Annotated in this window: 35 protein-coding genes; 27 read left to right on the top strand and 8 right to left on the bottom strand. The window is 40.3% G+C overall.

Translation table 11 applies throughout. The features are described 5' to 3' along the window. The coding region (locus J7E32_RS06145) for a magnesium chelatase subunit ChlI family protein (RefSeq protein WP_214905144.1) at nucleotides 1–496 on the top strand (496 nt) is incomplete at its 5' end. 10 nt (nucleotides 497–506) lie between these two features. After that, nucleotides 507–1,292, top strand: coding sequence for an REP-associated tyrosine transposase (locus J7E32_RS06140; protein WP_214905142.1), 786 nt, complete (start codon nucleotides 507–509; stop codon nucleotides 1,290–1,292). Nucleotides 1,293–1,324: 32 nt separating this feature from the next. Here J7E32_RS06140 and J7E32_RS06135 read toward each other — a convergent pair whose 3' ends face one another. Together J7E32_RS06135 and J7E32_RS06130 are read right to left on the bottom strand one after the other, a co-directional pair. After that, nucleotides 1,325–1,591 carry a hypothetical protein gene (locus J7E32_RS06135; protein WP_214905139.1) on the bottom strand — a complete coding sequence of 89 codons (267 nt, stop codon included), beginning with the start codon at nucleotides 1,589–1,591 and terminating at the stop codon, nucleotides 1,325–1,327. A gap of 165 nt (nucleotides 1,592–1,756) precedes the next feature. Beyond that, nucleotides 1,757–3,487: an S-4TM family putative pore-forming effector gene (locus tag J7E32_RS06130; protein ID WP_214905136.1), complete on the bottom strand. Its 1,731-nt coding sequence runs from the start codon at nucleotides 3,485–3,487 to the stop codon at nucleotides 1,757–1,759. Between the two features lie 308 nt (nucleotides 3,488–3,795). On the opposite strand from J7E32_RS06130, the gene J7E32_RS06125 reads away from it, so the two are divergent. Continuing rightward, the gene (locus J7E32_RS06125; protein ID WP_353654020.1) at nucleotides 3,796–4,905 is read left to right on the top strand and encodes a M20 family metallopeptidase; all 1,110 of its coding nucleotides are present in this window, start codon (nucleotides 3,796–3,798) and stop codon (nucleotides 4,903–4,905) included. A 126-nt stretch (nucleotides 4,906–5,031) separates the two neighbouring features. Here J7E32_RS06125 and J7E32_RS06120 read toward each other — a convergent pair whose 3' ends face one another. The 3 genes from J7E32_RS06120 to J7E32_RS06110 form a co-directional block, all read right to left on the bottom strand. Further along, nucleotides 5,032–5,196, bottom strand: a complete 165-nt coding sequence (locus tag J7E32_RS06120; protein ID WP_214905130.1) for an AAA family ATPase — start codon at nucleotides 5,194–5,196, stop codon at nucleotides 5,032–5,034. Nucleotides 5,197–5,802: 606 nt separating this feature from the next. Then, a complete protein-coding gene (locus tag J7E32_RS06115; RefSeq protein ID WP_214905127.1) occupies nucleotides 5,803–6,309 on the bottom strand; it encodes a hypothetical protein in 507 nt (168 codons plus the stop codon). Nucleotides 6,310–6,382: 73 nt separating this feature from the next. Further along, nucleotides 6,383–7,036 (bottom strand): hypothetical protein, encoded by a 654-nt coding sequence (locus tag J7E32_RS06110; protein WP_214905124.1) that lies wholly within the window; start codon nucleotides 7,034–7,036, stop codon nucleotides 6,383–6,385. A gap of 694 nt (nucleotides 7,037–7,730) precedes the next feature. Between J7E32_RS06110 and J7E32_RS06105 the strand changes: the two genes are divergently transcribed. The 23 genes from J7E32_RS06105 (at nucleotide 7,731) to J7E32_RS05990 (ending at nucleotide 37,791) form a co-directional block, all read left to right on the top strand. Continuing rightward, nucleotides 7,731–8,231: a zinc ribbon domain-containing protein gene (locus J7E32_RS06105; RefSeq protein WP_214905122.1), complete on the top strand. Its 501-nt coding sequence runs from the start codon at nucleotides 7,731–7,733 to the stop codon at nucleotides 8,229–8,231. A gap of 1 nt (nucleotide 8,232) precedes the next feature. Continuing rightward, the gene (locus J7E32_RS06100; protein ID WP_214905119.1) at nucleotides 8,233–9,849 is read left to right on the top strand and encodes a zinc ribbon domain-containing protein; all 1,617 of its coding nucleotides are present in this window, start codon (nucleotides 8,233–8,235) and stop codon (nucleotides 9,847–9,849) included. Nucleotides 9,850–9,864: 15 nt separating this feature from the next. Next, nucleotides 9,865–11,289, top strand: a complete 1,425-nt coding sequence (locus J7E32_RS06095) for a zinc ribbon domain-containing protein (RefSeq protein ID WP_214905117.1) — start codon at nucleotides 9,865–9,867, stop codon at nucleotides 11,287–11,289. Between the two features lie 62 nt (nucleotides 11,290–11,351). Next, a complete protein-coding gene (locus J7E32_RS06090) occupies nucleotides 11,352–12,812 on the top strand; it encodes a TcaA 3rd/4th domain-containing protein (RefSeq protein WP_214905114.1) in 1,461 nt (486 codons plus the stop codon). Nucleotides 12,813–13,170: 358 nt separating this feature from the next. Continuing rightward, nucleotides 13,171–13,836 (top strand): transaldolase family protein, encoded by a 666-nt coding sequence (locus J7E32_RS06085; RefSeq protein WP_214905111.1) that lies wholly within the window; start codon nucleotides 13,171–13,173, stop codon nucleotides 13,834–13,836. A 78-nt stretch (nucleotides 13,837–13,914) separates the two neighbouring features. After that, nucleotides 13,915–14,586, top strand: coding sequence for a DUF4867 family protein (locus J7E32_RS06080; RefSeq protein ID WP_214905108.1), 672 nt, complete (start codon nucleotides 13,915–13,917; stop codon nucleotides 14,584–14,586). 31 nt (nucleotides 14,587–14,617) lie between these two features. After that, nucleotides 14,618–16,663 (top strand): alpha-glucosidase, encoded by a 2,046-nt coding sequence (locus tag J7E32_RS06075; RefSeq protein ID WP_214905106.1) that lies wholly within the window; start codon nucleotides 14,618–14,620, stop codon nucleotides 16,661–16,663. A 19-nt stretch (nucleotides 16,664–16,682) separates the two neighbouring features. Then, complete coding sequence (gene sftI / locus J7E32_RS06070; RefSeq protein WP_214905103.1) at nucleotides 16,683–18,026, top strand: sulfoquinovose isomerase; 1,344 nt, start codon at nucleotides 16,683–16,685, stop codon at nucleotides 18,024–18,026. Between the two features lie 20 nt (nucleotides 18,027–18,046). After that, nucleotides 18,047–18,784, top strand: coding sequence for a GntR family transcriptional regulator (locus tag J7E32_RS06065; RefSeq protein ID WP_286182782.1), 738 nt, complete (start codon nucleotides 18,047–18,049; stop codon nucleotides 18,782–18,784). A gap of 16 nt (nucleotides 18,785–18,800) precedes the next feature. Continuing rightward, nucleotides 18,801–20,225, top strand: coding sequence for an aldehyde dehydrogenase family protein (locus tag J7E32_RS06060; protein WP_214905101.1), 1,425 nt, complete (start codon nucleotides 18,801–18,803; stop codon nucleotides 20,223–20,225). 70 nt (nucleotides 20,226–20,295) lie between these two features. Continuing rightward, nucleotides 20,296–21,198, top strand: coding sequence for an AEC family transporter (locus J7E32_RS06055; RefSeq protein WP_214905097.1), 903 nt, complete (start codon nucleotides 20,296–20,298; stop codon nucleotides 21,196–21,198). Nucleotides 21,199–21,376: 178 nt separating this feature from the next. Continuing rightward, the gene (locus tag J7E32_RS06050) at nucleotides 21,377–22,627 is read left to right on the top strand and encodes an ABC transporter substrate-binding protein (RefSeq protein WP_214905094.1); all 1,251 of its coding nucleotides are present in this window, start codon (nucleotides 21,377–21,379) and stop codon (nucleotides 22,625–22,627) included. 140 nt (nucleotides 22,628–22,767) lie between these two features. Continuing rightward, entirely contained in the window at nucleotides 22,768–23,649 is an 882-nt protein-coding gene (locus J7E32_RS06045) for a carbohydrate ABC transporter permease (RefSeq protein WP_214905091.1), read from the top strand. Nucleotides 23,650–23,703: 54 nt separating this feature from the next. Further along, nucleotides 23,704–24,513: a carbohydrate ABC transporter permease gene (locus J7E32_RS06040; RefSeq protein ID WP_214905088.1), complete on the top strand. Its 810-nt coding sequence runs from the start codon at nucleotides 23,704–23,706 to the stop codon at nucleotides 24,511–24,513. Between the two features lie 463 nt (nucleotides 24,514–24,976). Beyond that, complete coding sequence (lacZ, locus tag J7E32_RS06035) at nucleotides 24,977–28,009, top strand: beta-galactosidase, LacZ type (RefSeq protein WP_214905085.1); 3,033 nt, start codon at nucleotides 24,977–24,979, stop codon at nucleotides 28,007–28,009. A gap of 372 nt (nucleotides 28,010–28,381) precedes the next feature. Then, nucleotides 28,382–28,645 (top strand): hypothetical protein, encoded by a 264-nt coding sequence (locus J7E32_RS06030; protein WP_214905082.1) that lies wholly within the window; start codon nucleotides 28,382–28,384, stop codon nucleotides 28,643–28,645. 122 nt (nucleotides 28,646–28,767) lie between these two features. Continuing rightward, a complete protein-coding gene (locus J7E32_RS06025) occupies nucleotides 28,768–29,577 on the top strand; it encodes a phosphoribosyltransferase (RefSeq protein ID WP_214905080.1) in 810 nt (269 codons plus the stop codon). A 16-nt stretch (nucleotides 29,578–29,593) separates the two neighbouring features. Beyond that, on the top strand, nucleotides 29,594–30,619 hold the full coding sequence (locus tag J7E32_RS06020) for a hypothetical protein (RefSeq protein WP_214905079.1): 1,026 nt from the start codon (nucleotides 29,594–29,596) through the stop codon (nucleotides 30,617–30,619). A 358-nt stretch (nucleotides 30,620–30,977) separates the two neighbouring features. Continuing rightward, nucleotides 30,978–31,337, top strand: coding sequence for a hypothetical protein (locus J7E32_RS06015; protein ID WP_214905076.1), 360 nt, complete (start codon nucleotides 30,978–30,980; stop codon nucleotides 31,335–31,337). A gap of 133 nt (nucleotides 31,338–31,470) precedes the next feature. Next, nucleotides 31,471–31,818, top strand: a complete 348-nt coding sequence (locus J7E32_RS06010) for a cell wall-binding repeat-containing protein (RefSeq protein WP_214905074.1) — start codon at nucleotides 31,471–31,473, stop codon at nucleotides 31,816–31,818. A 21-nt stretch (nucleotides 31,819–31,839) separates the two neighbouring features. Beyond that, nucleotides 31,840–33,876, top strand: a complete 2,037-nt coding sequence (locus tag J7E32_RS06005; protein ID WP_353654021.1) for a cell wall-binding repeat-containing protein — start codon at nucleotides 31,840–31,842, stop codon at nucleotides 33,874–33,876. A 145-nt stretch (nucleotides 33,877–34,021) separates the two neighbouring features. Continuing rightward, on the top strand, nucleotides 34,022–35,620 hold the full coding sequence (locus J7E32_RS22790; protein WP_286182780.1) for a C39 family peptidase: 1,599 nt from the start codon (nucleotides 34,022–34,024) through the stop codon (nucleotides 35,618–35,620). A gap of 92 nt (nucleotides 35,621–35,712) precedes the next feature. Continuing rightward, the gene (locus J7E32_RS05990) at nucleotides 35,713–37,791 is read left to right on the top strand and encodes a cell wall-binding repeat-containing protein (protein ID WP_214905070.1); all 2,079 of its coding nucleotides are present in this window, start codon (nucleotides 35,713–35,715) and stop codon (nucleotides 37,789–37,791) included. A gap of 335 nt (nucleotides 37,792–38,126) precedes the next feature. Here the strand turns inward: J7E32_RS05990 and J7E32_RS05985 are convergent, their stop codons facing one another. Beyond that, nucleotides 38,127–42,026, bottom strand: coding sequence for an Ig-like domain-containing protein (locus tag J7E32_RS05985; RefSeq protein WP_214905068.1), 3,900 nt, complete (start codon nucleotides 42,024–42,026; stop codon nucleotides 38,127–38,129). A gap of 484 nt (nucleotides 42,027–42,510) precedes the next feature. After that, nucleotides 42,511–43,446, bottom strand: a complete 936-nt coding sequence (gene tagU / locus J7E32_RS05980) for a polyisoprenyl-teichoic acid--peptidoglycan teichoic acid transferase TagU (RefSeq protein WP_214905066.1) — start codon at nucleotides 43,444–43,446, stop codon at nucleotides 42,511–42,513. 243 nt (nucleotides 43,447–43,689) lie between these two features. On the opposite strand from tagU, the gene J7E32_RS05975 reads away from it, so the two are divergent. Continuing rightward, nucleotides 43,690–48,012: a bifunctional 2',3'-cyclic-nucleotide 2'-phosphodiesterase/3'-nucleotidase gene (locus tag J7E32_RS05975; protein ID WP_214905064.1), complete on the top strand. Its 4,323-nt coding sequence runs from the start codon at nucleotides 43,690–43,692 to the stop codon at nucleotides 48,010–48,012. A gap of 50 nt (nucleotides 48,013–48,062) precedes the next feature. Here the strand turns inward: J7E32_RS05975 and J7E32_RS05970 are convergent, their stop codons facing one another. Beyond that, nucleotides 48,063–50,258, bottom strand: coding sequence for a cell wall-binding repeat-containing protein (locus J7E32_RS05970; RefSeq protein WP_214905062.1), 2,196 nt, complete (start codon nucleotides 50,256–50,258; stop codon nucleotides 48,063–48,065). Nucleotides 50,259–50,344 lie beyond the last annotated feature (86 nt).

The raw sequence follows: 50,344 nt of genomic DNA, 5'->3' as shown, positions 1-50,344 counted from the left end.
ACTTTTACGCAACGCTAGTGTTGCCGCCATGAACCCATGTCCCTGTGGATACCTGGGTTCTGACACCCACTATTGCACTTGTTCGGAAAAACAGATAAAGGCTTATAAGAACAGGGTGTCAGGCCCTGTTTTAGACAGGATTGATATCCTTCTTTCCTTAAAACCTGTCAATCTTAAGGGTTATGATTTTATCAAAAATGAGTCCTCCGAAGTTTTCAGAAGAAGAGTTACAGAAGCCAGGGAAAGACAATACGACCGTTACGGGATGGAGATCTGCAATAGCAGTGTCCCGTTTGAGCAGCTTATAGGAAATCGGCCGCTGACGGAGTGCCAGCAAAGCCAGCTGCAGGACTTATCCATGAAGCATGGTCTCAGCAACAGGGTCCAAATCAAGCTCATTCGCCTGGCCCGGACGATTTCCGACATGAGAGGCGACCAATTTATTTCTGATGTTGCGATTGAAGAAGCATTGAAATTGCGCAGGATTGGAAAGTGAGGTGGCAGGGATGCCTCGGGAAGCGCGAAGGAAAAGTGAAAGCGGCGTTTACCATGTGATGCTGCGGGGAGCGAACCGGCAGGAAATTTTCCATGATGACGAAGACCGGATGAAGTTCCTTGATATCTTGAAAAAGTACAAAAGGATAGCTGAGTTCACTATGTATGCCTGGTGCCTGATGGGCAACCATGTGCATTTGCTTTTAAGGGAAGGGCAAGAGGAACTGGCCATAACAATGAAGCGAATTGGGGTGAGTTACGCAACTTTTTACAATTGGAAATACGCCACGACAGGGCATCTATTCCAGGACCGGTTCAAAAGTGAAAACGTCGAAACGGAGGAATACTTTCTCACTGTTGTTCGGTATATCCACCAGAATCCCGTCAAGGCAGGTATCTGTTCACGGGTGGAAGACTGGGAATGGAGCAGCTGTGCCGGATATTATGGCGAAAAGTATTTTCCAGGAGGGTTGTTGGATCGGCATGCGGTTCTGAATATGTTTGGAGAAGATCGTCCAATGGCAGTAGAGCGATTCAAAGAATTCAATGAGCGGTCCAATCAAGATAAGTGCCTTGAAGACATTTATTTTAGACGAAAATTGACAGATGAACAGGCGCGGGAAGAAATCAAACAACTGCTCGGCGTGATGGGCATTGCCCAGGTAAAAAGCCTGCCCGGATGTCAGAGAGATCACTATCTCATGCAAGTCAAAACGATTGAAGGCATCACCCTCCGACAGGCAGCAAGGATCTTGGGCGTATCCAAGGATCTAGTGCATAGGGCAGGTGGAGTATAGGGATGGTTCTCGTTTTAACTGTAAAGTAAAAACTACCTTAATATTTGGACGACGAGAACCAATTCCTTCATAGCTCCTAATACATACCTTTTATCAGTGGTGGATAAATCAGTCTGTCTAACCTTTCCTTTTTTTGACAGGAATTCATATGCCTGGTTAAAATCTTCTTTTCTTATTTTTGCAATTCTTGTCTGCTCTTGATGTTGAAACTCTAAGTATATGGTTTCTCCCTTAATTTTATGTAGAGTCGCTTTAGCCCTGCCTCTTGTTGTTGATACGGTCTTATTTTTATGAATCATTTCAACTATATCATTCCAAACCTTTTCTTTTGTTTACGCAACCTGGCTCATTCTTTCAACCCCTTTTCTTTGATGGGATTATACCCCATAGAACCCCTGACCCTTATATAGAAAACTTTAATGAACACGAAGGGATTTCTTGGATTTTTGGAACATCGCCGCTCGCTAAAGGTTTACCGCCTTTAAATGCTGTAGAACGGTCATGTAAGTTTTGTTTGGAATCATATAATTGTTTCCGTAACAACTTTTTAACACGTGGTCAGGATCACTTGGGGCTGGCAGCATGATTGTTTCAAACGGCAACTTTATGATTCGGCTGAATGTTTTATCCAATTCATAATAAGGTCCTGGTTTTAATGGCTTATAAAGATAACTAGGAGAATATGAAATTAGCTGCTTGTTCTTAGGAAGCTTGCTATAAAAAGTTTCTAAGAGAAGGTAGAATTTTTTTAAAGCCATTAACTTTAGCTTGCCTTTAAACGTAACATCCATTCTGGTAAGGATCTTGTATACGGGCAGCATCACTGCGAGCCGGAAAAGTTTATCTACGGCTGTATATTTAAGGCTATAGTCTAATGTATACACATCAATGAAAATTCCTTTTTTCTTGAAATTAGTACTGGCGTTATAGAGTTTCTCGAGTACTTCTGTGCCTTCCATGCGAATTCGGAACTTCGGCATTACGGGGGAGTAATAAGGGTCATCGATAAAGCTTTGAATAGAATAATTTGGCGACAGGTTTTCTTTCATCACAGAATAAAAGTCGTTTAAATCTTCATATTTTATAGCAATATCAATGTCATCATCCCACGGTATAAATCCTTTGTGTCTGACAGCACCTAACAATGATCCGCCATCAAGGACATACTTCATTCCGTGTTTATTGCAAATAGTATCAACATCTTTCATCATATGCAGAAGCTTTGTCTGAAGATCTCCAATTTTATAATCTCTTTGCTGATCAATTGCATAGAGTGGAATCTCATTTGCATGTATCGGCGATTTTATATCTTCCCCAAAAATGTCATCCTTGAACTTGTAAAGAAAAGATTTATATTCATTGTTTTCACCAAGTAATTTATCCCTGATAAACCTGGGAGTAATAATATCATTTGAACGAATAGAAAAAATCTTATCTTGAAGCATCCTTAAGTAGATTAGATCGAAGTCTTCTTTGTTCACATCCTCTCGCAGCTGTCCAAGGATTTTCAAATAATCCTTTTGAATCACGGAAGATTTGTAGGTTACTTTAAAAATTAAGGTGAAAATAGTAAATGAAGGAATGATGACATCAAAGAAAATTTGTTCTATATTTACCATAAAAATAAATAAAGCGAAAAGAACCATTAACAAGGCCGAACTAATGCCGATCAGCAAATTATTTAATTTTCTATAAAGAAAAGCGGCATAGGAAATATTATCTGCCTGACAAACGAGAACATTCCGGTTATGGTTGCTGGAAAATCTCTCCCCGTACCAAACCTGGTACAACTCCGACTCCCTCCAATTTCTCGCGTGGTGAGCAATTTCTTGCTCCTGCCGTTCATAGGCAATGTAATTATTAAAAGGAAGAGAAAAGACACGGCAATCATACATTTCCCTGAAATCATTCGAGATTAATTTATACAATCGTACCTTTTCTGATAAAAAGAGAGTAGTTGAATAAACAAGTCCTGAGAGAATCGTGCCCATAATCCTCTCGTTAAGAAAATCATCCAAATGCAAGTATGTTGTAAGTCTGAAGCCCGTTATATTTGATATGATCGAATAAAAAATAGGAATAATAGCCAGCATTATAACCAGCCACGTCAGTTTTCTGGCCTGGTGGTAACTACGATCTCTTGCCTTAAGAAGAGTTATATTTTTGAAATCACGAGTCTTTTTTAGAATTTCCATAAGTATGCTCCTGTTTTCTTCCTTGGATTGATAGCCCAATTTTACCATCCGATTTAAATGTTGTCATGGGAGGGTGGATTATGCCATATCAATTATAAAAGAGAAACTCAAATACATTGATTTTGGGTGCCATTGGTGCGATTATGTTTGGAATCGTTATAATCACAGGTTAAAACTAATAATGTCAATGATATAATAATCCAATAGTTATATTCTAGGGCTGCATAAATATTATGCAGCCCTTATCAAATAAATAAGAAAGCAGCGTGATAGTAATGGATTCCATAAGGCAGTTTATGGAGGGCCATTTGCAAGAGATTTTAGATGATATCAAATTTCTGGTCGAATGTGATTCTCCATCATTGAATAAAAAACTCGTCGATCAGTGTGGAGGGAGGGTCCAGGAGCTTTTATATCGCTACTTTGGTAAACGGGCAGAAGTGATGGAAGAAGAGAACTACGGAAATCATCTGAAATTTGAATACGGGGCAGGAGACGAAACAATTTTAATCCTTTCCCATTTTGATACAGTATGGGAGCCTGGAGATTTAGAGTTTAAAATCGAAGGCGATCGTGCATACGGGCCTGGCATCCTGGATATGAAGGGCGGTCTTGTACAGGCGATTTGGGCAATAAAAGGTATTAAGGATTTGAAGATTCCGTTGTCTAAGAAAATTGTGTTCCTTTTTACCAGTGATGAAGAGGTTAGCAGTCCGACATCACGCTATGTCATTGAAGAGTTAGCGAAGGATTGTGATTATGCATTAGTTACGGAACCACCCGTTGTACGGACCGGAGCATTAAAAACGGCAAGAAAAGGGTCGGCGCGTTATTATATTGATATTACAGGCAAGGCGGCCCACGCTGGCAACAACCATCATGAAGGAGCTAGTGCCATTCAAGAGGCTGCCAAGGTCATCGACTTTTTAGAATCTTTAACAGATTATGAGGTTGGAACCACCGTCAATGTTGGATTTGTTAAAGGTGGAGGCAAGCTCAATGTCGTGGCTGACCATGCAGAGATTGGCATAGATGTCCGCGCGATAACCAGTGAGGAACAAGAAAACATTGATGAAGTAATTTGTGGGCTGACACCTTTCACAGATGGAACAAGTATCGACGTTAGAGGGGGCATCTCCCGTCCGCCGATGGAACGAAATCAAGATACAAAAGAACTATTCCAGACCGCCAAAGAAGCAGCAAAAGAAGAAGGCTTCAAGTTAAAAGAAGCTTCAGTTGGTGGAGGAAGTGATGGAAACCTCACAGCTAATATGGGAATCCCAACCTTGGATGGCCTCGGTACCATTGGAGACGGAATCCATGCAAGGAACGAACACATCATCATCAGCTCAATCCCAGAACGAGCGGCATTTTTTACTAATCTGCTTATTAGTATTGGTGTAAAAGAGGGGGAGTAGGAATGTCGGCGGTGATTTTTTAAATAAAGAAACATAGGGTGCCTATGCCTTCATTTCTTCTATTCAATCCTTTAATAATTGTGATAGGGGCTTCGTATTCAATACTGTCTTTCACTTGAAGCAAAGTCAGGAAATAGCCAAATAGTCGCGAAGTTCCTTCAAGCCCCCTTCGCCAATACCGGCAAATGCTTCTTCAACTTCATCAATCGATAAAACACATGGGCTGACTGCCTCGGATATCTTTAGAGCTCGTCGCATATTGGCTTCACTCTTACCGATATATTTCCCCAACAGTTTACCTCATCTAGCCAAAGGAGCTGAACTTCAAATAATCTCGGGGTTGCTTTAGCTGTTAGGCTCTACCGCAGCCTGGGATGCCGACAATTAAAGTGTCCTTAGGTATATCAACCTCGAACTTAATTGCTTTATCAATCTTTTTGTAAATAAGAGCTTTTTGTTCCAGCCATTCCTTTTTTTAAAAATCGCTATCCTTCAATCTTTTGAATAAATTCACAGGTTTTACAAGCACGTCCAATGGTCTTTTTGGTAATTGGATGCATGTAATAAGTTTCGTTATGATTACAGGAAAGGCATTCTATCTCGTCTATTATCTCTCTATCACCTAACAATAAATCCAATAAACTCTCAAACCTCATGGAATTGGCTCCTCTATCTAGTTTTATATTCGTTATAACATATAAAAAATAAATATCTTGGCGAATGGTAGTATTCTAATTAGAGAAAATTCCTCATGGTTTTTGAATCAGTCGAAACGTTCCGAATTCCAACGAATTAGCAATATAATAGGTTTAAATTTTTCTTTCAAGAATGATTGGCAGGTAGCGAAGTATGCACGTAAGCGTAGTCAGATTCTGCTTAAGCTGAATATCTCTGCTTCTACTCGTTGCCATCATCAGTTTTATTAGATTCACCGCTTTGTTCTTTATTCTCCTGTTGTTCATCCATACTCTCTACATTAACAGGCTCCTCATGTGTATCTGGCAAGTCTATGTATTCATTCTCATCTATTGATTCTGATATTTCTTGGCTATCATCTTTTACAGAAGAATCAATACCTGCAACAGGTTTTTCTTCTATTATATTATTTTCAGTTTTCTCTAGTTCGAGGCGGGCTATTTTGTCATTAGCTTCAACTAGTTGTTTGGTCAAGTTGTCTAGTTCTTCATTTAAAATAGTTATTTCCAGGTTCTTTTGTATTAGCAGATCGTTCGCCATTTCTATCTTAGTAGCGGCTTCGTCATTCAATAAAATGGCTTTGAGTGTGACTGAGTCGATGTTCGATTTAATAGTATCTATGTATTGTCCGCCTGTGTACCCAACTGCAGTTGTGATAATAGAGGCAGATAACATAGAAGATAAGATTTTTCCTGAGATAGTGCCCATCTGGCTTGCCCCCCCATAATAGAAATAGAAAATAAAGGGGAGCAGGTTCTCCCCTTTATTCGGTATATGACAATCAGTCAGTTTTCTTTTTTGTGATGGTTACCATTCCATTTTCTGTTTCTAAATCATAAATAAAAGTATCGGCCCCGGATTTGTTAGAGACATAAATCACGTCTCCTGCTGGAACAGTAAAGCTTTCGCCGTTATGAGTACCTGTAATGGCGACTCCATTTTTATTAACAACTTTGTACTTTTTCACTGTAGTCTGACTGCTTACTAGAGAAATCACTAGTTCGTTTCCTTTCACAATCGAATCACCATCTGTAATTCCTCGAAGGTCAGGTAAAGAATTGACGGTTGCGACTGCATTTGCACTATACGTATTTAGAGCACCCATATCAGCATTTGCTTTTTCTAGTTCAGCGTCTTTTTTATTCAATTCAGTTTGTCCTTTTGCAACTTCTGCATTTGCTTTTTCGAACTCAGCGGCAAGGGTATCATATCCAGCTTCTAAACGATTGATTTCCTTATTCTTTTGATCAACAAACTCGTTGGCAATTTGTGCTTTCGTATATGCCTCATCGTGCATTAATGCTGCTTTTTCTTTCACCGCGTCAATATTTGCTTTAATACCGTCAAGATATTGACCCCCAGAATACGCCACACCTGACACTGTAATTGTTCCTGCTGCAACAACTGCTAATACTTTACCTGAAATAAAACCCATTTCATTTCCTCCTCAAATCAATTTTTTAAGAGTATGTAAATCTCTTACAATTTCGATTATATGTTCTTTAAAAAGAACAAACAAACAGCTAATTTGTTCGTTATTGTTCTTTTTTAATTGTTTTTCGCCAATATACTAGTTTATACTCGTTTATTCTCACTATTTCGTTCTTTATATAATATATTTTCGTTCTTTATTAAATATAAGTAATGTGCCTGCCTATGAACAAACGCAACACTCGTAATACTACGGCATAGGAACTGGCGGTATGATAATTCGAATTAACATAAAAATTATATGTTTTAGGAACAAAAGTACTATTTTAAGCCTGTTTAAAAAAAATATGGACTTTATTGATAGATGGTAGGCGGACGTTAGGGGAAAAAGAACTAAAATTATAGTATTTAATAATACTATAAAACTAGAAAAAAGCATTCTATGTAAAAGAAATTGCGGATGTCGTCGTTTTTTGTTAAAAAAATGGTCAGAATTTCACTTAAATTATGGTAATATAAATGAATTACTGGTTATCAATGGTTGAGTTGGATATCTTTTTCAGTGATTAGCAAGGCTTTTGAACTAATTATATTATCCTATTCATTCACTGTTTATATACAAATCTCTACCGATATATCCAGTTGTGAGGCTGATAGACAAATAGAAGGCCTTTGACAATAAAAAGGGGGACAAACAAATGAGTGAACTACAGACAAAGCTTGGTGGAGGATTGAATATGCTTCAAGGTTCTCTCCAACAAGGGAAACAGAAGCTTCAGGTTGCACAGGAAATCAGCCAGCAGAAGAAGCTGATCAACGAAAATGCAGAGAAAAAGGCTGAGTTGTTACTTAAAATGGGAGAGTTGGTTTACAAGAAAATTAGGACTGCAGAGCTTTCAGATCAACAGCTTGATGTACTGGCCAAAGAAATTATCCAGTTCGATCAGAGAATTTATCAATCACAGCAAACGCTTGTCCAATTGAACTTGAGTTCACAGCAAGGGAAAAATTGTAACGGCTGTGGCGGTCCAATTACAGCAGATGATAAATTCTGTGGTTCATGTGGCCAGAAGGTGGAGCAAGCTCAGGCGGTGGCAAGTGTGGAAACAGCAGCCTGCCCAGTTTGCGAAGCCGAAGTTCCAGCTCAAGCTGCCTTCTGCATATGCTGCGGAAACCAGAAGGTAGGAGGGGAGCTATAGAATGTACTGTAAAGCATGTGGAGAAAAAAGCATAGATGCAGCGAATTATTGTCCTAATGATGGTACATTGCTGCTCCCGCTAACAGCTGCAAAATTCAATGCTGCAGCAACAAAGCATTTTTGCCCTGATTGCGGAACACCGGGAAAAGGTGATCAAAACTACTGCCAGTCCTGCGGAAGCTCAATGACCCAGTTTTCAAAAGGGAGAAGCGGTGCACAAGTTAGCATTCCCCCAATCAATAAGGAAAGTCTTCAGGCAGACAAGCTGCTAAGTACTGTAAAGCTCCCAAGTATGGACAGTTTTAAGCAAGCCATTATGCCTGTTATTGTTTCTCTATTAGCACTTATTATTATATCTTTTAGCTTACTCACATTTTCTAAGGAAGCTTTCGACACTTTGATGGCTGATGTGGCAGATGAGGCCGATCTTTCCTACATGATAGAAGAAATTGCTGATCAGACAGGAGCAGATATACCAGCTTTAGATAAAATCTTTGGTCTAACCGATATTATCATGGTCTCACACTTTGTGAATCCAGAGTTATATGCCTCTTTCGATGGAGAAATGTATGGCGAGGAAGGGGAAGTAGAGACTTCCGTCGATATGTGGAGCGGTTTAATTATCTATCTTCTGGTTCCTTTCATTGCACTATTCATTGGAGGGGTGGTTGCTGGCTATCGTAACCGGAATACGGATAAAGGGTTATTGGAATCGAATCTGGCAATTTCTGTTCTCTATGGATTGACTTTATCTGTCATCTCGCTTTTTGCAGGCCTGTCCTTCAGCGAGAAGATTCGTGAAGATGCTCTGAATCTTGATATCAAACTGGGCATTGACTATTCCTTTTTTGGTTCTCTCTTCACTGGCTTTATTATGGCATTTGTGTTTGCCGGACTGGGAATGCTTTTTGCGCAGAACTTCCGTAAGTTCACTGGCAACCTATCGGAAATGATTCCATATGGTGAGGCTATACATCAGGCTTTCTCCACAATGGTAAGAGGTGTCATCCTGCTATTTGTCTTTTTCGTCATTTTCATTTCAAGCAAGTTGGATATGGCAAAAGACTGGGCTGCTTATGAACTGGGACTACAAGGTTTAGTCGATAAAATTTACTTATTTGTCGTCACTATAGCAGCCCAGCTAAGTTTGTACGTGTGGAACTTGATTCACTTTGGGAAATTCACTTTTAGTGGCAATGAAAATGGGGATGTTGGTTCCATCTCCTATTCCGTCTGGTCAGGTTTAAGTGCTAATGGTGAAGGGGAACAAGAGCTATTTTTCCTTGAAAAAGGTCTGGAAATGTTGGATATTCCCCTATACCTGAAGCTTGCGTTCATCATACCAATCCTCTTGTTTGTCTGGGCAGGATACAGGATAGCCAGCAAAGGGAACGGAATCGTCGAACTTGCTGTATTCAGTTTCGTTTATGCGATTCTTCTTGCCGGAATTGCGGCTATTACAGACATGGGCTTCACTGCAGAACTCTCTGGTTTTGATTCTGGAAAGATGGAAATGGAATGGGGATTCTCCGGTTTCGGGATGTTCATACGTAGTTTCCTGTTTGCTTTCTTGTTCTCTTATGCTGGATCATGGCTTACCAGACTTCGACAATCATAAAAGGAGCACAGGACAATGTTTTATTGTAATCATTGCGGCACTTCTGTTCCAAAAGGCAAGACCTTTTGTCCCAATTGCGGCGGTAAACTGACAAACACAGAACAGGCTAATCACGCTGTTACTCGTGAGATGAAATCATCAGGCATAAAGTTGTCAAAACCTACTATTCTCCTTTTTACAGGAGCCATTGCCGTTTTAGTCTTTCTAGTGGCTGCACATTTAGTGCTTTCTAATATCTATAAGCCTGAGAAGATTCTTTGGGAATTTGAAAAAGCGGTTGAAACAAAAGATTCGGCCACTATAGCAGAAATTCTTCGGGAAAGTGACACCGATGTAGATTTTGACACTAAAGATGTACAGGAATTCGCTTCCTATCTGACAGAGGAAAATGATTTCGATGGGATCATGAAAGAGCTTACGGACGATTTGAGGAAAGCGAAGAGCGGCCGGAAGACCGACCCTGTTCAAGATTCTAATGGTCACCGTATTTTGCAAGTTGTCGAAAACGGAAAGAAATTCTTATTCTATAAGCAGTATGGAATTCAGGCGGTGCCACTTAAAATCATGGCTGCCTCTAATTATGAAGGCGTATCAGTCCAGGTAGACGGAAATAAGGCAAAGAAGCTGGGAAAGGCAGAGGACTTCACCAAGGTGGGGTTGTTTTTACCAGGAGAATATGAAATTTCCGGAACATATAAAGGTGATTATGCTGAATTAGAATCATTACAATCTGTCTATCCTACTGAGGGTTCCGATAATATCATTGAGGCATATGTGGCCCTGGAGGGTATCCATCTTTCTTTGCGAACTAACCGCGAAGATGCGATTGTCTATATCAATGGCAAAAGCACGGGGAAAACAATCGAAGAAATGGATGGATTTGGTCCCGTAACGGCCGATGGGTCGATGAAGATTTATGCTGTTATTGATGGGTCCTCTGGTAAGGTTAAGAGCAATGTCGTCAGCGTCGAATATGATGAAGCGAAACTATGGTTCAAAGAAGATGAATACGAACCAGAAGAGGTTGTCTCGGACTCGGAGGATTATACAGAAAAAAGCTATTCTGAAGACGAACTATGGACGTTCATGAATGAGTATGTATCCTCTGGTATCGATGCAATCAATGCGCGAGATTTTTCCTATATCGCTGATTACCACCATCCTGATGGAAGTACATATGCGGAATCAAAGGATTATATCAAGTATCTGGAATCGAAGGGAATCACGGAAAAAGTTATTTCTACTAAATTGGTGGATTCGGAGGAAATGAGTGATGGTTATTCAGTCCTTATGGAGGAAGAATACTATATTACTTATAAAGACGGATCGACCAAGCATAAAGTTTTCCAAACACAATATTTGCTAAAGTGGTATCGCGATTCGGAACTAAAAGTGTTTTCCTTGTTGTCTACTAATGAGTTGTCTTCTACTGATATATAAGAAAATGGGGCCTGCGATTGTGGGCCTCGTCTTCTCTTAAGTTAAAATCATGAGGTGAAAAGATGAATTTTTGTAATGAATGTGGATCCAAACTCCAGCCTGGTTCCACTTTTTGTACGAATTGCGGCCATAAATACGTGCCGCCAAAAGCAGTTAATCTTCCTGCTAATGACTATTGCAATACCTGTGGGGAGGCAATCGGAGATGCTCCTCATCATTGTCTTGAAGTGGTCAAACCTCAAAAGAAATCAAGGGGCAAGAGTAAGGCCATCATTGGAGCTGTTGCGGCAGTATTGCTGATTGCAGCCGGTATGGGTGCGTTTTTTTATGCAAAAGCAGAATCCTCTCCTGGTCAAACAGCTAATCTATTAACTGAAAGCATGAAGAAAGGTCACCTTGAGGAAATGTCAGGTTTGATTATCCGCAGTGATAATGAAAAGGCTTTGAACAGAAGTGAGCTTGAACAATTAAATGCCTTGTTTGAAGATAGCGAAGAAGCGCTGATGCAAACGGAAAAGAGCATCAAAGAGCAGGAGACTTACCTGGAAAGCGGTAAGGGGGAAAAAGTAAATCCTGTTATTTTTGAGATTTCCAGAAAGAAAGATAAAAAGTATTTATTGATTGATCAATATGAAGTGCTGGTCCATCCGGTTTCCTTTTCAGTTGAGGTAGATCCAGATGCCCAGTTGTTTATCAATGAGAAAGAGATTAAGAATAGTTCCAAAACGCCTAAGGTAAAAGGAGTCTTGCCTGGAAGTTACGACCTTCTGGCTGTCAAAGATGGAGAATTCGGTGCCTTAGAAAAGAAAACTACCCTGCAACTATGGAGTGATATAACCCAGCCTGTCAGCCTCCTATTTGAAGAGAATTACGTGACAGTAAAGAACCCTTTCGGTGAAGTCGAATTATACTTGGATGGGAAATTACATGTGTCTTCAAGCGAATCAGTCATTAAGGCCGGACCGATTCCTGCGGGTAGAGCTGTGACCATCCAGGCCCGTGTCGATTACCCATGGGGAGAAGCAGCCACAGAAGAATATGTTGCGAATGCGGGAGAAAGCATCTCGCTGGAAATGGAGAATGCAACAGATGAAATCTCCTACTCTGTGTTCAACAGCATCTATAATTATAATCGTTCCTATATCGATTCAATTGTCTACGTAGATCCGACTTACCTTGTGAATGTAAGCGGTAAGAAGCTTGAAAAGATCCTAGATACCATAACTGACCTTAAGTCCCGAAATGTTTCGTATGCGGGCGAACTGAACAACATGACCTTTGATGCTGCATCATTGGAACTGGACAAAAACGGAAACAAATATATTGCCACTGTGAATGTCGCTGAAGAATACCTGAGCGGCTGGAAGCAAAGAGATGCACTGGAAGAGCCAGATTTAAGCGCAAAAACTTACTATTATAAATATATCGTCCAGTACAATCCAGCAGAAAATTCCTGGATTGTCATAGATAATGTCGAACAGGACAGTATTACATTTAACGACCCGGTGGTATTGGGGAACTAGTTGGGACATAGGGAATATTCTTAATAGGACCCAATCGGGAATATTGCAAGAAAAAAGGCACATCGAGAGATTTTCTTCTCTCTGATGTGTCTTTTGTTTTCTTGAATTCCAAGCTATTACTAATTCCTTTTAGTTAATCGGCCAGTGAAACAGTAGGAACAGACCCGGCATTGCTGATTAGGAAAACAATACGCTGTTTCGTATGATTTTCCGCAACTACTGAAGATTGATATCAAACTTTTGAATATTTTTTGAATATTCACTTGATATTTTGTATACGTTTTCATAAAATGGTTTTAAAGATAGTGATGTTTTGTTAAAGGTAATTATGTTACTACAAATATTGGAGGTAATAGTGATGAAGTATTTCTTGGACAGCGCGAAGATTGATGAAATCCGTTATGCATACAAACATTGGGGGATTGATGGGGTTACTACAAACCCGAAACATATCATGAATAGCGGAAAACCGTTGGTTGCTATTTTACAAGAGTTGGCGGATGAGTTTAAAGGGGTGGATAATTTTCCGATTTCAATAGAGATCAATCCGCATCTTGATGATTTTAATGAAATGGTATCCGAAGGCAGGAAGTTTGCGAGCCTTTCAGACAACTTCATTATCAAGATTCCGTGTACAGAACAAGGATTAATCGCAGCGAAAATGCTTGAAGAAGAAGGAATCCGTACAAATGTAACGCTTGTATTCTCACCTTCCCAGGCACTGCAGCCGGCACGTGTCGGAGCTGCTTTTGTTTCTCCGTTCGTTGGCTGGAAAGAGCAAAGCGGAGAAGATACAGGACCATATATTCAAGATATCGTGAACATTTACCGTACATATGGTTATGAAACTGAAATAATCGTAGCTGCCTTGCGAAACGGAAAACAGATTGCTGATGCTGCTAAGGCAGGAGCGGATATTGTCACTTGCGGATTTGATGTGTACAAAGCAAGCTTCCACCACGCATTCACAGACTACGGATTAACTGTATTTCGCGATGCATGGGACAACACGGAAACAGAATGACCTCTTCACTTTAATTGAACTTTAAGGCGATGGCATAACTGCACATTGCCTTGGAGTGGTAAAGGAGACAGTTTTTTTATGACCTCTCGGTTTGATGAGCTGAAAAGTCTGAATACACATTTGAAATTTCACCATATTGAAGGTGAGGCGTTTCGTCCCTTTGGAAAGGTCTTGAAAGGTTATGATGTTTCCTCGCTGATGGACTACGTTAAAGAAAAAACAGGAATCCCGGAAGAAGGAAATGTATATATCGCCAGTGTCCCGGAAATGGAAAGCGATCCCGTCAAAAAGGATTTCCAAAACGACGTATACGGAGAGTTCCCTGTTCAGGTTGGTTATTGCAATGGAAGGAACTCGAATCTGAATGGGCTAGAATTCCATAAAGGCAGTGAAATCAATGTCGCGGTGACTGATATGATCCTTCTTCTCGGCAGTGTGCAGGATATAACAGAAGATAGAACCTATGTTAGCAATAATTTAAGTGCATTTTACCTGCCAGAGGGAACAGTGATCGAGATGTACGGCACCACTCTCCATTTGGCTCCATGTAAAACTTCAGACAATGGTTTTAAGTGCATTGTTGTTTTACCACAAGGTACGAATACTGAACTAGAAGAAGGAAGTCCAAAGGACCCACTTCTTTTAATGAAGAATAAGTGGGTGTTGGCACATCCGGATAACAAACGAATGATAGACAGAGGAGCACATCCAGGGATTCGAGGGGAAAACCTGGAGATCTACTACAGATAGATTATAAGAGTGAATGAAATGAGGGGTATCGATGACAGCCTATGTGAAACTTGGGGCAGGATTCTCTTATGAAAGAAGTGAAAATGAGTTAGTCGTAAAGTGGAATGATGAACCGCTGATTCAGCATTCACTAAACCACCCTTGCTTTTATGTTGGGAATGGAGAAGAGATTGTTGAAATGTACCGCGGAAACTTCAATCTGCAGGATTATCTTGAAGCAAGAGTGCCACTGCGATATGCGGAAATAAAAAAGAAATCGGAAAACCAACTCGAGCTGACATTCTTTACAATGAATGATTTCTCACCACCTTTGTTTGATCTGACATTGACTCATGAAGATAATAAAATCACTATGGATTTTCACCGGCGTGATCCTCGAATCAACCGTTTTTGGTTCCGCCTCAATGCCGAAAAGGAAGAGAAAATCTATGGCTGCGGTGAACAGATGTCGTACTTCAACCTTCGTGGCAAGAACTTTCCATTATGGACCTCAGAACCAGGGGTTGGCAGGAACAAATCCACCTATGTAACCTGGATGGCGGATGTGACAGGCAAAGCCGGCGGTGACTACTATCATACAAACTATCCGCAGACTACTTTCGTTTCAAGTGAAAAATACTACTGCCATGTGGAGACGACGGCTTATGCTGACTTTAACTTCCGCAGGGAAGGCTTCCACGAGCTTCATGTATGGGAACTTCCAAAGCAGATTGTCCTCGAAGGGGCAGAAAGTTATGTAGGTCTGACTGAAAAAATCACGGCGAAGTTCGGCCGCCAGCCGGAACTGCCGGAATGGATCTATGACGGAATCATTCTTGGGATGCAGGGCGGTACCGATCTCGTAGATGAAAAAATCAATAAGGCATTAGACAAAGGAATCAAGGTTTCGGGGGTATGGTGCCAGGATTGGCAAGGAAAAAGGATCACCTCTTTCGGGAAACGATTGATGTGGAACTGGCAATGGAATCCGGAGGAGTATCCGGGTCTCGACCAGAAGCTTAAAGAGTGGAAGGAAAAAGGCATTAAGTTCCTTGGATATATCAATCCTTATTTAGCAGTGGAGGGAAACCTTTTCAAGGAAGCGGAAGAGCATGGTTACTTCGCGCTAGATGCCGAGGGGAAAACATATATTATTGATTTTGGCGAGTTTGACTGCGGTGTCATCGATTTTACAAACGAAGAAGCCTTCAAATGGTATAAAGGTGTCATAAAGAAAAATCTCATTGATTTCGGACTTGATGGCTGGATGGCAGACTTTGGTGAATACCTGCCGACTGACCTTTACTTAAGCAGCGGCGAGCCAGCCATGATGAAGCATAATGAATGGCCTGTACTTTGGGCAAAAGCAAATTATGAAGCTGTCAAGGAAGCAGGAAAACTGGGAGAAGTCGTTTACTTTATGAGAGCCGGCTATGCAGGATTCCAAAAATACTGCACACTTCTTTGGGCAGGAGACCAGTCGGTGGACTGGTCGCTTGATGACGGCCTGGCATCTGTCATCCCGGCTGCACTTTCCGCAGGTATGTCTGGAATGGGACTTCACCACAGTGATATCGGCGGCTACACAAGTTTGCATGGGATCAAGCGTGATAAAGAACTTCTATTAAGGTGGATGGACATGGCTGCCTTCACGCCTGTACTTCGCTCTCATGAAGGAAACCGTCCATATGACTGTGTTCAGTATGATGCAGACGATGAAACGATGGATCACTTCAAGAGGATGACTGATGTCTATTGCGCGCTTGCTCCATATACTAAGAGCCTGGTAAAAGAAAATGCTGAAAAGGGACTGCCGGTGCAGCGTCCGTTATTTATGCACTACGAGGATGACAAAACCGCCTATGACATTAAATATCAGTACTTATATGGAAGGGATATGCTCGTTGCGCCTGTCTATGCAGAAGGCAGAAGCACCTGGGATGTCTACTTGCCAGAAGATAATTGGATCCATCTCTGGTCAGGTGAGGAATTTTCCGGCGGGACCCATACAGTGGCTGCACCTCTTGGAAATACACCCGTTTTCTATCGTAAAGATTCCCAATGGTCGGAGCTATTCAGGAATTTAAGAAACTTATAGATTAGAAGGAGAGTCTTTCATGCTTAATACATCGATACTTTACTTACCGATCGGGAGGAAGACATTCGATTTAGAAACAGCTGAACAATATAGAAAAGATACTGTCCATATGCTCGAGGGAATGGTTAAAGATATATATACATCGGAGAACATCATCACATCTCCGGAAGAACTGAACGCTTTATTGGATCAGTTCAAGGATAAGCAATTTGACAGCATCATTTATCAAAGCACTACATTTGCTGACGGGGAGTTCCCATACGCTGTCATCCAAAAAAGAAAAGAGCCAATCGTTGTCTGGTCGGTAAGGGAGCCGAGTGTTGGCGGACGTCTGCGCCTGAACTCGCTAACCGGAGGGAATGCAACAAGCAACCTCTTGAAAGTTCATAGACACCCATACTCTTTTGTTTTCGGGAATCCTTCGGAAGAAACTCTTCAGCAAAAAATGCTGGTTGAGTTGAAAGTGAACTATATGGTGAACAGCCTGAAGCAGTTAAAAGTGGGAGTCATCGGTGAACACCCTCCAGGATTTTTCTTCTCCGATACGAACGAAGAGAAACTCAAAGAGGAAATTGGAGTCAGCTTAAAGAAGATAGAGCTGCTTAAAGCCTTTGAGGAATGCAAAAAGCTGACGGAAGAAGAGTATTCGTCGGCCCTCGAACTCGCAGAAAAACATGTGATGGGCCTAAACAAAACAGATCAGACAGTACAGAGGTTTGCCCAGTTCTACACGTATGTGGAAAAATATATTGAGTCAGAAGAAATCAAGGCACTTGCCATTCGCTGCTGGCCGGACTTTTTCAATGAACTTGGTGCTGCTGCTTGTTCCACGCTTTCCCAGTTCACTGAATATGGTGTCGTTTCTGCCTGTGAGTCAGACATCAACGGTTCAATCTCCATGTACATTTTACAAGAGCTGAGCAATGGCAGTGCACCCTATCTGGGAGACCTTGTCCATGTCAATGAAGAGAACAACTCGGTCGTATTTTGGCATTGTGGTGCAGGAGCCTATTCACTGGCACGTCCGTCTACTGGTGCACAGGCCGGGGTCCATCCGAACCGCAAGATGGGATTGACGATGGAGTTTGGCTTGAAAGCAGGAGGGGTAACAATATTCAGGCTGAGCGAAGATGCCGACGGATACCGGCTGCTCGTCATGAAAGGTGAGGCTCTTGATGTGGAACAGCCGTTTTCAGGTACTTCAGTTGAAGTTGCACTTCAAGGCGATGTGCAGGAGACGTTATATTCCTTGATGGAAAGTGGATATGAGCCACATTACGCCATTGTCTATGCTGATGTTACCGAGGAATTGCTTTCACTAGGTAAGCGCCTTGGACTACGCACTGAATATTATGGTGCTTAAAAAGAAGGGAACCAAAAGGTATGATGGTTGAAAACGGAATCGATACCAATAAGAATATTGCTCTTTATCAACAGGTGAAGGATATCCTCATCAGAAGAATACAAAATCGGATATGGGAGCCGAATACTCTCATTCCTACTGAGCAGGATTTAATGAAAGAATTCGATGTCAGCCGAACTACAATTAGGCAAGCCATTTCCATGCTTGTACAGGATGGGCTTTTAGAGAAGCGCCAGGGAAAGGGTACCATTGTCAAACCACAACAGCTTGTCGGAAGTCTCGGCAGGCTGAAGGGATTTGCAGAAGAAGTCATGGAAAAAGGTCTGACACCCCATTCCAAATTGATGCGGGTGGAGTTCACAGAAGCCTTATATGAAGAAAAACTGAACTTAGGGGTTCCTGAAGATTCTAGAATACTGATCGTCGACCGTGTACGATTTGCTGATGGTATGCCGATTGCGCTGGAGCGTTCATGCTGGCCTGAACATATCGGGGAGATCCTAATTAAACATGACTTAAACTCTGCTAAATTTTACGAAATTCTTGAACATAACAATATCATTCTGAAGCGGGCGAAGGAGAAAATTTCGGCTATGAACGCCACAATATATGAAGCCGATCTACTTGGCATTCGAGGAGGAGAGGCTTTGCTCGAAATGTCCCGCCTAAGCTTCGGGATTGATGATAAACCAATTGAATACACCCGGACGAAATATCGAAGTGATCAATACCATTATGACATTGAATTAAAACGATAAGAGGAGAGTGAGATGAATGGGAGAAAGCAAAAACTATGAATTGTTCATAAATGGTGAATGGATTGCAACGGAAGAAAAAATGCCTGTCCTTAACAAATATACTAGGGAGCCATTCGCCTCCATAAGTGTGGCTAGTGAAGAACATGTGAACCAGGCAGTAGAAGCAGCAAAAACAGCTTACAAACAAGACTGGGCTCCTTATGATCGTTATCTTGTCTTGAAAAAGGCTGCAGAAACATTAGTTGAAAGAAAAGAAGAATTTGCGAATGCTTTAGCCACTGAAGTAGGAAAGCCACTGGGTGAGTGCCGCGGTGAAGTGGAGAGGTCTGCTCTTACATTGGAAATTTCGGCAGAAGAAGCTAAACGTATTCATGGAGAAGGAGTTCCTGTGGAAAGTGCGCAGGGTTCAGAGAACCGCATGGCTTTTACAGTCCGCGTGCCAGTTGGGGTTGTTGCAGCCATCACTCCGTTCAATGTGCCGTTGAATCTTGTCTGCCATAAAGTAGGTCCTGCTTTGGCTGCCGGTAATGCAGTTGTATTGAAGCCTGCTGAAGTGACGCCTGTATCTGCCGTTCTTTTAACAAAATTATTCGAAGAAGTCGGCTTGCCTAAAGGTCGTTTGAATTTGCTGACCGGTGACGGCCCGCAAATCGGTGATGCCTTATTGGCGAATAAAAATGTCAATATGTTTACCTTTACAGGAAGCCCGCGTGTGGGAGAATTGATCCGTCAGAAAGCAGGCTTGCGAAAAGTGGCCCTCGAGCTTGGAAATAACTCCGCTACGGTTGTCCATTATGATGCCGAGCTGGAAAAGGCTGCGACATTGATTTCGCAAAAGAGCTTTAATAATGCGGGACAGGTCTGCATTTCGGTCCAGCGGGTGTATGTCCATGAGAATGTATATGATGAATTCCTATCAAGCTTAAAGGAGAAAACAGAAGGATTGAAGGTGGGAGATCCGTTTGATCCAGAAACAAATGTCGGGCCGATGATTCGCCTTGAAGAAGCGGAACGTGTGGAAGCATGGGTGAATGAAGCAGTTGAAATGGGGGCTGAGATCCTTGTTGGCGGAAAGCGTGACGGTGCTTTCTACTCACCTACTATTCTTACAAACACTCATTCTGATATGAAAATATGCCGCCAGGAAGTATTCGGTCCGGTTATTTCCATTGAAAAATACTCCAGTGAAGAAGAAGTGATCGAGAAGGTCAACGATTCGGATTATGGCTTGCAAGCAGGTTTGTTCACTACAAATCTTGGATTTGCAATGAAAGCTGCAAAACAGATTGAAGTCGGCGGACTAATCGTGAATGATGCTTCGGCTTACCGTGTTGACCATATGCCATATGGTGGTGTAAAAAGGAGCGGAACTGGAAAAGAGGGTCCTAAGTACGCCATAGAAGAAATGACAGAAGAGCGCATCATAGTCCTAAATCTGTAGTCCTCTGACGAGATAGGGGTTACTCCCGGGGGACAATGATGCAGTGTAGATAGGAAAAGGTGGGAAAGTTGTGGAGTTTGTGCTGGTGCTGCTTCCGGTGTTTAGTATATTCGCGATAGGTTTTGTCGGACAGAAGGTAATAGGGTTTGATCCCAGAAGTTTATCGAAGATGGCTATCTATCTGCTGTCTCCCTTTTTAGCCTTCAGGACTTTCTATGAGAATGAAATCAACCTGAATTATCTCTATTTGACAATCTATGCGCTAGGATTATGCTTCGGCCTGATTTCCATCGTGTATGCAGTATCTTTTATAAAAAAATACTCCCGCACTGAAACGAGTTCCTTGATTTTATCTTCCGCTTTTATGAACAACGGTAATTACGGAACACCGGTGGTGCTATTTGTCTTTGGAGAATCGGGCTTTGACATTGCCGTCATCTTGCTTGTAATCCAGCAGCTGATCATGAGTACAATCGGCGTATATTATGCCGCAAAAGGAAGCGACCAACAAGATGGTATATACACAGCTTTTAAAGCAGTGGCAAAAATGCCAATTGTATATGGGTCTCTGCTCGGTATTGTTTTTCAATTGTTAGAAATAACAATTGATTCCATGTTTTACAAGTCAATTAACTTAGTGGCAGATGCAGCAATCCCGACCATCATGGTCATTCTCGGAATGCAGCTCGCAAAGATTTCCTTGAAAAAACTTGAAGTGGAGAAACTCTCTTATTCTTTGATCATTAAACTCATGGTGGCACCAATACTCGCTCTTATTTTTGCGTCTATTTTGCCAGTTTCAGAAGAGGTAAAAGATATTATGATTCTCCTGGCGGCAATGCCATCGGCAACGAATACAACAATGTATGCACTTCAGTTCAATACTAGGCCGGTTTTTGTATCCACTTGCACGCTGATCAGTACACTCAGCAGCATTATTACACTGCCGGTTATTTTAAATATTATTCTATAGATTAATTTTTTAAAATATTTAAAAAATAGTTGAATTAGCATACAATCATGTGTATATTTTAAGTAGTTTAGTGAAAACGCTGTCATCACCTTAGTAATGGGATTAAAGGTCACGACATATGTATATAAGATAGTGATGTTGTGACCTATTTATTTAAAATAAGGGGGAAATGTACCAAATGAAAAAGAAGCTTTCGGTACTACTAATGTTGGTTCTATTAGTATCCAGTTTCATGGCAGGCTGCTCTTCAAAAGAAAGCAGCGGAGAAGGCGACGGGGGAGATAAGAAAATCAGCTTCATCCATTGGCGTGGAGAAGACTCTGAGGTTTTCAAGGAATTGATTAGCCGATTTGAGAAAGAGAATCCTGGTATTAAAGTTGAAATGACCGCTTATCCATCAGAGCAGTATCAATCAACGGCACAAACATTACTCCGTGATGGTTCTACTGGAGATGTATTCACAGCATTCCCTGGATCTCAGTTTGAAATTATTAAAAAGGCTGGCCTTTTTGAAGATTTGACAGGTGATGATATTGTTGGCAATTTCAACGAGAACCTGATCGCAGCCGGAGAAGCTGATGGCAAGCAGCTCGCACTTCCATTCCAGCTTGTATATAACCAACCGGTCTATAACAAGACTCTTTTTAAAGAGCTTGGCATTGAGCCGCCAGATGACTGGGAAGGTTTCCTGGCAATGAACGAGAAATTAAAGGAAAACGGATATACACCAATCGCTTTCCCAGGTGCTGATATTGGTCCGGGACAATTCATGAACTCCATGATGATGAACAATGCACCGGATGAAGAAATTTTTGCGAAACTGATGAATGGTGAAGCAAAACTTACGGATGAATGGTGGGTCAAGACCCTTACTCAGTTCCAAGAGCTAATGGACAAAGGCTACTTTGGTGCTGATGCACTTGGTACAAAGCATGAGGGGGCAATCGCACAAGTTGCTCAAGGAAAAGCAGCGATGCTTGCGACTGGATCCTATGCGATGGCAAATATTCAAGAATTAAATCCTGACATCGAACTAGGACTGTTGGCTCCAATCACAGTGTCTGCAGACGAGGCGGAGTATGAAGGGATCCATACCACAACATTCATGTTTGGGGTAAACAGCAAATCTAAAAACAAAGAAGAAGCAAAGAAATTCATCAACTTCCTTACTCAGCCTGAAAATGCAGAATACTATGCAAACAAGACAGGCCAATTCCTGACCATACCGGGTGTAAACTATGAGTCTGAAGCATTGAAAGCAGCTGCTGAGTGGAGCGAAAAGAAGACTCGCTTCCAGCCGCGTTACCTGATTCCTAATGCAGACGTAGAGAAAGCGGTAATTGCTTCTATTCAATCTGTACTTGGCGGAGAAGATCCTAAGAAGGCTGCAGAAGCAGCGCAGAAAATCGTCGATCAAAACATCAAGTAAATCATCAAGACGGGAGAGAGGGAGACATTCTCCTTCTCTCTTTTTTTAAAAGCAGGTTGATATCTCAGGGTGTTACTTATGTAAAGAGATAACCTCTTTCTATTAAAATACTTAACTCCAATTCATGAGGAGGGGGTTCTATGAATCTCAAGCAAAATAAGGCGTTATACTTCTTTGTGCTACCAGGCCTGATTCTATATTCAATATTTTTTATTTATCCAACTTTGAGTGCAATCTTCTATTCCCTCACGGATTGGGATGGTTTAACAGCGGACTATAACTTTGTCGGTGTTGAAAACTACATAAATATCTTTACCAATGACTCGATCTTTGTAAAAGCTTTTTCCAATAACATAAAGTTCATGTTATTCGTTGTTATTTTCCAGACAGCATTTTCTTTACTGTTCGCTATTTATTTAGTGAAAAACACAAAGACAAATGTCTTCTTGAGAGCCCTATATTTCTTCCCGACCATCTTGTCATCTGTATCGGTAGCATTCATCTGGTCATTCATTTATGACCCAAATCTGGGAATTCTGAACACCATCTTAGGGAAGCTGAACCTGGAAGTTCTTTCGCAAAACTGGCTGGGAGATCAGGACATTGCCATCTTCTCAATCGCTGTCGTACAAGTGTGGATGCATACAGGTCAAATGTTAATCATTTTCGTAGCCGGCCTGCAAAACATTCCGGAAGATTTATATGAAGTAGCTAAAATTGAAGGTGCTTCCAGATGGCAGAGTTTCCGGTTTGTTACATGGCCTATGGTTGCTCCTGCTGCTACGATCGTAGTGGCTTATACAACCATTCAATCCTTCAAAGCCTTTGACCTGATTTATGCGATGACTCGTGGTGGCCCTAACTATTCAACAGAAATTCTCGCAACATTTATATACTCAACAGCATTCAGAAGCTTTAAGTTTGGCTACGCTTCTGCTGCATCAGTCATTTTTATGATCGTGATTGCCATCATCACCATCATTCAATTCAAAGTTTTGCGCTCAGACAGAGTGAATAACTAGAACTTCCCTAAGTTAGAGGGATATATGAATTAACCAAGAAGGAGGGGGAAGGCCTTGAAGATTACTAAAGGCGGGCTTATTACCATCTATGCATTGCTAATTGCAATACCAATAGTATCAATCTTCTTTACTACATTTAAGTCTTCTGCTGAAATGTACCAGGACGTACTGGGACTTCCTGAAAGCTTTGATTTTGAGAACTATGTTTCACTCTTCATTGAAGAGTCGATGAATACGTATTTCATTAACAGCGTAATTGTCACGTTAATCTCAGTCAGCATGACTCTGTTTTTTGCCAGCCTAATTGCATTTGCCATCACCCGTATGTCAGGCTGGATCGGTAATTCTCTATTTGGTCTGTTTACCTTAGGGATGATGGTTCCAGCGCAGGTAAACATGATTCCATTGTATCAGCTTGTCTTTGACCTGGGTCTGACAAATAGCCTGACAGGTCTTATTGTTGTCAATACCTCAGTTACCTTGCCGGTTGCGGTATTTATATTGACAGGCTTCATGAAATCTCTGCCAAAGTCCCTGTTCGAGGCGAGTACTATAGATGGTGCTTCCAACTGGCAGATGTACACGAGGATTGCAATGCCACTATCCTTGCCATCCCTGTCAGCAACGGCAATATTCCTGTTCGTAATGGTGTGGAATGACTTGCTGTACCCATTGTTATTCATCACCAATAAGGATTATAAAACATTGCCGCTTGCGCTCCTTGAGTTCCAGGGAGAATATATGACCAATTATCCGATGCTGTTTACTGGAGTAATGATTGCATCAGCTCCAATGGTCATCGCCTATATTTTCCTGCAGCGCTATTTCATTGCCGGTATGACGGCAGGATCGGTAAAAGGATAGATAATGAAAAAAGAGGCCTGTTGGCTTCTTTTTTTACTGTAAAAGATGAATCGCTCGTGTCTCATTCCAGTGTAGAAATAAAAAACTGGTAAACTCATTTAGAAGGATGCTTTTCAAGTCGGAATTCTCAGTGGGAATTATATCAGTATGACTTGTTTCATTCGTTATAGTAAAATAATCATTAAAGAAGTATGTCGCAAATACATAGAAGCGTATACAAAACAACAGCTTTTAGAGGTACTTATTTGCTTTTAACAGCGAGTCTTACCCTAAAAGGGCGATCCCACCGCTAATCATAAAAAATGTATCTAGTTATTCGCCTGTAATAGAGGAATCAGAACACTTATTACGATTTCGATAATGCTAGAGTGTTTTTCTTCTTGTTCGGAGTAGCACTGCGTTCATGATTAATGAAGAAGTAGAGTCTTAGTTTAAACAGAAAAGGATAGAAAGGAAGATTGTAATGGTAATGATTCCTAAAGTAGAATGGCTTTCAGATATTCAAGTTTTTGCTGTTAATCGGGTTCCTGCCCATTCAGATCATGAGTACTATGCAACGATCGAGGAGGCGAAAAGTGGGGCACCAATGTCAATGAGGCATATGCTGAATGGTGATTGGAAATTCCATTATTCAATTAATCCGGCTCACCGTCCAGAGCATTTTTATAAAACCGACTTCGATAGTTCTGTGTGGGGAGACATCACGGTTCCTGGGCATATCCAGCTTCAAGGCCATGGGCAACCACAGTATGTGAACACGATGTATCCCTGGGATGGGATCGCCGATATCCGCCCGCCGGAAATACCAGGAGATCACAACCCAGTCGGCAGTTATGTGAAAACGTTTACTCTTCCTGCTAATATGCAGAACCAACCTGTTTATGTTTCTTTCCAGGGTGTGGAATCCGCATTCTACGTTTGGCTAAATGGCGAGTTTGTTGGATATAGCGAGGATTCCTTCACTCCAGCGGATTTTGACCTAACCCCGTATATTACCGAAGGGGAAAACAAGCTGGCCGTTGAGGTGTATCAGCGCAGTACAGGCAGTTGGCTTGAGGACCAGGATTTCTGGCGATTCTCTGGAATCTTCCGGGATGTGTATCTTTACATGGTACCTGAAATCCATGTTTTTGATGCTAATATCCGTGGTGAGCTAGATGAAACCTATAAAAAAGGGACTCTACTCGCTGACCTCACGTTTTTATCAGGTCAGCCTACTCCTGGAAAAGTAACGGCCGAGCTTTTTGATGCAAAGGGAAATCTGGTAGCTTCACAGGATGGAGAAATAAATGAAGGTGCTTCGTCAATCTCTTTCGTTGTCGATCAACCACAACTCTGGAGTGCTGAAAACCCATATCTTTATCAATTATTGATTCGCGTTTATAACGAAAGTGGAAGCTTAGTAGAGGTCATCCCGCAACAGGTTGGCTTCAGGCGTTTTGAAATGATCGATAAAATCATGCATCTGAACGGGGAGCGAATTGTTTTTAAAGGTGTTAACCGCCATGAATTCAATTGCTACACAGGAAGGACGATTTCCCGGGAAGATATGCTCTGGGATATCAAGACGCTCAAGCAGAACAATATCAATGCGGTAAGGACTTCTCATTACCCGAATCAGAGCTATTGGTATCAGTTATGCGATGAGTATGGCGTCTATGTCATTGATGAAATGAATCTTGAAACACATGGTTCATGGCAGAAAATGGGCCAGGTAGAGCCTTTGTGGAACATTCCGGGCAACAAACCGGAGTGGGAAGACATTGTCATGGACCGAGCGATATCGATGTACGAACGTGATAAGAACCACCCATCCATCCTGATTTGGTCGTGTGGAAACGAGTCTTATGGCGGCGAAGTGATTCTGAATGTTTCCCGTTATTTTAAAAAGGTAGATCCAGGACGCCTCGTTCATTATGAAGGGGTATTCTGGACTCCTGATTACCGTGAAACGAGTGATATGGAAAGCCGAATGTACGCGAAGCCGGCAGATATTGAAAAATACCTGGATGAAAATCCTGATAAGCCATATATCAGCTGTGAGTATATGCATGCGATGGGCAACTCGCTTGGCGGCATGCATAAATACACGGAGCTGGAACAGAAATACCCGATGTATCAGGGCGGCTTTATTTGGGATTATATTGACCAGTCGCTGATCAAAAAGGACCGCTATGGGAAAGAGTTTTTAGCTTACGGCGGTGACTTTGAGGACAGGCCAACAGATTATGGATTCTGTACAAATGGGATTGTGTATGCCAATCGTGAGCTTTCACCTAAAATGCAGGAAGTTAAATTCCTGTATCAGAATATCAAGCTTGTACCGGACTTTGACGGTGTAAGTATAATCAATGAAAATCTTTTTGTTGATACTACGGATTATGTACTTGAATATAGTTTGCTGCTTGAAGGGATAGAGATTTACCTTAATCAGCTTGAGGTGAATGTAAAACCGCAAAGCGAGGGAAGAGCAGAGTTCAATTTTCCTGCTGATATTGTGGCTTCTCCTGGAGAGTATTCCATTCAAACTGCTTTCAAATTGAAAGAGAAGACAGTTTGGGCGGATGCAGGCCATGAGGTTGCTTTCGGGCAATATGTTTTTGAGGTAAAAGCTGAGGAAAGGCCGGCTGTTGAAGGTGAACTTCGTGTCGTACATGGAGATGTCAATATTGGCGTTCACGGCCGTGATTTCTCCGCGATTTTCTCTAAGCAAGTTGGAAGCCTGGTATCATTGAACTTTGCTGGCAGAGAAATGATTGCCCAGCCGCCAGCTCCGTTATTTTGGAGGGCCACGACAGATAATGACCGGGGCTTTTCTCAAGGCTTTGAGTCGGGACTCTGGTTTGCCGCAAGCCTAGCTCGTAAATGTGTGGGAATTGACGTTAAGGAAGAGAGATATCAGGTTAGCATAGGCTTTACTTATAAGTTTTCGATCAGTTCAGAGGTCGAGGTAAAGGTGACATACACTGTTTTAGGTGATGGAAGTGTCCATGTTAAATCTGCGTACCACGGTGCGCAAAACCTTCCGCAAATGCCGATTTTTGCGCTGTCATTCAAGACATCTGCTGACTATGACCAGTTAGAATGGTATGCAATGGGTCCTGGAGAGAACTATTCCGACCGGTCAAAGGGTGCTAGGCTTGGAATCTTCAAAAACCAGGTAATTGATAATCTTTCAGGCTATGTCATGCCTCAGGAGTCAGGTAACCGGACTGGAGTTCGCAGACTGAGCGTCTTGAATAAGAAGGGTCAGGGAATCAGGATTTCTTCTGTAAGCGAGCCTCTCGAGTGCAATGTATCACCGTACACAGCCTTCGAGCTGGAAAATGCCCAGCATGTTTATGAGCTTCCGCCTGTTCACTATAGTGTAATTACAGTGGCAGGTAAGCAAATGGGTGTTGGCGGAGATGACAGCTGGGGTGCTCCTGTACACGATGAATATCTAATTCCAGCTGATCAGGATCTGGAGTTTGAGTTCCGGGTTGAGAGGATTTAACGTGTATTGGGACGGTTCTCCTGTCCCGTTCAAGAATTAAATATAGGGAGTGAAGTAGGTCTCCCGCATTTGGCTTGTGGATGCCAGTCTTTTGACTGTTTCCGCAAGCTTTTTTTATGATAATAAATCTCTTAATTATTGGATACACCAAAAGGGGTTTCCTAAAATTACAAGTCTAAAATAGACTAAGGACAGTTAGATTTTCCCTGGTGCCTTTATTTTGGGCACCAGAGATTACCTTTACTACAATATGCCAGTTTTGGTTAGCGATAATAAAAGAGAATAATGAAGAATGTGTAAAAAAATATAAACATTTCCAATTTAATGACGATAAGAAAGTAGGTATTATATACTATTTTTTAGGGGGTTACTATGAAAAGTACAGGTTTAGCAACGGTATTATCATTCTTTTGGACTGGTGTTGGGCAGATTTACAATGGGCAAATTGGTAAAGGTTTAGGGATGATAGCTCTTCAAGTCATAAACGTCCTTTTAATGTTTGTCATCATTGGATTCATTACGTATCCGATCGTTTGGATATGGGGTATGATTGACGCTAATAAAACAGCGAGTAGATTGAACGAAGAATTTATGGCGAGGTATGGAAATCAGGGAATCCAGCACCCAACTGTCTAAGTTCGCTATGAGGACATAAGGTATCTCCTATGGGTACTGCAAATATTTTGGAATAAAAAAAGGAAGTACCGTACTGGTGCTTCCTTAATCTTTTAGTTTTTTCAGTAGAGTGGAGCGTTAAGATGAAGAACATTTATTTAGACTATAACTCAATTGCATTAAGGATTGAGGGAATGGCAGAGGGTCTTAAACAACATAATTTCAATTCAATTGTAATTGTGCTGCGCGGGGGAAGTTTCGCGGGTATGCACTTATCTTTTCTTACGGGTTTGCCATGCTTTTTTTTAACATATGACCGTAAAAATAATAGAGTCGATTGGCATGGTTCGATACCTGCCAAAGGAAAGGTCTTATTAGTTGAAGACTTTGCAGGGCTTGGCAGGACGCTGATTGACTGTAGGAATTTCTTGTTGAACACAGGGTTTGATGTCAAGACTTTCGTCATTTGCAAAGACTTAAAATCAGCTTCTATTCCAGATTTTCATTGTTTTAATACGATGGAAAGGGATACGAGGTTTATTTTACCGTGGGAAAGATATCGAATTAACAAGCAGAGTTCAGGCATAAGCAAAAAAGATCATGAGTTTGAACGTTCAATTTATGATTTTAGCATTGATAAGCTGTTGCAGAATGAAGATGACGCCTACATAGAATTCTCCAATAACTTTTTATGCGTATACAATAAAAAAACTGAAATATTATACATTAATGAAGTGGGTAATTTGGAGAAACGTGAAGAAAGAGCACGCATAAAAGGAAAAACGGCGATCCATTTAGGGTATACACATATCTTTTTAGAAGATGTAAAGGAAGCGATATATATCGCAGAATTATTTCCTGAGCTCAGGGTAATTTGGTGGGATGGCGGAGCTAGACACCATATACAATCCACTATGAAAAATTCCGAAAAAGTCTTAAAAGAAAATATTTAATTATAAGGGAGAAAAAATGAAAAAGATTGTTGTATTACTATTATTCTTATTAATGATGTCTCTCGTTGGTTGCACCTCAAAAGAAACAGATACAACCAACGATTCTTTGGAAAGCGGAAAAGAAGTCAAGATAAAGAAAATAGCACCTGATGAAGTATTGAATCTTTATTATGAAGCTCTAGAAAACCCTGAAAGTGAGAATGTAGCAGATGAGACACGAGAAGAAATCAAACAACTTCTCAAACGTTCGCAAGAAACACTTGGAGAAGAAGGTCCTCCGAATGAGTTGCTTCCTGAAGTAAGATTAAAAGTGGTTGATAATGCAATGTTTGGGAAGAAAGTAGAAGTCCTGGAGTTTGCGAATGAATCATATAAAACAGGACGCACATTAATCTTAAAGGCTATTTATGACCAGAAACTTGAGAAATGGATACTGGAAGATATAGAAATATTAAAAGCATCTGATAAGCCTTTCCTTTTAACTTGGAAAGAAGTTGAAAAATTTGCATCGCTTAAAGGTTTGGAAATCCTCAAATCTGAGCATCAGCAAGATCCTCAATTCTTTCAATTCACTGTTATAAATGATAATCAGATGTATGTAAAAGACAGCATTCTTCAAATAAATAGAGAAAATGGTTTAGTTAGCTTTGTCAAAATTCCTGAGGAAAACGAAAGCGACGAAGAAACTCCTGCCACTGATGTTAGTCCTGATGAAGACTCAGTAAGCAGTACCACCCCTATGAAGACTAACTATTCTAATTTAAAAGATTATGAAGGAAAGTGGCAAGACTCTAAAGGGATTTATTATTTAAATGTTAAAAATATATCAGGAAATTCAGCTGACATATCATTCGACATCTGTTCGAATAATTGTGTACAAATCAAATCGGTTGGACCGGTTACACTTACCTTTTCAAACAATACGGTATCTCATCACTATGAAGATGACGGGTGGGGGAATAGTGGTGATTTTACTCTTACCTTGCAGCCAGACGGAATTATTGTCAACGTTAATGGTAAAGAAATAGCTCTTTCTCAATAAATATTACCAAAGTGGATCTATTTGTCAGTTGAGAGACGAAGTGGGATGGGAAAAATTAAAGAGCTGACAAGGAGTACTAATCAATTTGCTAATTCAAGCAAAAAGGGGACGATGACTATTTTAGTTAGCTCATCGCCCCTATTTGCATTTTTGATTTAAATAAATATTTTGAGCGCTGAGAAAAGGGAGAAAGTGTTCAATGCTATTTCTTTTTACCTAGAATATATTACAAAATTCCAACTAATTCTTCAAAATCCCCCAAATTATTCCCTCATTTGTATATAATAGAAACTGTTATTCTACTTTATTGTGTAAATTGGAGTAGGAAAAACATCATGGAAGGGAGGTGCAGCAAAGAATGAAAGGTATAAAAATACTGCTACTTACTAGTTTAATTGTATTTCTGAGCGCTTGTGGTGCGAATAATGATACCCCAATGGAAGCTGCTAAGACATTCATGAAGAGCCTTGTTGAGGGAGATCTAGAACTTAACACAGAAGTGAACCATTCTGACTTGTTAAGTTATCCCCCATTTCATATGATCGATATTGCAAATGACAGGAACTTAGTAGGGAAAAGTCTTGGTGATTTTACATTTGCAGAGACCGATGATCCTAAAGTTATTCTTGTAACATGGGAAGAAGAAGGCGAAACAAAAGAGTGGAAGCTAAAGTTTAATCAGGAAAAAGAAGGATACTTTTTCGTAGACAAGGATTAATTAGAAGTATCAAAAGATATCTTGATACTTGACTACATACCTTTTACTCGGGAATTCTACGTTTTACACTATACCCATAGTAGTATTTTGATTATTTGGGGAATAACGCTCTACATTACTTAGGAGGGATTAGATGAGGATTAAGTTCTACTCTTTTGCTACTATTTTTTCACTATTGTTTTTATTTATGGCGAGCAACACGTCTGCGGAAACAAATGAATTAAGGATTTCAGGTAAGAATCGATTTGACACCGCAGTTCAAATCTCACAGACAGGCTTCGATAAATCAGAAACAGTTATACTTTCTACGGCGTATAATTTCCCGGATGCCCTTGCTGGAGGTCCGCTTGCTTATAAGTATGATGCTCCTATTTTGTTAACCTCAAAGGATACTCTGGGAGAAGCAACAAAAAGTGAGATACTGCGTCTTAAAGCCAAAAAAGCAATCATACTAGGCAGCAAAGGAGTTATTTCTCAATAAGTTGAGGAAGAGCTTAAATATATTGGTGTAACAGTAGAAAGGGTTGGCGGAGTCAACCGTTTTGAAACCGCGAAGTTAATTGCGAATAAATTGGATGCAACAGATACAGCTATTATTACATATGGATATAACTTTCCTGATGCATTGGCAATTGCGCCGTATGCAGCAAAGAATGGATATCCAATCTTACTAGTTCAAAAAGATTCAATACCAGCAGCTACAAAAGAATATTTAAAAAATATAAAAAAGACGATTGTCATTGGTGGTACTGGTATTATCAGTGCAGATGTTGAGTCCCAATTACCAGATCCAACAAGAATTTCAGGCAAAGACCGATTCCAAACTAACGCAAAAATCATTCAAAACCTACAAATGGATGCATTTAATGCATATGTATCAACTGGATATAACTTTGCAGATGCCTTGACCGGTTCTATTCTGGCAGCAAAAGAAAATGCGGCTCTTTTATTAGTAAATCCAACTGCGCTGCCTCAGCCAATTCACTATGTGCTGAATGAGAAGAAATTTTCTGAAACGATACCTTTAGGCGGTAAGGCTGTTGTTTCTGATCAAGTAATTCAGCAAATGACCGATTTAGCAGTAAATGATACTGCAGAAAAAGCAATCCCTATTAAAGAAGGAACATATACTTCGCATCTAATTTCCTCAAAGGATAAGGATTACTACAAAATCAAAATGGAACAGCCTGGCCAGCTAACTTTTAGTATGGACAGAAAAAGCGAAGATGATTGGCACCTAACACTTTACAATAAAGAAGGAAAAGAAATTGGCTATTCTAAAATTGAAACAGGGATTGGTACGTTCTCGGTTCAATATGGATTGCCAGCAGGGGAATTCTTTATCAAGCTTACAGATCTTACTGGATATGGACATCATTACGACGACAATGAGCGCTATACATTTACTATAAAGATTGATACTGAACATTCTTATGAACAGGAACTTAATAATACGATTGCTAGCGCAACTGCTATAGAACTAAATACAAAGGCAGAGGGAGCTATTCAACGTAACAGTTCAGGTACTGATGTTGATTATTACAGCTTTAATGTACAACAACCAGGAAAAGTAGAATTTAAGTTCCAAGAAGCTGCAGAATCTGATTGGAATGTCTATGTTTACGGTGAAAATGGTGATTTATTAGGATCTGATACGGTCAATAGTGGTGCAGGAACCGTTAATTTAAGCTTTGGATTGCCAATTGGAAAATACTATATTAAGGTCGCAGATGAGACAGGATACGGAAATTATTATGATTACGATGAAAACTATTCTTTCCAGGTAAATCTTACGGTAAGCGACCGTTATGAACAAGAATTTAATGAGAGTATTGAAACTGCCACATTAGTAAAATTAGATGGCAACGCCAATTACGGTATAATGCAAGGAAAGCCAAGGACAACCGATGATGTGGACTTTTATAAATTTGATGTAACTACACCAGGAATGGTTACTTTTTCAATGCCTAAAGGTGAACATGATGACTGGAATGTTAGAGTCTACGACAGTAATGGAATTGAATTGGGATACACCCTTGTTAGACCAGGAACGGATACGGCTGTATTAACTTTCGGACTTCAAGTAGGAACATACTATATTAAGGTTACCGAGTATCTTGGATACCCAGACAACAAGGAGTTCTTTGAAGAATATTCGTTTACCTTAGCAATAGAGACTGGCAATCAATTTGAAAAAGAATATAATGATAAGCATGTTAATAGTACCTTAATAGACTTTAATTCTACTTATACCGGAATTATTCAAGGAAGAAAATCAACTGGTGACGTAGACTATTATAAATTTTCTCTTTCCCAAGACGATGTAATCTCATTTGAAATGAAGGAAGAAGAGAATTCTGACTGGCAATATGTTATTTTAGATGAAAACTTAAATGCTTTAGATAGTGATAGGGTGAAATTTGGATTATCCACATACAAAAAAGATTTTAGTTTAACAGCAGGTGTATATTACATTGCGATTAGTGATGGACTTTATAATGATATATTCAAGAAATATACCTTTAAAATAACCAATTAATCTATTTGACTGTATTCATAACTGTAGCCCTGACTGCCAAGCGCAATGAACGGTCGGGGTTACAGTTTTTTCTAACCTAGAATACTAAATATCACTCTTGTATAAGTTTCCTATATACCTAAAATAAAAGTAATAGGAGGATCGTATGTTCCGACACCAAACTGGTTCTTACTTAATCTTTATTTTATTTTTAATCTTTCTTATTTATCCTATGGAGCATTTTAGTGCATCGGAGGTTTCATCGATTAAAGTTACTGATATTGCTGAAAGCTACATAAAGGGAACAGCCACAGAAGATGGTCAGCTCGTGATTTTTCAGAACGGTAATCGTGTGGGAAAAGGGACAGCAATTAACCAAACCTTTCACATCAAATTCTCTAAAAAATTAAAGCCTTCCGAGTTGAACATAAAGTTTTTCGGAGAAAGTACATATGAAAATCTGGATGTAAACTATCAGCCTGTTTTAAAAATTGATCCAATCAGTGATAGTGAGAGAGTTATAAAGGGGCATGCCCATCCAGGATCAAAAGTTTCTGCCTATGGGAACGGCCAGGCTTTCGCTTTGAGTAAGTCCGATTCGCATACGGGAGCTTTTGAATTTAATCTGAGCAGTTACTTGAAGGCTGGAATGCTAATAACTGTTACTTCTGAAATAAATGGAGTAAAAAGTTATAAGGAAGTAAAAGTGTACAAAGGTTTGCCTCCGGTTAAACCGAAATTAAATCAGATTTCTAATCTTGATACAGTTATTACTGGACAAGCTGAAAAGGGCACAACCGTTTATATTAAAGTTAGCAATCAGAAAACCTATACTTTTGCTGTAAATGATTCAAACTCATTTAGAATCTCCCTGGATGGGGGCAAAGCACTAGCAGAGGGAACAAAAGTTACTGCATATGCTGAAAATGGAGTGGGAAGGCGCAGTGAGTCAACAACTCTTACTGTAATTGATAAAATTCCGCCTCCTGCTCCTAAATTGAATTCAGTAACAGATAAATCTTTTTCGCTTAGCGGAAATTCAGAACCAGGGACGACTCTATATATCAACAAAAATGCAGTACATTATAAAACTATTAAAGCCAATTCTTATGGGCATTTTTCTTTGCCGATCCCATTGCAAAGCAGTGGTACCTATTTTGATGTATACACATATGACCAAAATAAAAACAAGAGCCCGGTAAGCAGAGTGGTTGTCTCTTCGCAGACCAGGACAAGCTCCAAGCTACTGTTTGCGCCGATTGTAAGCCAGATGCCTGAGCTGAATCGTGGATGTGAAGTTACCAGCTTAAGCATGCTCTTGGGATCAGCAGGAATAAGCTCGAATAAAATGACATTGGCTCTACAAGTGAAGAAGGATTCTACACCTTACAGAAGAGTAGGTGGCAAAATATATTTTGGGAATCCAAATTATGGTTTCGTAGGAGATATTTATTCTTTTAGCAATCCTGGTTTTGGTGTTTTCAATGGGCCTATTGAAGAACTCGCAACTCAGTATCTTCCAGGCAGAATAGAAAATCTTAGCGGACAATCTTTTGATTCGATACTTAACTATGTTTCTGCTGGCCATCCTGTTTGGGTGATAACGACAAGCTGGTTTAAACATGTTCCAAGTCAATATTGGCAGACATGGCATACTCCTCAAGGTACGATTAGTATAACCATGAAGGAACACTCCGTCTTGATTACAGGGTATGATTCCAAGTATGTCTATTTCAATGACCCTCTTGACGGCAAAAAAAAATAAAGCAAAGCCTATGAAGGAATTCATAGAAGGGTGGAAGCAATATGGATCACAAGCCATCAGCTATTACTAAGTCATACTTAAGGAGGAGGAAAATGCCGAAATATCTGTACATTGTGCTTGCCTTCATTCTTATATTCACTTTCGCTTTGAAGCTCCCGCTCGCAGAAGCGGAGACCTTCATGACTGATTCCAATCTGGAAAAAGCAATAAAGAATCAGCTCGGAATTTCCGAAACCAAAGGATTAACGATCGAAAATGTTTCAGCAATGGGTTCATTGGCTGCACAGGGAAATCATATCTCTAACCTTAAAGGATTAGAGTACGCTTCGAGACTTACTGAGTTAAACATATCTGATAATGAAGTAACGGATTTAAGTTATTTAAAAAATAGCAGTTCACTTGAAACCATGATAGCGAATGGAAATGAAATAGAATCTGTAGCTGCGCTCATTAATATGTTTAAATTAAAGTGGGTCGACCTTGGTGATAATCGTATTGCAGATTTGACAGCTTTTAGAAATCTATCAACCCTGGAATCATTGTCACTGTATAACAATAAAATTTCCGACATAAATTCATTGCAGGGATTAACTACTCTAAAATACCTTGATTTAGAAGGAAATAAAATCAATGACCTTTCAGCTCTCAGCAACTTGAATGAATTGACGACTTTGTTAGTTAGCGGGAATGAACTGACTAGCCTAGATTCATTAGGGGATTTAGAGAAACTTTCCTATATATACGCCTCTAACAATCAAATAGCAGATTTATCTCCGCTTTCAAGTCTTTCGTTAGAAAAAGGGGAAGTAAATCTTTCATCAAACAAGATAACAGATTTAGATCCATTGAGACATATAGAAGTGAGTAACAGTCTGCAGTTGGATGTTAGCAACAATCAAGTCATCAGCTTAGAGCCATTGAAAGGACTTACAGGCCTGACTGGTTTGAATGCAAGCAATAACCAAATCAATACTGTTGAACATCTAAGTAACCTTCAGAACTTAACATCGTTAGACTTAAGTAACAATCAATTAAAAAACTTATCGGGTTTAAACTTAAAAAGTAATACCCTTTATACACTTGATTTTACAGGGAATGAGCTCGCCGATATAAGAGCATTAACCCCTATTTCAGCAGGAAGTTTAGATTTGAGTGATAATAAGATTTCTGATATTAGTGCCCTAAAGAATCTTACTTCTGGTTATGTGAATTTAAAAGGAAATCCATTATCGAGAGAGTCTATGAAAATAGTAGACATACTGCGGCAAAAAGGCGTAGAAGTTAAATTCGAAGGCAGTACAGAGCGTTTCGGAGGAGCTAACCGGTATGATACTGCAGCTGAGATTGTCCGAAGAGGTTGGGAAACGGCTGAGACAGTATTCATTGCCCCTGGGTCTGACTTTCCCGATGCACTGGCGGGAGCGCCACTTGCTTATCGTATGGACGCTCCGATCTTATTGACTACTAAGGAAACCCTCCCAAGACCAATTATGCAGGTAATCAGTGAACTAACACCGCGAAAGGCCGTCATCTTGGGTGGTGTCGGAGTAATCTCTCGTGAGGTGGAGAATCAATTGAAGGCATTGGGTATATCGGAAGTTGAACGGCTAGGCGGCAAAAATAGGTATGGTACAGCTAAGCTTATTTTTGAGAAGCTTAAAGCATTGAACGGCTCTCCAAAGACGGCTGTCATTGCTTATGGAAGAGACTTTCCTGATGCATTATCTGTGGCGTCAGCAGCCGCCCAGAATGGATATCCAATCCTTCTTACGGAAAAGGCTGTTATCCCTACGGAGACGATGTCCAGTCTTTCTTCCATTCAAGAAACAATAGTGGTAGGCGGAGAAGGCGTAATCAGTAAATCAGTGTTCTCCAAACTGCCTAATGCTAAAAGAATCAGCGGACCGAATCGCTTTGCAACTGCTTTAAAAATATCTCAGCAGCTGGGACAATCCCACAACATATTCTATATTGCTAATGGAAGAGGTTTTGCAGATGCACTGGCTGGTTCAGTTGTTGCCGCAAAAGAACAAGCTCAGTTGTTGTTAGTGGAGAAAACAAAAATTGATCCTGAAGTCAGTCAGTTGCTAAAAGACCAACCATCTTCGGATTTAGTCATTTTAGGAGGAGAAGGAGTTGTAGCGAAGTCGGTTGCTGAACAACTACAATAATAGGCGAAGTTTTAAAAGCTGCTGACCAGATGGTTAGCAGCTTTTAACTTGGAGAAGGTTACTGAAATAGCTTGATTGTATAAGGAAGTTGCTCATTGTAATTCATTCTGCTTGGCTCATTAGGTTGCACAATTACATAGTATCTTCCTTTTGGTAAATTAACTGTTGTATCTTTTTGATTGGTAATCCAACCGTCGTGACCGGTTGTGCCAAGTAATTGCAAAGGGACTTGGCCCAACATAGTAATTATGAAATGTGTTTGAGGAACTTAAGAGTAGGTAACAAGCAAAAAGCTGCTAACGAGATGTTAGCAGCTTTTTGTATTGTGTCTATTTTTAATAGATTTGTCTACTAACCAGTTGCACAACGTCTAATAAAATAGTAGAGTTTATTCCTCCACCAATCTGATGAACATGCTTTGCTTCTTTTTGGCCTACTACGACTTTCTGTTGCTGATTAAGTCCTGACTGGGAAGCTAGGACGACTGGGACTTGAAGTTTCGCTGCAAGTGGTCCAGCGGTTAAAGCGTCCACAAGTGCATCTGTTGCTGATTTTGCGATCATCACTGTGGCTAATTCTCTTTGTTTATAGAAGTATTGAATAATCTGTGCGTTTGTGTCATGTCGGTTAACACCACTGATCCGATTGTTAGCAACATTATGGCTTGTAATTTCATCTAATTGCTCTATTACATTGTCACCTAGTACCTTAGAGCCCCCAATAAAATAGGCATTCGTTAAGCTCTCATTTTTAAGCCAGCTATACGTCTCTGTAGGTACTCCAGTTTTGTCGGACAGGATGATTGGCTGCTTTTGTTGGCCGGCTTGTGCCGCAATCGACAGTGCATCTGGTTCTCCTCTTCCATACGCCATGAAAACAGTATGAACATCGACAATTTCATCAAGCTTCGCGGCTATTAACAGTGAAGTATCATACCTGTTTTTGCCTCCGATCCTTTCTACATTATAACCGGCAACCATTAACTGTCTTTTCACTTCCCCTGAAATTACACCTGTTCCGCCTATCAAATATATTTCTTTTACTTCAAGGCGTTTCAACTCCTCTAGGGTTTCCTTTGGTAATGAATCCTTCGTAGTGAGTAGAAGTGGCGCGTTTTTAGCTGAAGCGAATGGGGTAGCCGCAAGACCATCAACAATCGCGGCACCGTTCGCGATAAGAGCGGTTTCTGACTTTTTCCATCCTTCTTTGGATATTTCCACTGCTGTAGAATACCTGTTGCGTCCAATTAATTTGATTAACTTTTCGGTCACCGTCGTTTGTGCAGTTTCACCAATGTTTCCGTGTTGGTCCACGCTAAAAACCTCGATTATGCTGCCCGCAGGCTGAGGTGTAATTGTGATAGTAAATTTCTCGTCGTCCTGAACAACCGAAGAACCGATCTCATTTCCGTTTATCTTCGCAATAACTGTTGAACCTTTTTCAGCTGATCCTGACAGTTTACTTTCATACTCGGTAACCTCATTGATAACAGGTTTAATAGGAGCTGTCCTGTCCAATACTGTCAGTTCTGCTGGTTCACTCTCATTGCCAGCCCCATCTATAGCATAGACTTTTATTTGTGTTCCTGCAGTCTGGGTATTGATTAGAATGCTGAATTGGCTGTCGGGAGAGACTTCGCCCTGGCCTAAAAGACTATTACCTTTTATTACCATTATTGTTGCCCCAGCTTCAGAGCTACCTGTTATCTCTGCTGTCTGATCCGTTAGCTCATTTACATTGGGACTGGCAGGTGCAGTTTTATCGATAACTGTAACCTCTGTATTCTGACCAGTGTTCCCAACATTATCAACTGCATAGACAGTTAATTTATTCCCTGCAGTCTGAGTGGGGATGTCAATGTTGAATTTACCGTCATCACCAGCTAATGTCTGGCCTATAATTTGATCTTCATTTTTAACATAAACAGTTGCTCCAGCTTCAGCAAAACCAGTAATGAATGTATCCTTGTCTGATACGGGAGTTACAGTTGGCTGGGCAGGAGGTGTGATATCTGTTGCCATTTTCTTGCTGGTTGTTATCAGTGTGTTTTCTTTTGAATACACACTAAAGGTATATAATGTGTGTTCTTCAATTCCAGTAACAGATAGATTGAAATGACCGTATTCATCTGCCCTTGCAGAACCTATCTCGGAATCTGCGTCTTCGATTTTTACAATGCTGTCTGGATGAGTTTTTCCGGTAATGCTTGACGAAATCTTTGTGAAATCATCAATATGGATTTCAGAAATTGGAAAGTTGTAGGAGTGTATCAGACCATAGGGGTCAGTAATTTTCACATCCAATGTTTCCGTTCCAGTTACACTGAAACCATCCATTCTGAATGTCCCGTTACTCTTAAGACTGACTGATTGATCATTAATCCTCAAGCTGACAAATGGCAGTGTAGCTCCAGTCATGTTGATCGTGCCATCCTTGCTTATGAGTGGAGTATCGTATAGAACGAATGGAACCTCTGACAAAATCCGGTTAGTAGCGGTCAGGTTCGAAACAGAGTTTGATCCTGAGAGAACAGCCTGGCCATTTGATGGAGTATAATAACCCCAATAAATTCTGTTTGCAGTCAGTTTGCCTGCCACTGTTAAGCCGCCGTAGCTTCTAAGTCCTCCAAGAACGTAAATATTTCCGTTAATTGTGACATTTCCATTGATGGTTAAGACTGCACCTTGCTCAATATAAACATCTGAATTAACCGTTTTATTTGACCAATTCTCATGAGAGCTGACAATATAATTTTTCAACGGTTGAACAGACTGGATAATTTCAAATCCACCGGAACTGAGATCCGTTTTGCTGCCTTTTACAATCAATGTATTTTCGTTTGTATCTTTTATTTCAATTGAGTCGACAATCCAATTTCCGACCTCATCATCAATAGTAATGAGCAGATTTCCAGTCAGCACATTCTCACTACTATTAAAAGACAAAGGTACCTTCTTGGTAGAACCGGAAGGGGACAATAGATTGACTGTGCTTGCCTGCAAGTTTGTATCGTCGCTTGCTTCTACACGGAAATTCAAGTTATCGCTCGCTTCAGCTACCTTTTTGCTGACGTTTATACTGTTGAAAAGGGGTGGGTTACTTTCTGTGATAACACTAAAGTTTCCTCCAGCAAGTTTCAGGGAATCATAAGAGCTGTAAATTGTCGTTCTATTATCAGCAGTATCATAAATATCGACCCATCGCACCTTAAACAGTCCTGGCTCAGTACTGTTCGAGATAGATATTACCCCTTCATAAGTATCTGTAAAATTATTGTAGTTGATGGTAACAGTCTGAGTTTTGTTTGTGATAGGGGTTGTATAAGCTAAATATATTTTCTTTATAGCCACATCATCTGAAGCTTTTATGGAGACTTTGACATTGTCACCAAAGGTTGCGATTTGCTTATCCACAGTAATCTTCTCGAAGGTTGGTTTAGTTATATCCGCTCCAGTAGTTCCCGTAACGGTAAACTGTCCTCCGGATAATTTCTGTGGATCATCCGACCCATATATAGTAACCCTATTGTCAGATGTATCATATATATCAACCCATCGGACATTATATAGTCCTGACTCAGTAGTGTTTTGAATTTGAAAATAACCCTCATAACTATCGGATGTACTGTTGTAATTCATAGTGATAGACTGGGTTTTGTTGGTAGTAGGCGTAGTATAGGCCAAATACACTTTTTTAATAGCCACATCATCTGATACCTTTACCGAAACTTTTAAGGTGTCACCAACGGTTACATCAGCCTTGTCTATACTAATGCTTTCAAAGGACGGTTTTGTAACATCTGCCCCGTTGGTTCCCGATACGGTGAAATTTCCCCCTGAAACCCTCTGTGGATCATCCGACCCATATATAGTAACTCTGTTGTCAGATGTATCATATATATCAACCCAGCGAACCTGATGTAGTCCCGATTCTGTACTATCTAGTACTGGAATATTTCCTACGTAAGCTTTGATTTCATGATTGTAGCTTATTGAAACGGACTCGGTTTTGTTTGTAATTGGTGTGGTATAAGCTAAATAAATTCTTTTGATTCCACCATCATCCGAAGCTTTGATAATAACTTTTATAGTATCACCTGCGGTAGCCTCTGTTTTGTCCACACTGATGCTTTCAAAAACCGGCTTGGTTACATCAGCATCTGCCAGAGCTATACCAGGCAGCAAGACATTGATCAATAAAATAAAAGTTATAACCATTGAATTAAGTTTCTTCATAATCCTCCTGCTTTCTCTTTATGCTTTGTATGTACTATAACTATGCAGTCTTTCAAGAAACATGTACTCATTTAAGAGCTTAAAATTCATTACCATATATCAAATTGTGCAAGCTAGGAGAATCCTAGAAAGATTTCTATATAAAAAGAATCATAATAGTACAATCATAATCTTAACGTGTAATATTGTTGAAATAGAAGCTGAATTTATTTCCAATTTAATTGTCTATACAGAAAAAATAGGGCTGCGCCTAATGAGAGAGATACCTTTGGAGAGGAAAGACCGGTGTTAATTAATAGCTTCTTTAATTTTAGCCTTAGTTAAAGCTTAATGTTGATTTTTAACATCCTATTGTTTGCAGTGGGATACGTGTAGACCCATGCAGGCTTAGCGCTTGGAACGAAAATCAACTTCAAATTTAACCGTAATAACATTGCTCTTTAATATAGAATGACCCAAGCAGTCTGCTTGGGTCACTTCTCGTTTATTTCATATTCAAATGCTCTTTTAGTTCATTCTGCACTCTTTGCTTTTCTTCTTCTGGAACGATTTGATAATAGATTTTGTTGATGGTCGTTCCAGCACCTTGAAGCTGGAGTTGCTGTACGTCTTTACCGGCACTCTTGTAATGCTTTTGGATGTCCACCATTTCATCAAAGGTAATATTAGTTTTTACATTTTTGCCTAAAGCAGCAAAAATATCATCGAATTTTGTAAGTGAGCTAAAGCTTGCTCCTTTTCTGATGACCCCTTGGATGACCTGTCTTTGTCTTTGCTGGCGTCCAAAATCGCCATTCGGGTCTTGTTTTCTCATTCTTACATAAGATAGAGCTTCTTTTCCATTAAGGACAAGTTCTCCTTCAGGGAAGTTATGTGCTCCTTCTTTAAAGGCGAAATTGTTATTCACAGTAACTCCGCCTACAGCATTGACAATATCTTCAAAACCTTCCATATTAACCTGCATGTAATAATCAATCGGGATATCGAGGAAGTTTTCTACAGTATCCATTGACATTTCAACTCCACCGAAGGCATATGCATGGTTGATTTTATCGTCAAACCCTCTACCAACGATTTGTGTTCGCGTATCTCGTGGGATACTTAGCATTTTAATAGAGTTTAATTCTGGATTAACAGTCAATACGATCATTGTGTCTGATCGTCCTCTATCTCCTGGTCTTGCATCTACACCCAGCATAAGAACAGAAAAGGGGTCTTTCTTTTCGAAGGTTACCTCACTAGGACGTTTGTCTGATTTATCTCTTTCGATCGGTTGGTGCATTGTATCTACAGCCTTGGTTAGGGAAGAATAGACATTGTACACGTAGGCGCCTACCCCAATGACCAGCAAAAGAAAAATAACTCCTACAACCCGGAGCCACGTTCTTTTCTTCTTACCTTTATGTTGATCGGATCTCATTTGTTGCCCTCCATAACATGACAAAATAATTAAACATCTGACAAATAGAATACCAAAAAAATCTCTTTTTGGATATCCCTGTTTTTGTAAAATTAAGTATTTCTTCCTTCACCAGTTTTAAAGAAGTGCTTAAGTTAGTTTTGTAAAGAAATTTACAAATATTTTGCGAAAAAAGAATACTCTTACTAGGTAAATAGGTTTATAATGAATTTGCTGCAAAATTTATCGAAAGGTGGAAATTATGTGAAAAAAGGTCTGAAAAGGAAGATTAGCAAGATCGCTGTCTCAGGTTTAGCCTTAGGAATGCTAACCTCTTCGTTAGGTGTTAATTATGCCTCTGCAGAGACAACGCCTAAGAATGTTTTGTCGAACGAGGCGTATGTAAAGCTTAAAATCATGGAAACTACTGATGTACATGGTAGTTTAATGGATTACGATTATTACACAGGTACTAAATATGCAGAAGGAAAAGAAAAAGGATTAGTAAGAGTAGCGACATTAATCAAAGAAGAGCGCGCTGAAAATCCTAACAACCTACTATTTGATAACGGAGATATGCTGCAAGGAAATCCATTCACTGATTATATCGCAAATGTCAACCCGTTAACATTTGTTGACCGTTTATCAGGAAAAAATCGTTATGAAACAGCTGTAGAAGTATCCCAAAAAGGTTGGGACAAAGCTGATACCGTATTGATCGCACGTGGCGATGATTTCGCTGATGCTTTAGCAGCTGCACCTTTAGCCTATAAATACGATGCTCCGATTCTGTTAACTGAAACAAAGAAGTTAACGGCTGCTACAAAAGAAGAGATCAAGAGACTTGGTGCTTCAAGAGTCATCATCCTTGGTGGTACTGGAGCAGTATCTGACACAGTACAGAAGGAATTATCGAAGGATCTTAAAGTATGGGTAAAAAGGATTTCTGGCCAGAATCGTTTTGAAACCGCTTCCCAAGTTGCTTCTGAACTAGGCGGAAATTCAGATACAGCTATTATTACATATGGATTTAACTATCCGGATGCTATTGCGATTGCACCTTATGCAGCAAAAAATGGGATTCCTATCCTGTTAACTCAGAAGGATTCTATACCGGCAGCTACAAGCGCCGCCCTAGCAAACAAGGCGAACACAATCATTGCCGGTGGAACAGGCGTAGTTAGCGCTGAAGTAGAAAAGAATTTGAAAAATCCAACAAGAATTTCAGGTAAGAATCGTTTTGAAACATCATTAAAGATTGCTACAGAGCTTGATGAAGTAAAAGACAAAGTCTTTGTTTCAACTGGATATGGCTTTGCTGATGCTTTAACTGGATCTGTTTTAGCAGCTAAGAACGACGCTCCAGTATTACTTGTACAGCAGGATGCATTGCCAGCAGGAACGGAAGAGCTTGTTGACGGTAAGTACGTTTCTGTTCTTGGTGGAAAGAATGCAGTTTCTGAAGACGTAGTCAAAAATGAAACTCATCCTATCTATGAAGCTATGAATCTTCTTGACTACGATGCGGCAACTCTAGGTAACCATGAGTTCAACTATGGTCTGGACTTCCTAACAAACAGCATCAAAGGCGCAGAATTCCCTTATGTATCTGCTAACGTATACAAGGATGACCATGATAATGACCCATCAAATGACAAGAACCTTGTTAAGCCGTATAAAATTGTCGAAAAGAAAGTAAAAGACGAAAATGGCAATGAACAAACTGTAAAAGTTGGGGTTATTGGATTTGTTGCTCCACAAATCATGACATGGGATAAAGTGAACCTAGAAGGCAAGGTTGTAACTGAAGATGTTGTCGCGTCTGCAGAAAAATGGGTTCCTAAGATGAAGGAAGATGGAGCAGAAATCGTTGTTGCGCTTTCACACTCCGGATTCGACAAAGATAAGACCAATAAAGAAAACACTGTGTTTGCGTTAAGTGAAGTGCCTGGAATCGACGCTATTCTGTTTGGCCACACTCATAAGTCGTTCCCTAGTGATTCATCTTACAATAATATCGAGGGAGTAAATAATGAGAAGGGTACGATCAATGGCGTAGCTGCTGTCCAGGCGAACGTAGACGGAAGCAACCTGGGAGTTATTGACCTGACACTTGAAAAAGTCGATGGAAAGTGGACAGTGAAAGATTCTCAGTCTGAAGTTCTTAAAACTGGCGGAGTAACTCCAGATGCAGAAATGGTTAAGACTCTTAAGAATGTTCATGAGGAAACTGTCGAATATATCAACAGCCCTGTTGGGGAAACAACATCTCCAATCCACAGCTATTTCGCAAGGGTTCAGGATGATCCATCTGTGCAAATTGTAAGCAATGCTCAAAAGGAATATGTTGAAAATGCATTAGCTGGTACAGAGTACGAAGGTATTCCGGTACTATCGTCTGCTGCTCCATTCAAAGCAGGTCGTAATGGTGCTTCTGATTTCACAGAAATTCCGACAGGAACAGTTACAATCAAAAACGTTGCGGACCTTTATAAATATCCAAACACTGTAACAGCTTTGAAGCTGAATGGTGAGGAAGTCAAGGAATATTTAGAGTGGACAACTGGAAACTTCAATCAGATTAATCCAGATTCAACAGAAGAACAAGAATTGATCAATCCAGATTTCCCTGCTTATAACTTCGATACTCTTGATGGTGTAACGTATGAAATAGATGTTACTCAACCAGCAAAGTACGATTCTGATGGAAATACTCTTGATGCAAATGCAAGCCGTATCAAGAACCTGATGTTCAATGGTCAGCCAGTTACAGCTGATCAAGAATTCATCGTTGCAACAAATAACTACCGCGCTGGATCCAAAATTGCTAATCCAGGTGGAGACAAGGTAGTCTATACCTCAGCTGATGAAAATCGTCAAGTTGTGATGAACTATATCATCAAGAACAAGACAATCAATCCGTCTGCTGATAATAACTGGAGAATCACACCTATTGCCGGAGATGTAAAGGTTACATTTGAATCTGCAGCAGGTGGTAAGGATTATGCTGCTGACTCTGCTACAGTAGATTACATTGGTGCAAGTGGAGATGATTTCCATAAGTTCGCTTATAAGTTTGGCAATATCAAGGGTCAGCTATTAGGGATTAACGATCTCCATGGCCAGCTTGATACATTCAATGCGAAAATCAATGCTGGGGGAGCAGAGTATTTAGCTGCTTATCTAAAAAAAGCAGAAAGTGAAAATCCTGATAACACGCTAATGCTTCACGCTGGTGATGCTGTCGGTGCGAGTTCACCGGTTTCTGCATTGCTGCAGGATGAGCCAACTATTAAAATTTTGAATGAGCTTGGATTTGATCTTGGTACTGTTGGTAACCACGAATTTGATGAAGGCGTTGAAGAAATGCTGCGTCTTATCAATGGTGGTTCTCATGAAAAAACTGCTGAAAAGTACGGTGAATTCGAAGGTGCTTCATTCCCATACATCGCAGCAAACGTAGTTGATGAAGTAACTAAAGAACCAATCCTTGACCCTTATGTCATTAAGGAAGTAGGAGGAGTTCCTGTAGGATTTATTGGTGTGGCTTACTCTGATACACCGTCTATCGTAACTCCAAGCGGAGTTGCAGGTGTAGAATTCACCGATGAAGCAGAAGCAATTAACAAGTATGCTGCTGAATTGAAAGAGCAGGGAATCAAAGCGATTGTTGTTGTTTCCCATAATCCAGTCAAGTCAAACACTGATGGAACAGGTGCTGAACTCGAATTAGCTGAGATTGCCGCAGCTGTTGATGATGAAGTTGATATCATGTTCGGCGGCCACAATCACGCATATGCAAATGCGATTGTTGACGGTAAATTATTGGCTCAATCATTTTCTTACGGAACTGCCTATTCCGATGTAGACTTTGAAATTGACCCAGTAACTATGGATATTGTTAAGAAAGAAGCTGAAATTGTCACTGCTTATCGTGATGGCATCACTCCTGATGCTGGAGTCAAAGAAATTCTTGACACATATCTTGAAGATGTTGCCCCGATTTTGAATGAAGTAATCGGAAAGACAACGAATGGTATCAGCCGTGAAGAGAATGCTGATGGAGAATCTGCAATGGGCAACCTGATTGCTGATTCTATGAGAGAACAGACAGGTACAGACTTTGCGTTTATGAATCCTGGTGGAATCCGTGCTGAAATCGATGCAGGAGAAATCACTTGGAAAGAGGCATTTACTGTACAGCCTTTCGGTAACGACTTGGTAACAATGGATCTGACAGGTGCTCAGATTAAGACATTGTTTGAACAGCAGTGGGGTTCAAAAGAAAGAATCCTGAAAATCTCTGGATTAAAGGTGACTTTCGATTCAAGTAAGCCTGTTGGACAACGCATGGTCTCTATCAAGACAGCCGATGGAAATGACCTTGTAAACACTCAAGTGTATTCTGTTACAGTCAACAACTTCATGGCTGATGGAGGCGATGAATTGGCCGTTCTCAAAGAAGGCACAAATCGTGTTGTTGATGTAGTGGATCTTGATGCATTAGTCAGTTACATCGAAAAGTATGAAACGGTTGACCCTGAAATTGAAGGCCGTATTACTAGATTGAATGAAGTAACAGAATAATAATATCAAATCAAAACCCCCTTCCAGTATTGGAGGGGGTTTTGTTATTTCTATTTCTTTGAGAATTGTAAGTTCATTGCTTTTTTAGAGAATTGGAATGAACTGGTTGAAGAATATGATTGATTATACCAATCTCTAAAGAGAATATGATCGATTTTAAATACTGTTTCTGGAGAGACTGCGGCTTTCCCCCCAAGAACCAACATATCAAGATATTCTGGCCTGCTGTTATTAACCTGTTGCTGGATATAGGCCTGTGTTGGCGCAGGAATTGTGTTCGAATCTGTAAGAACAAGTGGATAATTATTTTTCGCTGCTAGTACCCCTCCAGCAAGTGCATCCGGAAAGTTGTATCCCGTAGCAAACATTAATCCAACAGGTGTTGTTTCGGCATTGAAATGGTTTATTACCTTGATATTGGTTTCAAATCTATTTTTTCCAGACAGCCTGATTGGGTTCGGGAATTTTTTCATCACGGAGTCCGAAATGACTCCAGTACCTCCAATAATAATGGACTTTGAGAATCCATACTTGTCAATAAAGTCCCTGGTTTCTTGTGGAATCCGATCCTTTTCTGCAAAAACAATCGGTATTTGGTTGCTTGCTGCAAAGGCTGAAACTGATAATGCATCTGGGAAATTAAGTCCATTAGCGATAATCACTTCTCCACCTTGCTTCGCAATATAATCATTTATCTCCGTAGCTGTTGAGAAACGATTAGTACCTTTAATACGCTCGGCATTAAATCCGCTTTTATTTAAAGAGGAGATAACTGAATCAGATATAGCCCCTTTTCCACCTAGGACCAATACATTCTGTACATTTAATTGGTTCAAAGTATCAACTGTTGATGTGCTAAGCTGATTAGGACTGCTCAACAATATCGGCGCATCAAGTTTATTTGCCAGCGCGTTTGCTGCTAGACTGTCCGGAAAACTCTTGCTGCTTGCTAGAATCGCGAAGGTACCTTCCTCGGATAAAGCATCTTCGTTTAATTCTGGCTCATATGTTTCTAAATAAGTATATGGAGGTAATTGTTCACTCCAGCCTGCAGCGGCAATTTCGTTAGAAGTATCTACAGATGTTTTCCCGAACAAACGAGGGTATTCATTGTAATATTTTAATGCGTTATCAGCATTGATTCGCCCGTTAGTATGGTACTCTGCTCCGTAATAATCCTCACTTGAAACCTCCATGAGCCACCTAATCTGATTGTGTGTTAAAGCAGGTGCATGATTTTTGAGCAAAGCTGCTAATGAGGCAACCATTGGGGAAGCCATGCTTGTGCCATCCATATATTCATAACCCGATGGAGTGGTTTTATCTAGTACAGAAGGGTAGGTGCTAAAAATATCTACACCAGGTGCGGCAATGGAGACCCAGTCACCATAATTGGAGAAATCCGCTAGACTATCGGTATATGCATCCACTGCAGCTACCCCAATAACACTATTAAAAGCTGCAGGGTATTGTTGGAATGGCATACCGCTGTTCCCGGCAGCAGCAATTACTAATACACCTTTTTCATACGCGTAGTCAACTGCATCCTCGACATATTCACTATAACGGCCGCCAATGCTTAAGTTGATGATATTGGCGCCCTGATTCACTGCATAATAAATTCCTTCTGCAATATCAATGCTGCTAATGCCATTTGTGCTGCCTACCTTAACAGGCATAATTTTAGCACCCTTTGATAGGGAAGCTATTCCTGTGCTGTTGTTTGTCTGTGCGCCAACAATCCCGGCAACATGAGTTCCATGCCCTAGTTCATCATTGACATTCGTCGAGTTATCCATCGTATTGAGAGGCTTATAGATCATATTTTTAAGATCCGCACTAGAACTGTCTATCCCAGAGTCCAAAACGGCGACTATCGGAGCCTTCTTCGGTGAAAATAGATCCCAAGCATCAGGAGCTCCAATTAAGGAAAAGTCTTTAAACTGGTAGGAATTGTAGTGTGAATCATTTACAGTACCGAAGTATTCATACATAATTTCCTCTTCAGCATACTCAACATTTGGGTCCGAATTGAGTTCTTTTAACACATTTTTCACTTCACTTGTTGGGACATCAAGTGTATATGTGTCAGCTGGTTTTTCAGAATTCTTTTTGTTTGAAAATTGATTTTCTTGTTTTTTAACAATGATTTTTTTAGTGGATTGTGATTCAGCAAGAGACTGTGAACTAAATGAACCGAATACACACATACAAGCAGCAGTTAACAGAAGGAACTTTTTCCTCAAAACTTAACCCCCATTTTTTAAAATATAAATCAATAATCCTATCTTATTACGAAAATATGTAAATAACTTGAGTCTTGCAAAAAACA

The sequence above is a fragment of the Bacillus sp. ISL-55 genome (assembly GCF_018613155.1).
GTDB lineage: Bacteria > Bacillota > Bacilli > Bacillales > Cytobacillaceae > Mesobacillus.
The sequence above is the reverse complement of the archived record's forward strand: the minus strand, read 5'-3'. Positions and strand labels throughout refer to the sequence as shown.

What these genes read in the sequence shown, in the direction of transcription:
- J7E32_RS06050 (WP_214905094.1), top strand. Translation starts at nt 21,377, where the DNA reads ATGAAAAAGAAGCTTTCGGTACTACTAATGTTGGTTCTATTAGTATCC.
- J7E32_RS06060 (WP_214905101.1), top strand. Translation starts at nt 18,801, where the DNA reads ATGGGAGAAAGCAAAAACTATGAATTGTTCATAAATGGTGAATGGATT.
- J7E32_RS05990 (WP_214905070.1), top strand. Translation starts at nt 35,713, where the DNA reads ATGCCGAAATATCTGTACATTGTGCTTGCCTTCATTCTTATATTCACT.
- J7E32_RS06140 (WP_214905142.1), top strand. Translation starts at nt 507, where the DNA reads ATGCCTCGGGAAGCGCGAAGGAAAAGTGAAAGCGGCGTTTACCATGTG.
- J7E32_RS06015 (WP_214905076.1), top strand. Translation starts at nt 30,978, where the DNA reads ATGAAAGGTATAAAAATACTGCTACTTACTAGTTTAATTGTATTTCTG.
- J7E32_RS06110 (WP_214905124.1), bottom strand. Translation starts at nt 7,036, where the DNA reads ATGGGTTTTATTTCAGGTAAAGTATTAGCAGTTGTTGCAGCAGGAACA.
- J7E32_RS22790 (WP_286182780.1), top strand. Translation starts at nt 34,022, where the DNA reads ATGTTCCGACACCAAACTGGTTCTTACTTAATCTTTATTTTATTTTTA.
- J7E32_RS06045 (WP_214905091.1), top strand. Translation starts at nt 22,768, where the DNA reads ATGAATCTCAAGCAAAATAAGGCGTTATACTTCTTTGTGCTACCAGGC.
- J7E32_RS06010 (WP_214905074.1), top strand. Translation starts at nt 31,471, where the DNA reads ATGAGGATTAAGTTCTACTCTTTTGCTACTATTTTTTCACTATTGTTT.
- tagU (WP_214905066.1), bottom strand. Translation starts at nt 43,446, where the DNA reads ATGAGATCCGATCAACATAAAGGTAAGAAGAAAAGAACGTGGCTCCGG.
- lacZ (WP_214905085.1), top strand. Translation starts at nt 24,977, where the DNA reads ATGGTAATGATTCCTAAAGTAGAATGGCTTTCAGATATTCAAGTTTTT.
- J7E32_RS06115 (WP_214905127.1), bottom strand. Translation starts at nt 6,309, where the DNA reads ATGGGCACTATCTCAGGAAAAATCTTATCTTCTATGTTATCTGCCTCT.
- J7E32_RS06030 (WP_214905082.1), top strand. Translation starts at nt 28,382, where the DNA reads ATGAAAAGTACAGGTTTAGCAACGGTATTATCATTCTTTTGGACTGGT.
- J7E32_RS06135 (WP_214905139.1), bottom strand. Translation starts at nt 1,591, where the DNA reads ATGATTCATAAAAATAAGACCGTATCAACAACAAGAGGCAGGGCTAAA.
- J7E32_RS06025 (WP_214905080.1), top strand. Translation starts at nt 28,768, where the DNA reads ATGAAGAACATTTATTTAGACTATAACTCAATTGCATTAAGGATTGAG.
- J7E32_RS06080 (WP_214905108.1), top strand. Translation starts at nt 13,915, where the DNA reads ATGACCTCTCGGTTTGATGAGCTGAAAAGTCTGAATACACATTTGAAA.
- J7E32_RS06130 (WP_214905136.1), bottom strand. Translation starts at nt 3,487, where the DNA reads ATGGAAATTCTAAAAAAGACTCGTGATTTCAAAAATATAACTCTTCTT.
- J7E32_RS06065 (WP_286182782.1), top strand. Translation starts at nt 18,047, where the DNA reads ATGATGGTTGAAAACGGAATCGATACCAATAAGAATATTGCTCTTTAT.
- J7E32_RS06100 (WP_214905119.1), top strand. Translation starts at nt 8,233, where the DNA reads ATGTACTGTAAAGCATGTGGAGAAAAAAGCATAGATGCAGCGAATTAT.
- J7E32_RS06020 (WP_214905079.1), top strand. Translation starts at nt 29,594, where the DNA reads ATGAAAAAGATTGTTGTATTACTATTATTCTTATTAATGATGTCTCTC.
- J7E32_RS05985 (WP_214905068.1), bottom strand. Translation starts at nt 42,026, where the DNA reads ATGAAGAAACTTAATTCAATGGTTATAACTTTTATTTTATTGATCAAT.
- J7E32_RS06105 (WP_214905122.1), top strand. Translation starts at nt 7,731, where the DNA reads ATGAGTGAACTACAGACAAAGCTTGGTGGAGGATTGAATATGCTTCAA.
- J7E32_RS06090 (WP_214905114.1), top strand. Translation starts at nt 11,352, where the DNA reads ATGAATTTTTGTAATGAATGTGGATCCAAACTCCAGCCTGGTTCCACT.
- J7E32_RS06085 (WP_214905111.1), top strand. Translation starts at nt 13,171, where the DNA reads ATGAAGTATTTCTTGGACAGCGCGAAGATTGATGAAATCCGTTATGCA.
- sftI (WP_214905103.1), top strand. Translation starts at nt 16,683, where the DNA reads ATGCTTAATACATCGATACTTTACTTACCGATCGGGAGGAAGACATTC.
- J7E32_RS06095 (WP_214905117.1), top strand. Translation starts at nt 9,865, where the DNA reads ATGTTTTATTGTAATCATTGCGGCACTTCTGTTCCAAAAGGCAAGACC.
- J7E32_RS06075 (WP_214905106.1), top strand. Translation starts at nt 14,618, where the DNA reads ATGACAGCCTATGTGAAACTTGGGGCAGGATTCTCTTATGAAAGAAGT.